The sequence below is a fragment of the Bacillus sp. 5w2 genome (genome assembly GCF_054353775.1).
Genome location: NZ_JBTIWT010000001.1, coordinates 542,021 through 599,691 on the forward strand (window position 1 = coordinate 542,021; position 57,671 = coordinate 599,691).

Here is a 57,671-nt window from a genome sequence, read left to right on the forward strand (position 1 = left end):
TTTCAATACCCGCAAAATGTCCTACAAGTAATTTTGCCGCTGCCGCATGAGAAACAATTAATATACTTTCTCCTTTATGCTTTTCTAAAAGAAGCTGTATCCCCTCAATTACCCTTTTATGAACGGCCTCAAAATTTTCTCCTGATGTTGACTGAAAAAGATGTGGCTCATACCAAAACAATTGTATTTCCTCTGGATATTGCCTTTCTATATCATCGATTGTCTGTCCTTCCCATTCACCCATGTTAATTTCATAAAAATGCTCATCCGCTATTATCGGTATATCACGATCGCCCTTTATTAACTCTGCAGTATGAAGGGTTCTTTCACTCGGACTACTATAGATCGCATGGATAGATAAATCTTTCATTCGGTCTCCTAATTGCTTTGCTTGTAACATACCATTTTCAGTTAAAGCAGAATTTTTCCGTCCTTGCATTCGTTTCGCTACATTCCATTCCGTCTCACCGTGCCTTGTTACATATACAGTTGTCTTCATTTCTCATTCCCCCCTTACCATGTTGGCCGCAATTCCCACGGTTCTACTCGTCCTACAATCCATTCATCACATTTACTCTCAATTCCTTTTATTACCCCATCCGATATTTCTTCATGGGTAAGCCATCTCCCGTATGTATCTTCTAATATAAAACCTAATATTATTCTATGGTAGCTACATCGCGTACCACCTATTTTTTGTGCGGGTATACGCGACGCTTTACTACCTAAAATATGAAAAACGTTGTATGTTTCAGACGACAAATCCAATTCTCTACAAATGAATGACAACGTATCCTTCGCACTTGCGTGTACCCATGCGACAACTAATGTTATTGGGCCATTCTGCACAATTGTGCTTTTAATAGCTAGCTTTACATCGTCATCATTATGATAATCTAACGGAAGACATGTGATACTTTCTGGCGCAGCACTCTCTCGCTTAACATTTTCTAATTTCACTTCATCTCGTCCAATAATAGAAACATGAAATCCTTGCTCACAAAGCCACATAGAAACTCTCTTTAGCATCCCTGTTCCACCAATTACTAGCGCATGCAACTTCTTCCCCCTCCTTAGTAAAATGTCATATGAGGTTTATCTTCCCTATAATAATTAAGTCGGTCTTGCAATGTCCCTGAATGAAACTCAAATTTGTGGCCGTCAGGATCAACAAAATATATGGACTTACAATCCCTTACATCGCGTTCTCTTCCTTGTAAAATATGAACATCGTTTTCTTCTAATCGTTGCAGTAGGCGTTCAAAGTCTTTCTGTTCAACTGAAAACGCAATATGCGTATAAGATTGATGAATCTCATTTCTCGGAATATGTGTTTCTTCATTAAGTGCTACCCATACCCCACATATATGAAAATACGCAAGTTTTCTCCCTTTAACTAATAATTCTCCTTCTAGTACTTTTTCGTAAAATATAATAGATTTTTCTAAATTAGACACTGAAAAACAAAGATGATTGATTCCCTTTAACAACTCTAATTCCTCCTATACAAATAAAAGATGAGCGAAAATTCACTCATCTTTTATTATACTATTTCTTTGTAATATATGCCCATTTATAACTGAAGTCCCCACCAAACGTATGATTCGCAATACCTTTTACGTATGGCTTCTCTAAGTAAGCCGTACTTTGTTGGTACGTAGGAGAAATGGCAGCATCTTGACCAATTAAGATTTTTTCAGCTTCTGCAAGGGCATTCCAGCGTGCTTTATCATCTTTTAATAGCTCTCCTTTTGATTTCGCTACTAAATCATCATACTTCGGATTAGAATAATCCATTTCATTAAATGAGCTTCCAGTAACAAACATATCAATATAAGTCATTGGATCTGGATAGTCCGGACTCCATGCAGATAATGAGAATTCATATTCAAATTTCTTTTCTAACTCTAGCTTTTGCTTATATGGTTGTTGTTTCAAATTCACTTTAATACCAGGTAAATTTTTCTCTAACTCTTCTTTAATAAAGTCACCCACTTTTTTACGGCTACCGTTATCATCATTTAGAAATTCTACTGTAATTGTATCTTGGCCAAGCTCTTTCTTCGCTTCTTCCCATAATTTTTTTGCTTTTTCAGCATTATCTTTGCTGTCACGGAAATTTTTATTTACAGTACGGAAATCTTTCCCATCTGGTCCTGTCGTAAATTTCTCAGGTACTAAGAAATATGCTGGTAATGATCCGTCATTTAAAATAACATTTGCAATTCCTTTTTTATCGTATGCCAGATCAATCGCTTCACGAACTTTTTGATTTTTAAACGTTGCATTTTTCTGGTTAAAACGTAAGAAATACATACGTGGATCTAACTTCGTTTTAAATTCATCCGGCTTATTCTTTTTATACTTATCAACAAATTCAGAACTTAAAATAACACGGTCCGCTTGATCACTATCATATAAGTTTACTCCCGTGCTCGTTTCCTTCACAATATTTACATTAATTTCTTCTAACTTCACAGTATCTTTATCCCAATAATTAGGGTTTTTCTTTAACTGATAACTTCGTTCATGTTTCCATTCACTCATCGTAAATGGTCCATTATATAATAGTTTATCTGCTTCTAATGCATATTTATCCCCTTGCTCTTTCACATATTTTTCATTTAATGGGAAAAATGTAGGGAATGACGTAAGTTCAAGAAAATAAGGTGCTGGTTGCTCTAATTCTACTACCAACGTTTTATCATCCTTCGCTTTAACACCCAATTGATCTGATGGTAATTCTCCTTTATTTACTTTCTGTGCATTTTTCACATCAAATAAAATAAATGCATATTCTGCCGCTATTGCTTTATCTAATGTACGTTGCCATGCATATACAAAATCTTGTGCTCGAACTGGATCACCATTTGACCATTTCGCATCACGTAATTCAAATGTATATGTCTTTTTATCTTCACTAATCTTCACATCTTTTGCCATGCCTGGTGTTGGTTTATTATCCTTATCTAAACGATATAACCCTTCCATTGCATTTACAAAGGCACGGAATGATACAGAGTCTGTTGATTTTGATGTATCCATTGAAGGGATTTCTGCTGTTTCTAGTAAGTTTAATACTTGCTTATCTGCTGCTCCCTTACCTGCTTCTTTCTTCGTTGTAGATGCCTTCTCCCCATTTCCGCAACCTGCAACTAATACACTAGTCGATAATGCAACTGCAGCAATCGTTGTTACCTTTCTCTTCATTCTTCCTTCCCCCAATCTATATGTATAAATGAAAGCCAGTATAATATATATTATTATACAAAAGATTCAGATTATTTCAAATACTATTTTTGTACACTAAAAAAAGAAGTGGATAGAGAGCCCTTCTATCCACTTCTTTTTCTTTTACTTGTAATCCATCCTCTATATCAAATGGGTTTTGAACTTTAAATATTTCGTCCATTATCTTCAAAAATTCTTCCTCATTTTTAGATTCTCCATTAATCATAAGTGAGTACGGCTCAATCTCACCTAATTTATAATCAACAACAAATTGGATTGTCACCTTTTTCCTTGGCATATCAGGACTATATCCTTCGAATTCTACCAATTCTAATCCTTCCGTTCCACGATAATATACCCAACCTGGATTTCTAAAGTAACTTTCAAACGATTCACCAATGGAAAAGAACGGATATTCATAAAGCGAGCTTGTACGAACTTTTTGAATAATATCTCGATCAGTCGGGAAAAAGAAATGGCTGAAAAAAATACTAGCAATCGCTAAAATCGTAACGATTGTCGCTCCTACTTTACTCGTTCCACCACTATCACGAATGAGATAGTTTTCAACCGATGCATCTTGAATTCCCCGTGCTTTTATTCGATATATACGTCTTTCTGCAAATTGATAATATAATCCATTTGCAAAAATCCCCATCCCAAACAGAATAAAAATGAGTAACAGAAACGTAAGAGGCACCATATTAATGATTGGTAATGCTACGTTGAAGCCCATATAATAAGAAAATGCATCACACGCTACTAATAACAGTAAAAATAAAGCTGCAGGTAAATAGTACTTACGATATCCAAGCCAACCCACATTGAAAATAGCAGCCCAACCATTCCAGCTCCACCTAGCAATCCGTTTATCCTCAAGCTCCCATTTCCTTTTGTAATACGGATATTGTCTCCCTACATATACTTCTAACTCTTTGTCGATTAACGAGCTTCCATCGCCTTGTTCATTATGCAAAGTCCGCTGGCAACTTTCACAATTCAACTGATTTCCATCGCAAAGTTGCCCACAATTTATACAGTTCAAAACAATCCCTCTTCCCATCCATACGTCATTTCAAAATACCTTCGTGTTTTAATAACCACTCTTTCCTCCATAAACCACCCGCATATCCAACAAGCTTCCCGCTTTTCCCTATTACACGATGACACGGAACGATAATTGAAATCGGATTACGACTATTTGCTCCTCCTATCGCACGTACAGCTTTCGTATTTCCGACCTTCTCTGCAATATCTAAATATGAAGCACTTACGCCATAAGGAATAGTATAGAGCGCATCCCATACATTCTTTTGAAATGATGTTCCCTCAGCAGACAGCGGGACCGTGAACTCTTTTCTTTTCCCCTTAAAATATTCATCTAGCTCATTTATACATTGATCTATCATTTCATTTTTATGTTCTTCTTTTCTCTCATCAACAAATATAACAGACGTAATTCCATTATCATTCGCTGTAATTTCCAGCAAGCCTAATTCACTTTCATAATAAGCCTGGTACATATGTCATCCTCCAATTCAATTCATATTAGTTATTGTAACACGAATAGACAAAATTTTTCGTATAAGCGTTTTATTAGAGAAATAAAAAAGAGAATGCTACAATGTAAGAAAATTCAATCAAGGAGGCTTTTTGATGAATTCCAAACTTTTTTCACCTTATACAATTAAGGACGTTACGCTAAAAAACCGTATCGTTATGTCACCTATGTGCATGTATTCATCAGAGAATGAGGATGGCCAAGTAACGAATTTCCATCTCATTCATTATGGAACAAGAGCTGCCGGTCAAGTTGGTTTAGTAATGATTGAAGCAACAGCCGTGTTACCTGAAGGGCGAATTTCTAATAAAGACTTAGGTATTTGGGATGACTGTCTAATTGAAGGCTTACATAAAACGACAAGTTTTATACATGATAACGGTGCAAAAGCAGCCATTCAACTCGCTCACGCCGGAAGAAAAGCTGAATTAGAAACAAGTGCTTTTGCTCCATCAGCAATTCCGTTTAATGAAACTATGAAAATACCATTAGAAATGAGTATTCAGCAAATAAAAAATACCATATTAGCTTTTCAGAAGGCTGCAATACGATCTAAACAAGCTGGATTTGATGTTATTGAAATACATGGTGCCCACGGTTATCTTATAAATGAATTTCTTTCTCCACTTTCTAATAAACGAACTGATGAATATGGGGGCTCATCTGAAAATCGCTATCGTTTCTTACGTGAAATCATTGACTCGATAAATGAAGTTTGGAACGGACCGTTATTTGTTCGAATTTCAGCAAATGATTATCATCCTAATGGGTTAACAGTTCAAGATTACGTTCAGTATACAAAATGGATGAAAGAACAAGGGGTAGATTTAATCGATTGTAGTTCTGGAGCTGTTGTACCGGCACACATCGATGTATATCCCGGGTATCAAGTACAATACGCTAAACGTATTAAAGAGCATGCTAACATTGCAACTGGTGCAGTTGGATTGATTACGACTGGGTCTCAAGCAGAACAAATTTTAAATAATAATGAAGCAGATTTAATTTTTATCGGACGTGAGTTACTTCGCAATCCATACTTTCCAAGAATAGCCGCCAATGAACTTGGCTTTGAGTTACAAGAACCGTATCAATACAAGAGAGCACCGGGGAAAATCATTACAAATAAATAAAACCGAGAAGTCATTCTTCTCGGTTTTATTTATTCTATCGTTGTAATTTCATTTGAATTATAAATATGGATACCCGATTCTTCTCGCAATGCAGTTATATACATTCCTTTCGCCACATCTTTAGCTGAAATAGGTTTATACTTTTTGAAAGCCCCTTTAAATATAAAAGGAATAATACGAGATAACTTTTCAGCCATTCGTTCACCGAAACGAAATTCTTGTCGATTCCCTACTAATAAAGATGGCCTAAAGATGTGAATACCACCAATGACTAACTTTTGTAATTCCTCTTCCATTTTCCCTTTGACTTGTGAATAAAAGAAAAACGATTTAGGATTTGCTCCCATTGAGGACACAACAAGGAAGTTTTGCACCCCTTGTTTCTCAGCTAAACAAGCAGCTCGTAACGTATATTCATAATCTACTTTTTTGAAATTCACCTTTGTTTTTGCTTTTTTGATTGTTGTTCCTAGACAACTAAATACGTCATCTACAGCAAAAAACTCTTTATATTCCTCTAGCATCGAAAAATCTATTTGCTTTTGCTGTAACTTTTCATGTTGCCATTGCATTGGTTCTCTTACAAAAATAGTAACCGAATCGTAGTAATCTGATTCAAGTAATAGACGCGTTATCTCTTGTCCAACTAAACCACTTGCACCAAGTACTAACGCTGTTCGCTTATTCATATATGCATATACCTCTTATTTTACTTTTCTCTCCTTCAGTAAAATACAACTTTTAGGAGTTTCCTTCTCTCATTTTACCACAAGTAAAGCACTATGCGTACGCATAGTGCTTTACTCACTCTTTTTTCTCATCTTTCTCACGTAATTTTGTTACTGTTGATGCGTCTCCTAAATTACTTATTAATCTTCTTAAAAAAATTAAAACAAATGATAATGGCAATACTACCGCTAATATCAAGAATATAGATTCCATTAAGTAACCCAAACACTCATCCCCCCCTACACCCTCCTTTCATATATATGAACACGGCGTTGTCACATATGCATGTATTCGCAAAAATAACACATCTATATTTGACAACTTTATTACAAAATCAAATCGGAATGATTATTATTTATTGCAACTTTATAAAAGATGTATTATACTAAGTTCGCAAACTAAAACGTAATTATTCCGTTTTGTATTAAAATGATATTTTTCTTCTATAATTGGGGAAAATATATCCGTAAAAAAAGAAAAGAGGAGAACTTCATGCCTAAAAGATTGACTATATTTTCATTCTTACTTATTTTCACTTTAATTTTTACTGGCTGCTCAAATAAAAAAGAAGGTAATGCCAAGAAAGACGGAAAGCTAACTGTTTATACAACTATTTTTCCTCTTGCAGATTTCGCAAAAAAAATTGGTGGCGACTATGTAACTGTTGAAGCGATTTACCCACCTGGTGCCGATTCTCATACATTTGAACCAAGTCAAAAACAAACAGTACAAGTTGCAAAAGCCGATTTATTCGTTTACAACGGCGCTGAATTAGAACCATTTGCTGAAAAAATGGAAAAAGCATTACAAAAAGAAAATGTTAAAATTGTAAATGCATCAAAAGGTATCGAACTGCGTACTTCTACTGAAGAAGAGCATCATGATCACGGAGACGGCCATAAAGAGGACGAACATCATCACGATAAAGACCCACACATTTGGTTAGACCCTACTCTAGCAATGAAACAGGCAGAAAAAATTAAAAATGCACTTGTAGAGTTACAACCTGACCATAAACAAGAGTTCGAAAAAAACTTCGCAGCACTTCAAACGAAATTCACTGATTTAGATGATCAATTTAAAGCAGCTGTAGCAAATGCGAAAACGAAAGAAATTTTAGTTTCTCACGCCGCTTATGGATACTGGGAACAGCGCTATGGCTTAAAACAAATCCCTATCGCTGGTATTTCAGCTTCTGATGAACCATCTCAAAAACAACTTGCTGACATTACAAAAACAGTAAAAGAACATAATCTAAAATATATTTTATTTGAAACATTCTCTACGCCAAAAGTCGCATCCGTTATTCAAAAAGAAACGGGTACAAAAGTTTTACGCTTAAATCATCTTGCTACTATTTCTGAAGATGATGCGAAGAGCAATAAAGATTACTTCACTTTAATGGAAGAAAACGTAAACACATTGAAAGAAGCTACGAACTAATCAAATTTTTAAAAGAAGCTGACCATTCAGCTTCTTTTTTGTTTGTTCTTACTTGACTTGACCGAAATAACAAGTAAAATTATCCATATTAGCTTTTAGGCTATATTAATTTAGAAGGTGAGTTGGAATTATGGCTCTTCACATTTGTGAAGTAACAGCAAAAAATTGGCGTTCAGTAGCTGCCTTAAACGTCGCGAAAGACCAGCAGCAATTTATTGAAAGCAATGCGTTTTCTTTAGCAGAATCATTATATGAAGGAAACGGAACGTCAGTAGGTTTATATGATGGAGAAACACTTGTAGGGTATGCAATGTATGGATGGTATTGGGAAAAACGTAAAAGCGTATGGTTAGATCGATTTATGATTGACCAACAATATCAAGGAAAAGGATACGCAAAACGTTTCCTTCGCATACTCATTCAATTTTTACTAGATAAATTTGAATGTAAAATAATTTATTTAAGTTTACATCCAGAAAACAAACTCGCAATGGGACTATACGAGTCATTTGGCTTCCGCTTAAATGGCGATATTGATGACGAAGGCCCAGTTGTAGGTGTTGTAATGGAGTTACTATTAGATGAACATACAAGCCTGTGAAAACAGGCTTTTTATTATTTATTTATCAATGTCACATTTTCTATATCTAATTTCTTCTCCCTATTTGCTTCGCTTTTACAATCTAGTATTACCTCTGTAAAATGCTCATTCGATTGAATTAAATGAATTACTTGATTGTTTAAATGGATTATTATTTCACCTCCCTCATTTGTAACATCTGAAAATAGACAACTAATTATTTCTCTATCTTCTTTTGTTATTTCTCCATATAGCTTTACCGCAATTATTCCTAAAATGCCCTGTTCCACACTATTGGGATACATATATTTCTCCATATATTCTCTGCTCTTTTGATCATCCATTTGTTGTAGAAAGAATTGAAACGGCATCCCCTTCATAGGCTGTATGTATGCATTTTTCCACGGCATAGTTTTCTTAAACAAATTAAAAAACCACTTATATTGTAATGGTTCTGGTTTTGTAATTTCAATTCCACCTTCTATCATTTTTTCATACACTTTATCTATATTTTCAACATCAATCGCTAGTCCGATTAACCCTCGATGGCCAGCATAATATTTCTGAACCCACTCTTGTACCCAGCCACCACCATCTTTTGTTTTTACTCTTACTAATTCTAAATATTCTTTTCCAATCCATACGTTAGATACTTTAAAGCCTTTCGTTCCCTTTCCCCATTTCGGAGCATATGGAAGTCCGATAGAATGTACGTTTTTTATCATTTCCTTATTTTCTTGTATCTCTTTATTTACATTTACAACAAGATGATCAATTTTCATATTCTTCCCACCATATTTTTATTTTTTTAATAGTTTTTCTAACTTATGAATAAATCGAAGTTGCATCTCACATTGTTCATACATATTTTCGAAAATAAGTTTCACATACTCTGGTGCATGATCTTTCAGTCTTTCTCCTTCCCTCATTTCTTCATAAGTAGCTAATATTTCTCTTTTTTGTTCATCTAAAGCTTCTAAAATCTCTTCTCTCATACCCTTTTCTTCTGAAAGAAAAGTTAATGCTGTATATAAATGTTTCGGAAACACAACTGATGACTTTTGAAACGACTCCTTTAATAGTCTTTTAAATTCTTGACTTCCCTTTTCTGTAATACAATATATCGTTTTTGAACGTCTACCAGTCATTTCAATTGCTTTTACTTGAATTAATTCCTCATTTGTCATTTTTTTTAACGCGTGATAAATAGAAGCCGGGAACACCTCTGCCCATTTACTACTTTGCACCATATGTAGAGCCTGCTGTATTTCATAACCAGATAGCGACTCCCTTTTAGTAAGCAATCCAAGAATCATTAAACGCACCTTTTATCCCCCTACCCTAATAAAATACTAAATGTTTAGTATTTTTAGAATACTTTACTACAAATTCCAATTTTAGTAAACAAATAAGCCTGCAATATACGCAGGCTTATTTCACACACTCTTCAAAATGTTCTTGGAACCATTCTTTATTAATATCTTTTCCGATAAACACAACTTCACTTACTCGTTCTTCGCCCTCTTGCCACTCTCTATCATATGATGCAGCAAACAGTGTATGTACACCTTGGAAAACGATACGTTTATCTACTCCATCAATCGATAAAATTCCTTTGTAGCGATATAAATACTCCCCTAGCTCTTGAACGACAGCTGACATCCACTCATTTAGTTTTTGTAAATCTAACGGTCGCTCTTCGCGTAGTACAAACGACTTTACGCCTTCTAGATGATTATGCTCTTTATGAGGATAAATTTGTAACGTATCTTTCGTTTTAAACGTTTGAATTTGTAGTAACGATGGAATATCTACATCACAGTTAGTCGCCTCGATTAACTTTGCAGTTGGGTTAATACCTTGCAGTTCCTGCAATAGATTTTCCTTTTCACTTTCATCCACTAAATCTAATTTATTTACTAAAACGACATCAGCAAATGCAATTTGTTCCTTTGCTTCTAGTCCTTTTTCAAAATGTTTATGTATATGGTAACTATCTACTACTGTTACAACACCGTTAATTTGGTATGCAGATTGAATCACAGGATCTAAAAAGAATGTTTGAATAATCGGACCTGGATTTGCAAGACCAGTCGTTTCAATTACTAATCCATCAAAATCCATTTCCCCTTCTGCTTTTACGTCCAATAATTGTTTTAAAGCAACAAGTAAATCTTCCCGTACAGTACAACATAAACAACCGTTCGTCATCTCCATAATCTCTTCTTCGACATTCATAATCAGTTGATTATCAATACCAATTTGCCCTATTTCATTTACAATCACTGCTAATTTCTGACCGTGATTCTCTGATAAAATACGATTTAATAATGTCGTTTTCCCTGATCCAAGAAAACCAGTTAATATTGTTACTGGAATCATTCCCTACATCTCCTTATAGCTATATGTTTCTACATTATAGCATATAGAGAAAATCGTTTTTGTAGCAAAACATATTTATTGTATGTACGACACTGAAACTATATAATAATATGTAGCAAGAAAGCCTTTTCAAAACATTACTCATTCATCAAGGGGGCACTTATAATGGAACGAGTTCAAATGGCCGAAAAGCTAGAATTTTCTCGTATTATTCAAGGTTTTTGGCGTTTAGCAGAATGGAATATGACGAAACAAGAATTACTTTCTTTTATTGAAGAATGCATGGATATGGGGATTACTACTTTCGATCACGCTGATATTTATGGCGGTTATACGTGTGAAGGACTGTTCGGAGAGGCATTACAATTAAAGCCTTCCTTACGTGAAAACATGCAAATCATCACAAAATGTGGAATCGCTCCCCCATCACCAAAATTTCCAGAGCGATATGTTGCGCACTACAATACAAGTGCTGAACATATAATAAAAAGCGCGGAAGACTCATTACAAAACTTACATACAGATTATATTGATGTATTGCTCATCCATCGCCCTGATCCATTTATGGATCCAAATGAAGTAGCAGAAGCGTTCTCACGCTTAAAGCAAGAAGGAAAAGTCCGTCACTTCGGTGTATCTAACTTTTTACCGTCACAGTTTAATATGCTAAATTCCTATTTGGATTTCCCGCTCATTACAAATCAAATTGAAGTATCTGCGATGCAGCTTGAGCATTTTGAAAAAGGGACAATTGATTTATGCCAAGAAAAACGAATCAATCCTATGATATGGTCGCCTCTTGCTGGCGGAGAAATCTTTACTGGTCAATCAGAACGTGCCGTACGTGTACGTGAAACTTTACAGAAGGTTGCTACTGAACTAGGTGTTACTAGCATCGATACAGTTATGTATGCTTGGCTGCTTGCTCATCCAGCTAACATGATGCCAATCGTTGGATCTGGTAAATTAGATCGTGTTAAAACAGCCGTTCTTGCTACAAAAGTTAATTTAGATCGTCAACAATGGTTTACAATTTTCGAAAGCTCTAATGGACATCCTGTACCATAATACACAAAAAGAAGAGCTGTTGCTTTACAGCTCTTCTTTTTCATATGTATTTCTAGTCATGGCAAATACACACATATCCCTTAATCCATTTCCATCTACCGCTACACTCGCACTTTCTAATGTACCTTCTAACTTAAAGCCTAATTTCTCAGGTATCGCTCTACTCTTCTTATTTAAAGAATCACATCGAATTTCTACGCGGTTTGCTTTCAGCTCAGAAAAAGCATAATCCGTTATACCCTTTGCAGCCTCTACCATATAGCCCTTTCCACTAAACCTTGAATCAATCCAATACCCAATTTCAAATTGAGGTATATCCCAATTAATACGATGCAATCCAGCTGATGCAATAAATCCACCGGTTTCTTTCGAAAAAACTAGTAATCTTAAATCCTCACGCTGCAAAAATTGAATATGCGATTTTCTAATGCTCACTTCTACTTCTTCCTCTGTTTGCTCTTTTTGTGCAAAAACCATCCACGGTCTTAATTCTTGCATAGAAGCTTGAATTGCATCGTATACAACTTTACCGTCACCTGGTTTCGGCATTCGAATAAATAGCCTTTCAGTATAAAACTCAGAAGGAAAATCGAATAATAACGGATTCACTCTCACCACTCCCTATATTTCTTTTATATATAATAATATCCATCTCAAGTTATACAGTAAAGAAATTTCCGAATTTTACACATTTTAACCATTTACCTCTACAGCAACACGAACTCCGGATTCAATTGCTCCCTGTATCCATCCGTGATATAACGTTGTATGATCTCCAGCAAAGTATAGTCCCACCTCTGGTTTTATAATGGCTGGTTGTAGTTCTGATTCTTGTCCTGCCTGAAATAGCGCAAACCCTCCAAGTGCATATGGATCCAATGTCCAACTTTTTGATATGCCAGACATGAACTCATCATATACTTGACCGCCTAATATTGTCGCTAAATTCTGTAGTGTGTAATAGATACGATCACCTTTTGATAATCCATCCCATAACAACGCATCGTAAGACCATGTATAGCTTCCTAGCATCATAGCCGGTCCCTTCTCTCCAATTCCATGACTTGGATAATATGCATAACGTATAGGAAGATCCGTTATAATTCTCCCACCTAATTGCCCTTGTTCTTCCCAAAATCGGCTTTTAAATTGAATTCCTATTTTCGTCGCCGGCATATAATGCAATTCACGAATTGCTTTCCATTTGTCATGAGATATCGAATCAAATGGGTCTACTTCCACAAAGCGCATTGTCGAAAATGGAATTGTAATAATAACTAATTCCCCTGTAATGCTACTATATTCAAAAGTTTCCTCGTTCCGATAGAAAGCTGTCACACCGTTATCGTGTTGATGTAGCTTCATTAATTTTTGATTATATATAATATTTTCTTCTAATTGTGGTAAAAAAGACTTTGGTAATCTATCATTCCCGCCTACTATTTCACAAAATCCACTCTCTTCTTGCATAATATATAAAAAGCGTAACGTTTCAACAAACGACCTTTCCAAAAAACCTTCTAAGTCTAAAAGAACACCGATCATCTCAATTGTTACTGGCGAGAAATAAGTATTATATTGATAAGGATGATACTTTAAAAATTGTCCTGTAGAGTACCTCCCAAAATCCTTTACTACAACATCCCAATTTTTCTCAGGGTTCTTTTTTATAAAATTTATAATGGGCTGTACCGCTAACAATAATAGCTCCTCAGACGTTTTCCCAACTTCATTCATTTCCACAGGATATTTTAAAATACTTGGATCTTTTTCATATTGTTGTAACGTCGTTTTTCGGCTATTTACATAAATAATATCCGTATCATTCCTATTAATAAATGGGCTCACCTGTAACCCAAATTTTCTTATATATGCCATCGTTAATGTGTGCGAATACGGAATTCTCATTGCCCCAACATCTAAATACAATCCGGTATCTTCCATTCTAACCGTCTCTATGCGGCCACCTACCCGGTTATTTGCTTCAAAAATTTTCACATCATGTCCTGCAGCCTTTAATAAAGATGCCGAAACTAATCCAGCCATACCAGCCCCTACTACAATAATTCGCTTCGGACGAGTCGTCTTCTTTAACCCTTTATTTATAACTTTCAACACTTCATCCATCTCAGTGTTATACATTATATCTTTCTGCACAATTCCACCCCTTACTTCATAAAATGGGCATTAGTGGTTTAGTGCATTTTATTCATAAATTCCTATAAACATAACAACATAGCAAGTGGAATATTCACTAAAAGTACATAAGAGTTAGCTTTCACACCTCATCACGCTACGTATAATATAGCAACGGTAAAGAAGGAGTGGTTGAAAATGAAACAAACTTACGACTACAACGCTACAAAGAAGTATTTAGAAGGAAAGAAACAACAACTATGCAACAAACTTAGTAGTAAACAACTATCTAAAAAAGAGCGTGAACAACTAAAACTTGAGATTGATAACTACGAATATATATTAAATTTAGTCGAAATGAATCATTATGAACGAGGCTTTCCTCGTTAAAAGTGGATAGGTGGTTTATCCACTTTTTATTTTGAGCATTTTATTACGCATTTTTCGTAAGTAAATATATAATAGGATGTACATTAAGATTGAGAGGTATATTCTATGATCAAATTAAGTGTATTAGACCAATCCCCTATTTCAGATGGTAGTACAGCAGCCCAAGCTTTTTCACATACAGTTACGCTTGCACAAGAAGTTGAAAAACTCGGATATACACGCTTTTGGGTATCAGAGCATCACAATTCTGTAAGCCTTGCTGGTTCAAGTCCAGAAATACTTATTTCTCATATTGCAGCAAAAACGGAGCGTATGAGAGTTGGTTCGGGTGGTGTTATGTTACCTCACTATAGCCCGTATAAAGTTGCTGAGAATTTCCGTGTTTTAGAAGCACTTTATCCAAATCGTATTGACCTTGGTGTCGGCAGAGCACCTGGTGGAATGCCAATAGCTACTCGAGCACTACAGGAGGGCAAAATGGTCTCCCTTGATCAATATCCAGAACAAATTGCAGATGTTGCAATGTACTTACATGATCAAATACCAGAAAATCATCATTATGCAAATTTAAAAGCTACTCCTGTAATTCCAACATCTCCCGAGATGTGGATGCTTGGTTCTAGTGGAGAGAGTGCAATGATTGCCGCAAAACAAGGTACTTCTTTTGCATTCGCACAGTTCATTAACGGATACGGCGGTACCGAAGTAATGGAAGCTTATCAAGAACAATTCCAGCCTTCCTATTTAGGAGACAAACCAAAATCAATCGTCGCTATTTTTGTTATTTGCGGAGAAACAAATGAAGAGGCGGAAAAAATTGCTTCTAGTTTAGATTTATCAATCTTATTACTAGAGCAAGGAAAGCGCACAACTGGTACTCCTTCTATCGAAACTGCACAAAATTATTCATACAGCGCTTATGATTTATTCCGTATAAAAGAAAATCGTCAACGTATGATCGTCGGTGATCCATCTTCTGTGAAAGAAAAAATCGTAAACTTAAGCAAAGCGTACAATACTGATGAATTTATGATTGTCACAATTACTCATCGATTTGAAGATAAATTAAATTCTTATCGCTTACTAGCAAATGCTTTTCATTTATAATGATAAAAGGGAGATCCATCAATTATGATGGATCTCCCTTTCTTACTACTTATTACTTTTGCCGTCTATATATTTAATAGCTTCTTCTAATAATACTTCAAAATTCTCAGGATAATCGTGATTTAATTTCGGCACAACTTTATACTCATGTTCTATATTTTTATCTCTTAATAATTGTACAAATTGCTGCGTACTTTCGAAACAATCTTCATCTTGATCCCCGCACACTATATATCCCTTTATTTTTTTATCTTGTAGCACTTCCAACAATTCACTCCATTCTTCAATCCCTGGAAGCCACGGCGCCATAAAAATAAAACCATCTACATCTAAATCTTTTTGTAAAATTGTATACAAAGCTACTCTGGCACCAGCAGAAAAACCACCAATTATTACCCTTTCTACTGTATGATTTTCTATAAACGTAACGTAATGCTCTTTTAATTCTTCTTTCCCTCTATGTATATCATCCCAAACAAACCCATCTGAAAACTGAATTTGCGAAGACTGTGGTAAAGCTAACGTATAATCTTGATCCAAAACAGATTTCCAATATGGTTCTACTATTGCTATATTTTCTTGATCTCCGTGCATTGCAATAAATAGTTTTTCTTTTTTCTTACCATCTATAAATTTCACGTCTGCTCGTTCTGTTTTCTTTGCTAATTCTTCTCTTTCTTTACATAATTGAACCATTTTATGAAACTCTTCAAATTTATGTAGTGGTGTTAAATCATCGTCCGAAATTAAATACTCATTTCCGTACCAAAATCCATTGTCTATAATAGCTTCCTTCATTAACTGTAACGCTTCTTCTTCAAGCCCCGCTGCACTCGCTAGCGCATATTTAAAATTATATATTTGTGCTTTATTCCCCACTACACCATTAGCATGCTCCATTATATAAGTGAACGCTTCCAAACTTCCTTTATTTGCATAACAATGTAACGTTTCATTTAATAATTGAATGTAAGTCATACTATTTTTCATACACCCATTCCCCCATAACCTTGTATAATATTTATTTCTCAAACCTTTATACCATACTGTAATCACTGTATACATCTCACGCTAACAATACTTTATTCTTAAAACGATACTTAACCATTACTTCTCTTTGTCCAATGAGCTTAGTATACAGTTGAATAGACTGAAAAATCAATATTTTAATAAACAAAAAAAGACAACAATATATTTATTGTTGTTTTCAATACATCTACCCACTCTTTTGTTTTTTTCTGTCTGGTTTACTTGAAACTAAATAATGTTTTTCTGAAATATATAAGTCTCTTTTTAATATACGATTTAAATACGGTCCTAATTTCATCCCGCATATAAGACGCTCTTCACTACCTTCAACAATTGGAAACATTTCTTTTTCTGTTACGTATTGATCTACTGCTTTTTGTACGATATCAATTTCTTTAACTAGGTTTAGATTTTCTTCTGTATGTTCAAATACCTCAAGCGTTTCCTTCGTAATAAGAAAACTATTTGTTGGAAATGCAGGTAAATACGGCTTTAACAAATCATAATTTACTGTATAATCATCATTTACTAATACCGTATAAACGATATTAGCATTCGTTTCTAGAAACTTAGCCATCGATTGTTCTAATTCATCTTTCGTAATTTCACGCTCTTCTTTTCCAGTTCTGAAAAAGCGAAACATCGCATCGCCTCCTTTTTACTATATTATAGCATAAAAGAAAACTGAAAAATTACAAAAAAAGTCATTGAAAGAATTTTTCAATGACTTTATTCTTTATAAACTAATATTTATTTTAAGAACGCACTTAACATCCATACGTGTTGTTCTAATGTTGTATGAATTGCTAACAACATGTCCGCTGATGTTTCATCGCCAGCTTCACCCGCAACTTCCATACCTTCTTTTAATTCTTGAATAAGTGCAGAATAATCATTTACTAATGTTTGCACCATTTCTTCTGCAGATTCCTTGCTTGTCCCTTCACTAACACTAGAAGTAGCAAGATATTCTTTCATTGTCGCTAGTGGCTTACCTTCCAATGCTAAAATACGTTCGGCTAATTCATCAATATTTGTTCCAGCTTCATTATAAAACTCTTCAAATTTCTCATGTAATGTAAAGAAGTGTGGTCCTGTCACATACCAGTGATAATTATGTAGTTTCACATATAACACATTCCAGTTTGCTACCTGCTTGTTTAATACTTCAACAACATTTGTTTTCGTACTCATACAATCCACTCCTCTTATCATTTTGTAATGATTATCTTTTAATAATCTAATTACATTTTACCATACATTCCCTATCCTTTCGAACGATCGGCTCATATGTAGCAAAGTTTTAACACCTTTAATACTTCCCTAATATCTTTTAATTCATGTATATTTTCAAACACTTCATACGTCTAATTGTCCAAGCTCATACATATGCATAATAGTAAATCAAGCTCATCGTAGTAGAAAGAGGGATAACATGGACAATCAACAGTGGCAAGTAGCAAAGAAAGTCGCTGCTACTTATATTGGAACAGTCGTTGGAGCTGGATTTGCTACTGGACGAGAAATTGTTGAATTTTTTACAGTGAACGGATTATATGGAACAATCGGCATATGTGTAAGTGGATTTTTTTTTATTTGGCTTGGCACAAAGATGATGTTACTTTCATCACAAATCGGTGCATTTTCAGCGCAAGAATTTAACAAATATTTATTTGGAGATGTATTTGGAAATGTTGTAAATACACTATTATTACTTGTATTATTTGGTGTAACGAGCGTTATGTTATCAGGAGCTGGGGCGGTATTTGAAGAGCAGCTTCGTTTACCAAGACAACTTGGTATTTTCATTACAGTAATCGCCTGTCTCATTATAGGTAGCCGCGGATTACAAGGGGTTTTTGAAGTTAATACACTTGTCGTACCTATTATGATGATTTTTATTATCGGACTTGCTATTACAACTTTTTTTCACAGCACAACTCCTATTAGTAACACTATTCCTGCAGAAAGCTGGAGTATGAAGTGGATTACTAGTCCTATTACATATGTCGCCTTAAATCTTTCTCTCGCCCAAAGCGTTCTCGTCCCGTTAGCCAGTGAAGTAAAAGATCGAAAGGCCATTTTATGGGGTGGTATTTTAGGTGGTGCAGGACTTTCTTTAATTTTATTATGCAGTCATTTAGCTATCTTATCAGTAGATCAATTTTATCAATATAATATCCCAATGGCTGAAGTGATAAGAAAATTCAATGCAACTTTTCACTTTTTCTTTGTCCTTATCATTTTCGGTGAAGTGTTCACAACTTTAGTTGGCAATGTGTTCGGAATGACAAAACAAATGCAATCAATTACTGGATGGAAAAATAACAATATTATTTTCTTCATTTTACTAATTAGTTATTGCTTTAGTTACGTTGGTTATAGTGAACTCCTCCACATTTTATATCCTATAATCGGATGGGTCAGCATCATTTTACTTCCGATTATTGCTTTTAAACAACTTCAAAAAACATAAAAGAAGCATCCATATTATTGGATGCTTCTTTTATATTCATTCACAATCATCACAAACTTCCCAGTACGGCCCCATTTCCAATGCCAAATATGGCTTTAATTGCAACCGAATCATCCGACTAGGCATGCGTTCTAAAACGAATTGAATCCCTTCTTCATCTTCGTCTAATTCAACTTTTGAAATCGCAATTCTTTGCACAGTAGAAATAGGCATTCCATCTTTATATAAAGTGATTTTCACCTCATCATATTCATTAAAATACAATTCAACATTCATTTGATTTTTCAACATTTCATCAACAATTTCATATTTATCATTTTGTTCCTGGATTATATATTTCCAGCCGCCTCTACTTTCTTCTTTCGGAGCTGCTTGAAATAATGTCATCAAATCCTCGTATAGCATAAGATAACCCCTCTCTTACTAAAAACGATGAGTATTTTATATACCCTTTATCTCTATCACTATCCATATGTATTGTACCATATATCACCGTTCTTACCGTATTCATTTGCTTCTTAGATGCATATAAAATAACTGATTCTCTTCATTACTGTGTGAATTATCTCCTATTTCATTTCTTAATACTCTTCTATAGCTTTCAAGTAATATCACACTTAAGTAAATGCATTTTTTATCCATCCTCCACTTATTATTTGCTTGCAAAAACAAAAAAAAGAAGAGTGACTTATATCACTCTTCTTAAAAGAATTTCCCAGTAGCTGCTAACGCTAATACTAGTATTAAAATTGTAAATAATAATGAGACAATGAAACTAAAAATAGGCAATGCTTTCTTTTCATTCTTCTTAAAGAGTAACTTTAAACTAAGTAAGATGTTTACTGGTACAAATATAAAATAAAAATATTTAACAATTTGCACCGAATTATTCGAAAGTGTTTTTAAAATAAACACTTCAATTAGAAAAACAATAAAAAATGAAATACTTAGCCAAAATGAGACATAGCTAAGCCAAGAATGTCTTTTTGTCCCCCAATACACTCCCATACTAATCTCCTTTATTTGTATTCTATATGATTATAATTATACACAAAGTTAACAAATACCTCTATTTTTCGACAAATATTATACAAAATATACCTTTACATATCATAAAGATACTCTCCATCCCCATTTAATTTTACATAATAAAAACAGACTACTCCAATAGCATACTGCTATTTTGAAGATAGCCTGTCCTCTGTTAAACTTTAAATCTTTCAATTAACCCTTGTAACTCTTCAGCCATTTGAGATAATGTACCAGCCGCAGAACTAATCTCCTCAATGGACGCTAGTTGTTCTTCTGCTGATGCTGCAACGTTTTGAGTACTCGTCGCATTATTCTGCGCTGTCATTGCAATTTGACCTACCGAAATAGACACTTCATTGGCACCTTTTGACATCCCGTTAGCCGTTTCAACCATCGTTTTAATTTGATTCGCAATTTCATTTGTAGATTGTAAAATCTCAGTAAAGTTTTGCTTCGTTTCATTCGCAATAACAAGTCCAGATTGAACTTCTTCATTTACATGCCCCATAGATTTTACTGTCTTACTCATGTCATCTTGTATTTCACATATTAATTTACTAATTTCACTAGAAGAAACGCTAGACTTCTCCGCCAATTTACGTACTTCATCTGCAACAATTGCAAATCCTCTTCCATGCTCTCCTGCTCTTGCAGCTTCAATTGCTGCATTCAAAGCTAGAAGATTTGTTTGATCTGCAATATTTTGAATTACTTCTAGTATGTCACCAATTTGTTTTGATTTATTATTTAGTAACTGTATAACTTCATCTGATTGTGAAACAGATTCTGCAATAGATTGCATTTGATTTACTGTTTTTCCGACGAGTTTTCCACCATCTTCTGCTTTTTCACGAGTATGAGCAGAAGCCTTATTAATCGATGATGAACTATTTGCTACATGCTGAATTCCTTCTGTTACGTCAAATAGTAACATTGCACCATTTTCTACACTTGTTGTTTGCGTTGTTGCCCCACTCGATATTTCATCCATTGCCATCGTAATTTGCTCAGTCGCTTCACTGGCCTGTCTTACACTTGCTGTTAGCTCTTCTGATGCTGCTGCAACATGTCCAGCCGAAGTATTAATTCTTCCAATTAACGTTCGCAATGCATCTGTCATCTCATTAAATCCTTTTGCAAGTTGGCCAATTTCATCATTAGAATGAATATCGATTGTTTGCGTTAAATCTCCCTCACTTATTTCTTTAGAAGTCGCAACTAATCTTTTTAATGGCTTCGTTATAGAAAGTGTCACAAAATAAATAAGTGCCCCGCCTATAACTAATGCAATGAACATAACAATTAACATATTATAAAATACAGGCTGTGCAGCTTCAATTACTTCATTTGAGTACATCGTCCCGCCGATTTTCCAACCTGTTTTTACATTTGTAGCAAATACCATTTGTTTTTCGCTACCGTCATACGTATATGAAAAAGCGCCATGATTATCTTCATAAATTTTCTTCGCCCAAGAATCAGCTGCTTTTTCTCCTGATTTTTCTTGAGGATGTGCAATTATTTTTTGTTTCCCATCTAAAATGAAAGCATATCCTTTTTTACCAATATTGATTAACTTTGTTGTTTTTAATAAATTATCTAAACTTAAATCTATCGCTACAACACCGTTTTTATCTTCTGTTTGTTTTGCAATCGTTACGACAATATGTCCATTTCCTTGCGCCTTATACGGCTCAGTAATTACAATACCACCTTGTTTGGCCACTGCATCTTTATACCAAGAACGTTCTGTTGGATCATAGTCTGCTGCCATTTGTATATTTGGTTCCTGCACAAATTTCTTATCATTCCCAGCAGCGTATACTTGTTCAACATCTTTATTCAAATTGATATATTGAGATAACATTTTTCTTAATTCATCTTGATTATCCCCTTGATACATATTACCTTGAATCACCCGTGCAAAATTATTCACATCATTAAATTTCGCCTCAATCATTTGATTGATTAAATTATCTAATATTTTTATATTGTCGTGAGCACTGCTCGTAATTTGTGATTCAAAATTCTTTTTAGCCGTTTGATAAGACATGCCTCCGATAATAGAGACAGCCGCAATTAAAATGACAAAAAATGAAATTAGTAGTTTTTTTGCTACTTTCATATTACGAAACCAATTTAATAGTCTACCCATTACAAACCTCCTGCTTTTCAATTTCAAAAGTTAAATCTAGTAAATTATAAATATTTCCCATTCCCTAATTATTATTTCCATAACCTATTATGATGAATACTTTGTAAAGTTTAAACAATTAAGTTCCCTTTGTCTATATATATGAATAATATTATTATAAAATTTACAATTACAAAAAGCCAAAGGGAACCACCCTTTGGCTTTTTACATTTTTTTATGCTGTTTAGAAATCTTTTTCCACTTATCACGCTCTGCTCTTGCAAGAATAGCATCTTGTTTTCTCATAAAATACGCCAGTTCTCTTTGTAATTTTTTATAGCTTTGCAAACGATGTATCGTAATAATTCCGTTATCAATTGCATTATGCACTGCACACCCTGGCTCATTTTCATGCTTACAGTCCCTAAAACGGCACGTTTTTGCTAGTTCTTCAATATCAGAAAATGTTGTTTGAATTGCATCGCTTCCTTCCCAAAGCTGCAGCTCCCTCATACCCGGAGTATCAATAACTAAACTACCACTCGGTAATCGGAACAATTCACGATGAGTTGTCGTATGCCTTCCTTTACTATCTTCCTCACGAATATCTCCTGTTTTTGCTACTTCAATTCCTATAAGTGCATTTAACAAAGTGGATTTCCCAACCCCCGATGACCCGACTAAAGCAATTGTTTTTCCTGAAGAAACAAATTGCTGCAACGATTCAATACCAGCATGCTCCAAACTATCAACGACAAAGATCGGAACACCAATTGCCACCGCTTCCGTTTCAACAATTTTCTGTTCCACGTCTTCACATAAGCTACTCTTTGTTAAGACAATAATAGGCATTGCACCGCTTTCATACGCTAATAGTAAATAACGTTCTATTCTTCTTACGTTAAAATCATGGTTAAGTGCATTCACTAAAAATAGATAATCTACATTTGCAGCTATTACTTGTTCTTCCGTTCGATTACCAGCCTCTTGTCTAGAAAAAGAACTTCTTCGCTGAAAAATGCGATGAATAATTGCTTTCTTTTCATTCTCTATTTTCTTTATATACACCCAATCACCAACCGCTGGATAATCTCCCTTCGTTACTGCTTCATGTCGAAATTTTCCAGACAGTTCTGCCATATATTCACCATCATTACAAATAATTCGATATAGATGCTTATGCTCAAGTAAAATACGTCCTACTTCAAAGTTCTCTACAGCTTGTTCCTCAAAAAAGGAATCCCAGCCGAACGATTCTAAAATATTTTGATTCAAATTGATATCCTCCCTAGTTTAAGCTAAGTGGAAGGATCGTGCGCTCACTTATATAGTCTCGCCCTTTCCATCCACCTTTGTATTTGGTTTATTATTTATATAAGTTATTTTCGCCATAATACATCACCCCGTTCTCATTTTAATTACTCTCATTATATGGAATATTTATTTAAAAAGCTACTTTATTTAACATAATTTTCAAATAATTTATTTTTCATCATTCTAATTTGTCCACGGTGACTAATCTCATCTTCTAGCACATGAAACCAAAGGTAGTGCTGATTATGCGCTACACCGTTAGGCCACTTTCTTTCTGACATAAGCCATTCATCATCTTGTTCACTCAAATACTTCAGAGATTCTTTTCGAACACTTTGTAGAAGTTGTACATAATACTGTATGTTATGTCCACGAATCGTTCTCCCCGATTCCCCTAAATACAGTGCGTCTTCCCATATTTCTAATTCTTCTTTTGTAAAGTCACGCTCTTGAAATGAAATCAGCTGATGTGCTTTTTCAATAGCTGCAATATGCTTTAATAAAGCTCCGATGGAATTCCCTCCACTTGGCATAATTGAATCTAATTGCTCAACTGATAGATCGTTTATTTCCTGTAATGTTACAGCCCTCGTATGCTCCAGCATGCTTACTAATTCCCCTATATTTTTTGTATAACCATCTACACTTCTTATTCGATAATCTATATTCATATCACGCACCCCTTTCTGTATTCACATTAATGGATATACGCTTCAAATAATAGACTGAAATATATCAGATTTTTCTGTTATAATTAAATTGAATAGGTGATACACCCAAACAAACTTTCTCAATGTGCTTATATGAAATATTAAAAGGAATCAATATAAAATGATCGAATCTTATTCACTAAAAGGAGTGGATTCGATGGAAATGTATCAATGGCTAACTGCTGTACTCGTTGGTGGCATTACTGGTTTCGTTTCCCATCTAATCAATAACCAAGGTAAGTTATTGCTTCCACGCCGTTTGAAAACTTTTTTTCACTTTGGGTTTTTGACTGATATTTTCACTGGCAGCCTAGCTGCACTTCTTGGACTCGTTTTATTCGATGTCACCTTAATAAAAGAAATTATTAAAGTATCCATTGTGACTGCTATTTCTGGTCAGACTTTCTTACTCCACCAAGCGCTTGGTGGTGAGCAGGCTAAAAACACGCAAATCGGGAAAGCTGATGAAAAGATTCAAGAAATTGACAAATTATTACGACGTTAATCTATACTTTCTTTAAAAATTATTGTTATAATGAAAAATAAATATTTTCTATTGCGTCGTTTGTCAGAAGAAAGGGTGTTTCGTATGACAAAAAAGAAAGTAGAAGATTTCTTAACAAACACTGAAAAAGAGGAACTGCTAGAAAACTATAAATGTTTACGAGAAGCCCGCACAAAAAGCGAAGCTAACTATTTTGGTGAAGCAGTAAACCATCTATTAAATAAAGCAAAACAACGAATTATTAAAGATGCAGGCATACATGATGAAAATGCAGCAACTGTTCAATCAAAAAGAAAAGCACTGTTTTAGCTACATTAGCTAAAACAGTGCTTTTCTTTTTGAAATTTTTTCTTACCATAATACTTTCACTCTGCTTTTATTCTTCCCATTTTTACTGCTCCAAAAGTCATATTGGCTTAGATCAACCTAATCATATAACCTCATGTAAACCATTTTAAGAATAGATAAATTAAGCAAAATTTGTTGAACTAGTAATGCTATAAACGAAATAAGTTTATTAAATCGCTTCTTTTAACTTTGTATGCGGATTTGGTCCGTATTGATTGTCATTTTCTTCACTTTCAATGATAAAAAATACAAGTAAAACAACGCTACCAAATGGTACAAAATTTAATAATTGCCACCATCCTGTTTTCCCAATATCATGTAACCGACGTGCGCCAATCGAAAAACTTGGTATAATCATTACTAACATAAATAGCAGCGCAATAATAGCAACTAACACCTCTGAAAATGATGATAAAAACAACAGTAGCCAAAAAATTACGATATTGGATAAACTAAAAATCCAGTACTCTTTTCGTGTAGCTCTACCACTAAAATTCCCATAATTCTTTAGAGCTTTCAAATACCATTGCATGTAAATCTCTCCCCTTTTATCCCCAATAAAATAAAACTATGTAATTTTTAACAGATAAGTAGAAATATAACATGATTTTTTTGTAAAATCCATACTCTTATCTACATTATCCTCTATTTAAATAGTGTTTTTCTTCCAGCATTTTTCACATTACTTTCACATCTACTTCACAAATATAAGTAGTCCTATATGTTATACTAAGTATATCCTTTTCCAAGGAACTATATGCCGATATATAAATCCCTATCTCTGTAGGGATTTTTATTTTTGGATTCTCCATAACTTTGTTACAATGCCTATACACTATTTCTCTACTTTCTGTAGCTTCTGCACTTAAAAACTACTTCGTGTATTATTACTCTTCTAATATTGATTTAATATATTTCATATTTGGTTTTCAACTGACATTTTCATTGCTACACTAACTGCACTTCTTGTACTCGTTTTATTTGATGTCACCTCAACCGAAGAAATACAGCTATTTTTTATTTGAACAGGCTTTATGACGCAATTCCTGTTTCATGATTTTCAGTAAGTTTTTCACTTTTTCTAAACAATAATAAAGCGACTACATATAGGAAAGCAGTAAAACTACCTACAAATATAAAATTGTGAGATGCAGCAAATAGCAGTCCTGCTATTGCCGCTCCTATCATTTGACCAATATACATCGAAGCATTAGCAAGAGCTGCTCCTGTTCCTCTTGCTACACTGGACATGTTTTGTAAGTGCCTCATCATCAATACAAACAAAATTCCTGTCACAAAAAATAAAACAAAGAATAATAACTCCACAAATATAATGTTCTTTACATGAGGAAGTAATACATATAGCACTGCTGTAAATAGAATGCCGCCATAGAAAGAAAGGTTATAACCAATTTTATTTACGATTCTAGGACCAAAAATATTCCCAGTTAAATTCCCTAATCCTAATATGAGCATAGCTGTTCCTATTTCATGAATTTGTAAGCCAAATTGAATGGAAAGCCATACGCCAAAGAATGAAAATGCAGCAAAATTACCAGTTTGAAAAACAAAATATGCAAAATAAGAAAGTGAAACCTTTGAATCTGTAAGTAATTGTTTATAGCGTTTTAAGATATTTGTTTTATTTCCACCTATATGAACCGGTTGTATTTCTGGTAATACTACATAAATAAGAATGACAAGTAGTGCTGATAATATACCAATGACGAAGAATGGTGTAGTATAGTGTATCATTGCTAAATACGACCCTACTGGTAGACCTAAAATTTGAGAGATTGATAACCCTGCTGTTGCAATCCCAATCGCCTTTACAATTTGCTCCTTCTCTATAAGGAGCGGAATAGATGCCCACACTTGTGGAGATACAAAGGCTGCACTTACACCTGCTAAAAATCTAAATGCTAGCATCCATAGAAAACCCGGTGCCATTCCACATAAAAACGTACTTAACGCAAAAAAACTCATTCCTATTACCATCACTTTTTTTCTGTTTAAGCCATCTGATATAGGACCAGCAATAAGTGCAAATCCAGCGTATCCTAAAGCATATGAACTTACCATCCACCCTGACAACTCAGTTGAAACATGATATACCTGTTGTAATGTCGGTAAAAGTGGTGAAATTAAGAAAGTATCTGTACCAATCATAAACATTATCGTAAAGAATACAGCTAGTACTCTTTTCATTTAAATCTTCTCCTTTTATATAAAAAGAGGGAACTCCCCCTCTTTTCAACTAAGCTTCTAAAATAGATTCAATCTCTTTCATAACCTTTTCATTCAATGAAACTTCCACCGCTCTTACACTTTCTCTTATTTGCTCCGCTCGTTTCCCACCAGGAATAACAGTATCAATTCCTTTTTTGTTTAGAAGCCACGCTAAAGCTAAATGCGATACTTCAAGATTCATTTCTTTAGCTAAGCCTTTTAACATTTCTACTTTCTTAAAGTTACTTTTGTATGTATTTTCTTCGAAGAGATTTACACTTTGACGCCAATCCCCTTCGTTCAATTTGAAATCTTCTGTATATTTTCCACCTAGTATCCCAAAGGCAAGAGGCCCATACGGAATAAATGAAATACTTGGTTCTATACAATACGGCAAAAGTTCTTCCCCAGCATTACGATCTAACATATTATATGGTGATTGTACAACATCTATATGTCCGTGCTGATTCGCTTCTTTTAATTGCTCTACATTAACGTTAGATATTCCAATTGAACGAATTTTCCCTTCTTCTTTTAGGCGATTAAGCTCTCCAATTGAATCTATGTAACTTGTTTCAGGATTTGTAAAAATGTAAGTAATATAAATCAATATAATCAGTCTGTAATCTTCTTAAGCTATTTTCCACAGCATTTCTTAAATAGCTTGGTTCATTATTAATATAAACTTCTCCATTTAATAACGGCTGTATTCCACCTTTTGTAGCAAGTACAACTTCGTGGCGTTTTCCTTTCAATACTTCCCCTACCAATTCCTCTGATCTACCGAATCCGTATGAATCTGCTGTATCAAAAAATGTAATCCCTTGCTGAATAGCTTCTTCAATTAATTGTTTTCCTTCTCCCTCATTCACATCAGCATATAAATTATGTCCCCCTACAGCGTTTGTTCCTAGCCCCAACTTTGAAATATTAGGTCCTGCCTTTTGCAATTTTGTATAATTCATTTTTTCTCCCCCTATATTTCTATTGTTCGAATATATTCGAACAATAGAAATATACCACTTTGTATGTTATAGTGCAAATATATGAACTTATACAAGCAGGTGAAAAAATGCGTACTCTCTATCATCCAAATCGAGAAGAAATTCAATTCTCTTCTGTCTTATACGCACTTAGCGATCAAATTCGTTTACAAATTGTAACTATGCTACTAGAGAAAAATGAACAATCTTGTGGTGCGTTAAACATTCCAATTGCGAAATCAACTTTATCTCACCATTTCAAGGTTTTACGTGAATCCGGTGTTATGTATACACGCCTTGAAGGCACACAACGTTTCATTTCAATTCGTGAAGATGACTTAAATGCTAGATTCCCCGGTTTATTAGATGTCGTAATACATGCGACAGAACCATACTAAAAAAACATCCCACATGAATATGGGATGTTTTTTTAGTTTTTTCTATTCTTTTCATACAGTAAAACTTTAATCAATGAGGACTTTGTTCATCACACACTAGGAATACATGCGTTTAATTCTTTTTTACTTTAATAATTTGATTACATTTTATACAAACCATTAATATAGGGCCACCTACCTGTTTCAATTCCTGTAGTTGCTTATGCTCACACTCCTCCATATTATTACCTCCCTTATCATATAATTAGGTCATTTTGTAATCACTATAACTACTAAGTCCATTCCTAATTTAAGGTCTGAATAAAACGTTTAAACGCCGATATCCCTTCGTCGTCTCGTTTAAAAACACCAGCATCTTCAAGCGCCTGTATAAATTTACGTCCTAATTCTTCTCTTACTATCCCCTGTACATTTTGTTCATGTATTCGATTGTCATATTTTATTTTTAATTGTTCTGCCCATCGTATATGAGGCGTTGGAATATCGCTTGGAATGTTAAGTAAAAATTTTTCCACTTCCTGAAGTTCTGTTTTTAAACGCGCAGGAAGTACAGCTAATCCCATTACTTCAATCAGACCGATATTTTCCTTTTTAATATGCTGTATTTCCGCATGAGGGTGAAAAATACCTAGTGGATGTTCGTCACTTGTACGATTGTTCCGCAAAACAAGATCCAATTCGTACATACTATTCCGGTAACGAGCAATCGGCGTAATCGTATTATGTGGAACATCATTCGTAAATGCAAATGTATTTACAGATGGATCACTATACCCCTTCCACCTCTCTAATATGTACTCCCCTGCATTTACTATTTGTTCTATGTCGTTACTTCTTAAGCGAATAACTGACATAGGCCATTTAATAACAGAACATTGCATTTCTGGAAAGTTGGTGAGTTCAAAAATTAGGTCGTTTGATGCATTTGCCATAGCAAATTCATAGTTTCCACCTTGATAGTGGTCATGTGTTAGAATAGACCCTCCTACAATTGGCAAATCTGCATTGGAACCAAGGAAATAATGTGGGAATTTTTCTACGAATTTTAACAAACGTAAAAATGTTTGACGGTCAATTTTCATATCCCGGTGTTCTGAGGACAATACAATACAGTGTTCATTAAAGTATATATACGGAGAATACTGTAGAAACCAGCTTTCATCTGTAAGGTTCATACGAATCATACGATGATTCGATCGTGCAGGGTGTCCAATTCTGCCCCTATATCCTTCATTCTCTATACAGAGTAAACATTTTGGATAATTTGTACTTTCCAACACTCTTTCTCTAGCAATTTGTTTCGGGTCTTTTTCCGGTTTTGATAAGTTAATCGTTATATCAATGGCACCATATTCCGTATTTACTTTATAATTTATATTTTTGGCAATTTGCTTCATTTGGATATAGTCGCTGTTTTTACTTAATTCATAGAAATAATCTGTCGCAGCCTTCGGACTTTGTTCGTATTTTTCAGAAAATAATATATTGATAACTGACGGTTTGGACATAAAAACATCCATAATTGCACTTGCTAAAATCTCCTTCTCGTCCAGTACTCCCTCAATGACTTTATGCATGCAAGCATATTCAATTAACTCTTCCAATAACTCCGAAATTGCTTTCTTTGCGGGCGCTGACGCTTCCACTACAAAATCATCTAAACGAAGTAAGGAAAGGATTTTATTCCTTGCATATATTGCATCTTCTTGTTCAATCAATTGAATTTCAATTGCACGATCAATTAACTGCTGAATAGCTTGATATATCATCAGTGTATACCTCCTCTAGCCTTATAGCGGTTTATGTTGTTGCGATGCCAGTTCCATGCACCTTTTATAATTTTATGGACAGACGTACGGGATAACCACCAGCCTAATATACATTTCGTAAAAAAAAATTAAATACTAGATTCCCCAGTACATGCAACAAAACCATACTAAAAAAACATCTCCTATGAATAGGAGATGTTTTTTTAGTATTTGCTATTCTTTTAATAAATCTATTAATCCATTACCTTCAGATGTACGTTCATACCCTAAAGGTACAGTTCTTTTAATAAGTTGTGCATATATTTCTGGCTCTGATAACTTTCTACCATATTCTCTCTCACACTGCTTAATGAGTAAGGCCAGCGCTCCAGCAACATGCGGTGTCGCCATAGAAGTACCACTTAATACAGCATATTTCCCTTCAGGATACGTAGATAATATTCCATCGCCTGGCGCCACTAAATCGATTTCTTGATTTGAATTACTAAAACATGCGATTTTCCGTTCTAAATTAACAGCACCAACTTCAATTACCTCAGAATAAGCACCTGGGAAGTCTAGCTCCTCCGTGTTATCATCGCAATCTCCATTATTTCCAGCAGCACATACAACGAGAACATCATGTCTTACCGCATTTTGAATTGCTTCATGTAATTCCGGAACGTCTTGCGGGCCACCAAGTGACATGGAAATGACTCTAACTCTTTCTTTATTAGGCCCTCTCCAATTTACAGCATAATGAATTGCCTCAATAATTTGCTCATAACTCCCAGAACCATCTCCCGCTAAAACCTTTAACACTAACATTTTAGCAAGTGGTGCCACTCCTAAAACACCGACACCATTTTCAGTCGCTGCAATTGTCCCCGCTACATGAGTACCATGTCCGTTGTTATCAAGATAAACATTTGGATCCCCTTCGTAATCTTTCGTGAAATTTCTTCCGCCGATAATGCGATCCTTTAAATCTATATGATTCATATCACACCCTGTATCTAATACGGCAACGACAATATCTTTTCCTTTCGCACTCTTCTCCCATACTTGTGGAGCATGGATGAGTTGTACACCTGGTGGAATTTCATTTACTTGTTCAATCACCTTGTCTACTGTAAAAGGAATCAATTGTATACCTTTTTGTTTATTCGCTGTACTACTGTTCCTCATCGTAATCCCTCCTGAAAATATATTATTTTCATTTCAGACCACTTTTGAAAACGTTTAAATGTAACATTCGTTTTATTTGTTTCTTTTTCCTTCCTTAAAAATATTTCTCAATATAGCTTACTAATTTTATACTACTCTTTGATTTATCTCGTAATTTTTAAGCACCAAAAATCCGATTGGTACAACTAATAACCAAAATAAAAGGACCAATTTAATGGTCCTTTTATAGTTTTTAAAGAATGATATGAAATTTAAAAAATAATATAAATTAAGACTAAACCTCACTCTTGTTTAAAAACTTCTCTATTTCTTTTATTAAATGTTTCGCTCCATCTATACTAACAGTAATGTTTCCATTTGCTAATGATATGTTTTGATCTGAAACATCACCTGTTATTTGACAAGCATTGTAAGGTTGATATTTTTGTAAAATGACTTTATCTGCTTCTACGAAAATTTCAAGTGGTGATTTGATTTGGATCCCTAATACTTCTCGTAACTCTTTAGGAATAACAATTCGTCCTAATTCGTCTACTTTTCGAATAATTCCTGTTGCTTTCATATTACTCCCCCCCTTACTTTCTATTATTTTTTCCACCTCGCTCTTTCCATTTTATCACTTTTTGGTAATACCTGCCTCTTTTTAGAAATTTTTGTACTCAAGTTAAAAAAACACATTTAACGAATACGTAATCTCTCTTTCAATTGTTTTAAATAACGAGATTGTATCAGTAAGAAATATACAACTTGAATTCCTACGAAAATACTTAATACAATCATATTTTCTTTAAATAATGAGTACTCAAACATCTGTCCCAGTGCAGTTAACGCTACTGCCCCATGTAATGTTGCAACACCTATTGGAACGAAGAATAAAAGTGCCAATCGAATTGTAACCACTTTCGATAATTCCCCACTCGTTAATCCTACTTTTCGAATCATTTCAAACAAACGAGTATCATCCTCCAAGTCAGAAAACAAACGGAAGTAAAGGAAGCTTCCTGCGCATACGAAAAATACAATACCAATAAAGAAACCTACAAATAAAATTGGTCCTGCGATTTGTAAACTTTGGTTTTGTTCGTACTCTTCTGCACTAAACGTTGCATGTTCTTCATAAGGCTTCATCTGATGAGTAAGTTCTTTACCAACCTCAATTTCATCTTTCGTTCCTTCTGTTTTGTACACATAATCTTTTTCCTCTTTAAATCCATCTTGTAATGCATCATATTGATTTTTAGAGATTACATAAACGTTACCTCTTAGTATTTTACTTAATGAAGAAGTATTAACTTTTTTCACTTTTAAAGGATCGTTCAAATGTGGTAAAGTAATTTCTTTTCTTTCTTTCATTGGTGGTCCTGGTATATCGACAAACAAAAATAAAGCTTCTTTATTTGCTACAGTTTGAAATGGTTCTCCTGTTAATTTCGCATATTCCTCATAATCTGATTCTTTTATGAAAATGGCGCTTCTTAACGGCTGCTCCTCCGCCTTTTTCGTTGAAATAGTAGTTTTAGAAGCTGCTATACTATGTTTCTTTAATCCTTCATCAATCATCTTCAAATGCTGTAATTCATTACTATTTCCTTGCTTAGAGTGATATTGAAACGCAATTGGTCTCTCCATAATTCCTTTCATCATTGATGCGAAACCAACTAATGTACCTATTGCTGAAAACGCTACAGTTGAAATAATGGTTACAATAAAGAACATTCTTGCGTTATCTCTCATACGGTAAGCTAAATCTGACAAAGTAATAATATTTGTCTGTGTCCAATAGAAACGTTTACTTTTTTTACATAGTCTAATAATAAAGACACTCAACTGCTTGTACAGCAAGTACGTACCAATAATGACTACCGTTGTAACTGGAATCATCATGATAAATACCATTGCGCCGTGTGACATAAGCGCTCCTGCATATCCGGCACTAAGCAATATGACCGCTAATATGGAAGAAATAATAGATGCTTTCGGTTCCGGCTTCGCTTCTGCTGACCCTCTAAACAATTTCATAATTTTATTTTTTTGAATCATTCCTGCACTAAACAATGAAATAATTATAAATAATATGAAAAACATAATACTCGTTACAATAATTGCTTTCATTGGTATGTAATAGGCTAAGGAAATATCTAATTTTAATATCATCGGAGCTACAAATATTAACATTCCAGAAAATAACATTCCTGCAAGAATTCCAAAAACAATTGCCCCTATCCCAATCATAATATTTTCAAAGAAGATAAGACGCTTTAATTGATATTTCGTCATACCTAACATCATTAAAATTCCTAATTCACGCTTTCTCGTTTTTAAAAACATTCCCATCGAATATAAAATAAAGAAAAATGTAAATAAGTAAATAATGGACTGTGCAAAAGACATACTTACGAACACGTACTGGCCCAATTCTCCAGCACTTAATGCCGGATGAAACGCAAAAAATGAATACACAAAAAAGGCCATAATAGCAAATGCACTACTTAAAAAATACGCTGAATATGTTCGTCTATTTCGCGTCACATTCCGATATGCGAGTTCTCTAATATTCATATTACTTCTCCGCCCTTCTACTAACTATGTTCTTATATTAGTAAAGTACGGAAATACCTTCCATCGATTCAAATGACAAAAACCTTACATTATTGAAAGGTTTCAAAAAAATTGCTTAAACGAAGCAGTTTCATTATAATGACTACATTCATATTCATACACGCATCCTATTGTATATTCGTTAGTTTTGCGAAATAATAAAGGATAGAAGTATGTACCAATATACATATAAACTTATTTACCGCTTTAATACGAATAGGAGGAAACATAATGACATTACAAGAACAGATTATGGCAGCATTACATGTTCAGCCTGTAATTGATCCGAAAGCAGAAATCCGTAAACGTGTTGATTTCTTAAAAGATTATGTAAAAAAAACGGGTGCGAAAGGATTTGTACTTGGAATTAGTGGCGGACAAGACTCTACATTAGCTGGACGTTTAGCTCAGCTTGCAGTGGAGGAAATTCGTAATGAAGGTGGTAACGCAACGTTTATCGCTGTGCGCCTACCTTATAAAGTGCAAAAAGATGAAGATGATGCGCAATTAGCATTACAATTTATTCAAGCGGATCAATCTGTTGCATTTGATATCGCTTCAACAGTTGATGCTTTCTCAAATCAATACGAAAACTTATTGGGTGAATCATTAACTGATTTCAATAAAGGTAACGTGAAAGCACGTATTCGTATGGTTACGCAGTACGCAATCGGCGGTCAACAAGGATTACTTGTGATTGGAACAGATCACGCTGCAGAGGCTGTAACGGGCTTCTTCACAAAATTCGGAGATGGTGGTGCAGACCTATTACCATTAACTGGATTAACAAAACGTCAAGGACGCGCTCTATTACAAGAATTAGGTGCGGACGAGCGACTTTACTTAAAAATGCCAACAGCTGATTTATTAGATGAAAAACCAGGTCAAGCTGATGAAACAGAGTTAGGTATTACGTATGATCAATTAGATGACTATTTAGAAGGTAAAGCAGTTCCAGCTGATGTTGCTGAGAAGATTGAGAAGCGTTACAAAGTAAGTGAACATAAGAGACAAGTTCCAGCATCAATGTTTGATGATTGGTGGAAATAAATACAATATAAAAAAAGAAGCTAATCCCAATAGCTTCTTTTTTTATATTAACGATACATCCCTACTCTTTTCTCTAGTAAGTCCTGCAAACAATCCTCATGTTGTTGATTAAACAATGGTGGCATTTTGTTTAGCGGGAAAAACTTCAAATCCAAGGTTTCATCACCGTCTACTTTTTTCTCTCCTCCGATAATTGAGAATGAAAAGAATATTAAAATGGACTGAGCTCTGTCTCCATTTGGATATGTTTGAAAATATTTTGTATACACTCCGATAAGCTCATTTATTTCTACATCATAACCTGTTTCTTCCTTTATTTCTCGAATCGCAGTTTCTGCGGCAGATTCCCCGATTTCCATTGCACCGCCAGGAAATCCCCAAGCGTTAAAATCACCTCTTTTTTGCAGTAATACTTCTCCATGTTCATTCAACACACAACCACCCGCAAAGTTTATGAGAACACAGTCGTGCCCTACTTTTTCACGTAATTCTTTTATATAATTAGCCATCCGCTTCTCCTTTTCATACATCTTCTATCGCTATTTCTTATCTTTTTCAAGCAATTCAATAATTCGATCTAGCTTCTGATTCATATGCATCACTTGTTGTTTTTTTGCAGCGCTCTTTTGCAATAATCTTCTAATAAACAAAGTAAATGATAGGAAAAACAAAACGATAAGTCCGATTACTAAACAAACATATATCAATGTAAACATATTACTTTCGAACAAGTTCATTTAGTTTCCACATCCTTCCTTTATAATTTTATCACACAATTCTGTTTTTTGAAGTGATACATAATAAAAAGAGCACCTTTTACAAGATGCTCTCCTTTATTACTTAATACGTAAATGTAATTGTCGCTAATGAATAATCTGCCATTGCACTATATGGTGCTACTTGATAAGATACACGCTTGGCACCTTTTGGCCAATTTATTTCATTTAACACTTTTTTTATATCTTGCATTGTTCCATCCATAGACTGCTTATATCGTACTTCTACTTTTTCTGGCTTAGAAGCGAATTGTTGCTGCAACTTTTGCTTAAATTCATTATAATTTTCAGCCCCATATTGTGCTGATAAATATTTTAAATTCGTATCTTTTAACATTTGCTCGTATACGGGAGTTTTCGAACTACCAGCTTTTATTTTGTTTGTTAATTCACCAAAATAACTTGTAGTTGCTGCTGGATATTTACTACGATCCCATTCATGATCTTTACTTAATTGCTCATCAGACATATTAAAATATGAATATGTTACGCGCCCAGCTTTATCTGGCACTGGATCGTCAAATGTCGTATCAAGATGATACCACTTGTTTTCAATGTTTACTAAATTCCATGCGTGAGCTTGTCCATTTCCTGTACCTGTTACAATATGATTTTGGATACCCGCTTCTTTTAGCAATTCATACGTTAATAACGTATATCCTTGGCAAACGGCAGAACGGTTCGCTAACGCTTCATATGCTGTGTACGCTTGATAAGACGTATCATAAGATACGTGTTTTACAACGTAATCATGAATAGCTTTTACTTTCTCATTCTCATCCATCCCTGGTTTTACAATTGAACCGATAATTGCTTTTGCCTGAGATTTTACATATTGTGTTTGCTCTTTTGATTCACGGTATTTCACTTGCAGTGTAAACGTATAGTTTCCTGGTAACCCTTTAATAGAATATCTAGTAGACGCTACATTATATTTTACATACTCATCTGCATCTACAATTTTATTAAATTCACCATACAATTGGTCCATAATATTTCTAGCATTTCTATCTTTTGTTTTATATGTGATTGTAATATTTTCTTCTCGATTATCAATCTGTTTTTTTAATTCTTTTCTGAAATCATTTAACAACTTTACATCTGATTGTGATGTCGCTACAGTTGGATTCGTAGCTGCATAAGATACAGATGACGCGTGTAAGCCCCCCATTACTATAGTTGAACAAAGTGCGGCAGCTGTCACATACTTACTTGTCTTTCCCATCTCGTCACTCCTTACATTCTATAACTATACGAAAAAGTATCGTATAGTTTCAGAGTATACAATACTTTTTCGTATAGGTCATATGAGATTATGCATATTTAACATTGTAAAAAGGTTGTTCTTTTTACAAGAACAACCTTTTTCATTAACAAGTTTGTAATACACAGCATGTATTTTCAAAACGTCGATTTTTCAAGTCTTCATTTCCAATACAGAAATAAAGCATCCCTAAATCTCCCCACATCATATTACAATTTTTAGTATCTGAATCAATTTGGAATAAAAGCGTCATTTGCTGCGGGTCTATGTCCATATATTGTCCAGTCTCGTACAATACCTCATCTTGTACAGAGAATGGCTCGCCAAACATTTGATGGTTATCGTAGTTGTCTGGGATTAGCTCTTCAAGTAATTGCAAGAAACGATCTGAATCAGCCTCATCTTCAATAAAAAGCTCTGGCAATTTATACGTTAGTTCAAAAGTAGTTGCACACTGGTTATAATTCGTTTGCAATTCATCTGCTCTTCGTAATTGCTCTACAGGAACATCATAATAAAGCACACGCCCCGCTTCAGTTGGATTCACATCTTCTTCAAAGTAATTTTCAATGCTAAAGAAATATAACATCCCTGTCTTAGGAAGATTGTGATCTATACCAACATTTTGTAAATCATTTAAATTAAATTGAGCGATAAATTGTAACGGATTTCCTTTATACATTGGATATTCAAATGAAGCTGGTAAATCAGGAACTCCTCCCATTTTCGAACTACCTTTCGCAACTGTTTTCTCCTGCTTTGGCACAACTTTTACACAAGGAAATACAGTATGAATAAGTTCCTCTTTTAAATGTGTCAGCCCATATTTATCAATTAATACTTCAATTTTATTATTCATAAATTCTCCTTATATTTACATACTTATTTGTATCATCGCACAAAGATTATACTCCATTCTTTGTAAAAACAACAAGCCTCCCAAAAAACGGGCTCTTCCTCCATACGCGAACAAGTATAAAAAAGCATAGTATACATTGTTCCTACAAACACGATAGTTCATTATTTCTTCCAGTACATTTTCCCCTCGTTCATTTTTATTTTTAATTTAAGGAGGAATTCCACATGGGTTACGGATATAGTTGCGGCGGTTACGGTTACGGCGGTAGTTGTGGTGGATGTGGTTATGGAGGTTTCGCTTTATTAATCGTTTTATTTATCCTTCTAATCATCATCGGAGCTAGCTGTTGGGGTGGCTTTGTAGGCTGCTAGTAAATTTAAAAACTATTGTAAAAAAGCACGTACAATACGTGCTTTTTTGCCATTTTCAAATCTTTTATTCGAAAGGAAGTATGATTAATGAAAATTGATGGTGTTTTTGAAGGAGGCGGTGTACGCGGAATTGCGCATGTCGGGGCAATTTGCGCGTTAGCTGAAAAAGGCTATGAATGGGAACGTGTAGCTGGCACATCAGCTGGTTCGATTATCGCTGCGCTCCTAGCAGCAGGATACTCTTGCTCAGAACTAAAAACGATTATAACTGACATTGATTATAATAAATTTACGAAGAGAACCTTTGTTGACAGAATCCCGTTTATTGGAAAAGGATTAAGCGCATGGACTACTCTTGGTATTTACTCTAATATTTTTATAGAAGAATGGATTGAAGAATTACTTCGAAAAAAAGGAGTTCACTTATTTACAGATTTACCTGATTTAAATAAGCTTAAAATCATCGCTTCTGATATAAGTAATGGTAAAATGGTTATCTTTCCTGATGACTTACCAAACTACGGATTTTTAAATTATCGCTTCTCTATTGCTAAAGCTGTAAGAATGAGTAGTACAATCCCCTTCTTCTTTGAACCAGTAAAATGGAGAACTCCAAAATGGAAGCAACCTTGTTATATGATTGATGGAGGGATTTTAAGCAATTACCCAATTTGGATTTTCGACTCACCTAACTCTCCTCGCTGGCCGACTTTTGGATTTCACTTTGTAAAAGATGAGATTCAAGCTGATCCTGCCCACTATAACGAGCCTATCTCTATGTTCAAAGGACTATTTAAAACAATGATGCAAGCCCACGATTTACGTCATTTAGATAAGGAATCAAAAGCAAGAACAATTACAATTCCAACGGGATCCATTACAAGTACAAACTTTGAGTTAACAAAGGAAGAAAAAGAGTGGCTTTACAATTCTGGCTATAACGCCGCAAATAAGTTTTTACAATCTTGGAACTTCAGACAATATATTGATGAATATAGAAATGGAAATCAAGACCGAAAAACAAATCGGTATTTCCGTCAACTTGACTCATAATACTATTATTTTTCATACGAGAACACATAACGCTTTCAAAAAAAATAAGCCTAGTAATATCATATATTACTAGGCTTATTTACTTCCTGCATAAATTATTATACATTGCTTATGGATACGTTAACCCTTCCGCTTCCTCCGCAGTAATAACTGTGTATCGATTTCCCGTTCGTAATCCTAACAATTCTGCTTTTTCAATTGCATCCTGCTTTGTCTCCGCATATGCAGCTAAATATTTTTCTCCATTGATAATTTGGCAAATTACATATTGTTTCATTACTTTCTCCTCTTACTTTTTCATTAGTTGTGCAAGTTTTTTTATACCTATTTCCATTTCTTCTAACGTTGCGTATGAATATGATAGGCGCAAAAATTGGTTTGCACTTCTATCATACAAAGTACCTGGGTTTAATAAAATCTTTTCTTTCAAAGCTTTGTCAAATAAGCTACGGTTTGAAACGGGTACATTCATATGTAACCAAACATAAAAACCACCTGTCGGTTCATACCATGTTGCTATATCATGACAATATTTCTCTAACATTTGTAGCATAAAATCTCTGCGTTTTTTCAATTTAATTCTTACAAACTGTAAATGTTCATCATACAATCCATTTGTAAACCATTCCGCTGCAATTTGCTGAGAAATAGAACTTGAACCATAATCTGTTTGCATTTTTATGTCTGCCAATCTTTGAATAACAGGCTCAGATCCAACAATCCATCCAATTCTTAATCCTGGGCTAATAACTTTAGACATACTCCCGATATGTAGTACAATTCCGTTTTTATCATATGCTTTTAAAGGCTTTGAAACAGGCTCATCAAACCATAAGTCTTGATATACCGCGTCCTCTATAATAGGCAATCCAATTTCGTTACATATTTCCAGCACTTCTATTCGTTTCTTCGCATTCATACTAAAGTTCGTCGGATTATGAAAAGACGGGATTGTATATAAAATAGATGCATTAAATTGCTTCTTATATTTTGTAATATATGATGCATGTAAACCGTTCTCATCCATTGGTATTCCAATGAAACGCATTCCTGCTGATTGAAAAACATTAAGCGAATATAAATAGGATGGTTTTTCTAATAAAATGGATGCCCCTTTTGGAAGAAGCCCCATAGAAATAAGTTGCAATGCTTGAATTGCTCCTGAAACAATTAATATAGAATCAGGAGTTACATAAATACCATGTCCTTTTAAATAGTCCGCAATCTTCTCCCTTAAAGAGAGATTTCCTTTCGGCTCTTCATAACCAAGCGTCACCTTTGATGCTAAAAGCTTATTCATAATATCTTTCATCTTTTTTTCAGGCAAAAGACTTGGCGCGAGCTCACCTGTTCCTAAACGAATTACATGCGGATAAAATTCAGCTTGGTTAATCTCTTGAATAGCAGGCAGATTCGGATAATGAAGTCCTGTTTCTACATAAGACTGCCAATTAGGCGGGGGTGCGTACGTTGAGGTATTCTCATTATTATTTACAACAATTGTTCCTTTCCTGCCATTCCCTTCAATGTACCCCTTTGCCACTAGTTCATCGAAAGCCATTACAATTGTACTCCGGTTCACACCAAATGTATGCGCCAAATCTCTTTGTGAAGGTAATTTCGTCCCAACAGTCCATTCACCATTAACGATTCTTTCTTTTATATACGTTTCTATTTGTTTATACAAAGGAGTCTCTAGAGACATATTAGGTTTCCAAACGAATCTTTCCATCATATCACCTTATATTCTTTTTGGTTGGTAACCTCCCCAACCATATGGATGGATACAAATTTTCATTTCTTCTATACAATATACACTATCATAATGAATTAAAATAGGAGGTAATATGATGAGTGAAGCAATTATTCATGGTATCATTCTTGCATTTGGCCTAATCATTCCATTAGGTGTCCAAAATGTTTTCGTCTTTAACCAAGGTGCGAGCCAACCAAACATTTGGAGGGCAGCCCCTGTAGTATTAACTGCCTCTATATGTGATACGTTACTCATATTAATTGCGGTGCAGGGTGTCTCCCTTGTACTCCTTACTTTTTCTTGGCTAACTAACACGTTATATATAATTGGATTTTTCTTCCTCCTATATATGGGCTTTGTTATTTGGAGAAGTAACCCTTCCAACGATATAAAACAAGAAAACCGCATGCCATTAAAAAAGCAAATCCTTTTCGCTGCATCGGTTTCACTATTAAATCCACATGCAATTTTAGATACAATCGGTGTAATTGGAACAAATTCTATTCAATACATAGGAAGTGAAAAATGGGCTTTCACACTTACAACTATTATCGTTTCTTGGATTTGGTTTATAAGCTTAGCTTTAGCGGGGAAATTTCTAAAAAGAATAGACTCAACTGGAAAGACAATCGTATTATTAAATAAATTTTCTGGTCTCATCATATGGGGTGTCGCGCTTTATATGTTAAAACAAGTCATTTATTCTTAATGCACGAAAGAGAATTGCATGTTACTTAATACATCATGCAATTCTCTTACAAATTATGAAGTAGGTTCCGATCTCTGTTTTACCGTCTTTGCATCTTTTGCTGGTTTAATCCAAATGATTGCTATAACAGCACCAATACCAGCGAATATACTTGTTAAATAAAACACTTCATGGTCAGCGCCTTTCATGAAATAAGAATATAGAGGTGGTCCAGCTGCTACACCGATAAATCGCATGGAACTATAAAATGACGTAACCGTCCCCCTTTGCTCCTTTTCAATTCCTTGTGTAATTAGGGCGTCTAAACATGGGAGTGCCATACCAATTCCTAACCCCATAATAACGAGACAAAGAAGTAGTAAATAGATCCCTTTTATAAATAAAGGAATGATGACTGCTGCAGCTGCCAATAAAAAGCCAATATAAATACACTTCTTCATAACAGTTTGATTATCTCCAATTTTTTTACCAGCCATATATGAACTAAGTGACAGTACAAGTAACGGAATAGCAAGCACACAACCTTTCCATATACCATGAATGTCATACTTTGATTCCAGTATAGTCGACAAATAAAAGAGAATTCCGAATAAAATAAGCATAATAATTGCACCCAATACAAAAATGGCAATTAACCATCTTCCCTTTTCTCGAAACGTAGAGATAATTGATTGAATAAACTCTTTAAGTGGTGGTACTTCGTCTTCTTGTTTCTTTGCCTTTACAAGAACAAGCAATAAAACGATTGATACTACGCATAAAACTGGAATCGCCCAAAATGGTAAGAACCATACAATGGCAGCAAGAGCAGATCCTAAAATAGGGCTCAGTACTTTTCCAAATGTATTCGATGTTTCAATGATTCCTAAACCTGTACTAACTTGTTTTTCATCCTTGTATAAATCACCAACACACGGTATAACAACTGGCATTGCACCAGCAGCACCAATACCTTGAATCGCTCTACCTATCAATATCCAAGTGTAGGGATTATCAACTTTCCAAGATACCCAACCAGTTATCGCTCCTCCTATAGCCGCAATCAGCAAACTCGGAACCATTACCATCTTTCGGCCCCATCTATCTGATAAATAACCAGCAATCGGTATAAGTAAAATAGCTACGATAGAGTAAATTGTAATAATCATGGATACTTGAAACGATGAAATATGTAATTTCTTTTCGATAGTCGGTAGGATTGGAATGAGCATTGAATTCCCTAATGTCATAACAAGTGGAACTGATGCAAGCGCAATTAAACAACAGTTTTCTTTTTTTAACATGTTGACTTCGGAACCTTTCATCATATATTTCTTACCATATAATAGCCCTGCTGGAACGTAATTTTTCATTCCACCAGGGCTATTACATCTTTACTATTTCCCATTCACAACAAAAGAAATTGGGGAAAATATAGTATTATTTCTATTCTTTGAATCCAGTTCGGAATATATCCATACCAATTAATTGAAAAAAAAAGAAAGGAAGAATCCTTCCTTTCTCCTATAACCTTCTACAATTAGCGAGTATATCCGCCACCAAGTTGTTGTTCTGCCATCGCTACTAGGCGTTTTGTAATTTCACCGCCTACAGAACCGTTTGCACGTGAAGAAGTATCAGCGCCAAGTTGTACACCAAACTCTTGTGCGATTTCATATTTCATTTGATCTAAAGCCGCTTGTGCTCCATGTGATGCTAATTGATTAGAATTACGATTTCTAGCCATTACCAATCACCTCCTTATTTATATATAAATTGTGTTAAATTTTAATTTAAATACATGGTAATTTTTGGTTATTAATATTTTTAAAAAAGAGTCTCTACAATGAGAGACTCTTACATCATTTCATATTAAGAAGTTACTACTTCTAAATTTCTATTCCTTAATACTTTCATTTCTTCTTTTAATATATCTTTTGCATTATGTCCAAACCATTCGAGTGAAGCAAAATGGTCAGTATCTCTCACTACCTGAATAATCTCATCATAATTTACGATACCTTCAAATAACGGAACCATACCAATTCGGCTTCCCGCTGCCGCATATACATTATTGGGCTCAAATACATGCAAATAATCTGCTGACGATATATTCTTAAAATGATAATGTTGTATCCACGGCCTTAGTCGATGGAAACTGTCTATTGGATTTGCACCAGACTCCCATATATGAAGAAAATCAAGGTTTATTTTCAAATTCGGATGATTTACTTCCTCCAATAGTTCCAAAGTAGAAGGCAACGTATCCGTTAATGTATTTGGATGTGTTTCTAAAAGTACATACATATTATGCTTAGCAAACAAATCACAAATGTTGCGAATTCGCTTTACGTACTCTTTCCTTTCCTGTTCCGAGAAATCTTCGCTTCCTTTTTGTCCAGCAAACGTACGAATTTTGTTCGTTTTAAACCAGTTAGCTAGTATTGCAAGTTGTTCACATTTCTCTATCGTTTTTTCAAAATCTGCCGATAATGATATGTCTAAATAATCACTGATCATCGTAATTTCCAAGTTTTTATCCTTTAAGCAATTCAATTCTCGTTCTGTCGTTTCATACTCTTGCATATACAAATTTTGTGCATGAGTCCCCCACAATTCAATTCCTTCAAAACCGTTTTCATATGCAAATTGAACAATATCAGTAAATGAAATTAATTGATGACGAAAGGAAATAGTACATAACGAATATCTCATAGGTTTGAACTCCCTTATTTTAAATTCAGCTAGCTTTTTAATACACTAAGACAGACTGGTTTGTTTTCATTTCTTTCCATAACAAAAACTGTCTCTCTAATTCAGCCTTAATTTGCAGTTCAATTGCATTCATTTCATCCAGTTTTTCAACAATTGATACTAACATACCTTTATTATTCGTCATTGCCATTTTGATTGCACGATACTGTACATTTGTAAATCCTTGTACAATATCTTCTACCCGATCACACCAATAATCAAATTCTTGCTCCGAATATTGCAACGTTTCACGGAAGTATGCAAAGGCATGTTCATAACTATATTTACGAATTGCAAGTACTGGTATTTGCTTCACTGCCGCTACAAGACCCGGAAGCGAATAACCTTCTTCTTCATTTGCCATTTTTACAATTATATTTTTCAATTCCATTGTCAGTTCATTGTCGTTTCTTTTGAAAGTTTCCAGGAAATAACTTGCTACCATTTCTAGCGTTGGCTCCTGAATTCCTTCTACATCAATGAAATAACCTCCACCAAATGGGTTATCTTGAACAGAGTGAAGCACTTTTTCTCTTTCCATATTCCCTTCCCAGCGAAAATCAGGATCTAGCATGAACCACTCTTCTTCTTTCTCTGTCTCTGATATCATTAAATAATGTGGAAACGGTTTTTGATGAAATTTATTTTCCCTCTCTGGTAGTAGAGACATATCAACCATTACAATGACATAACGATTTTCCGGCTTATTTTCTACTAATTCTAAAAATATTTCTACATTGCTATTTTTATCTTTTGCATGATCGTACCATTCGTTCACTTTCATACCATACAATTTTTCATACCATAGTAAGTAATTATCATGGTTAATGTTTTCAGAGTGATATGAAATAATTCCGCCTTCTGTAATATCAAAATCTCCATCCCATAGTCCAAAATAAAATGGACGAAAATCAATATCGCTACGCCTTTTTATAATTTCACAAAAACAACTCACTAAACAGTGCACTTTAATTGAAGTCATACTCTCATCCACTTTCCTAAAGGTTAGTTATTCACATTTACTTCCTGTAGCGGCTGTAACTCCTCCATAAAATCAAGCAAAGATCCTACAGTAAGAAATGCCTTTGGATCTACCTCATCCTCTGGAACGCATAGTTTTAAATCTATTTCTATGTAAACTATGAGTTGTAACATCATTACCGAATCTATATATAAATCTTGGTTTAAACGCATCGTTTCTTCTAAATGCGTTACATTTTTTAGTTCCATTTTTTCTGTCATAATTTTCAACACTTCATTTTTTAATGTTTCACGTCTCATGCTGTAACCTCTCCCATCTCTAGTAACTTTCTACTTACTTTTCCAGTTTTATTTTTCGGAATTTCAGTTACACTTTCAATTTCATGTGGAACTTTATAAGAAGGTAAGTGCTGCATACACCATTCTCTTATTTGCACGGGATCAATATGTGAGATCACTTTCGCTTTAACAATTTCGCCCATGACAGGATGTTTCCCTCGATATACAATTGCCTCTTGAACACCTTCCAGTCGAAGCATCGTTTCTTCTACTTCTATAGGAAAAACTTTTAATCCTGAAACGTTAATTACATCATCCATACGCCCCATAAAATGAAGACCACGCTCAGTTTTATACCCTAAATCTTTCGTGAAAATTTCCTTATCGTTCATTTTCACTACGATTTCTTCGGGTATATTTTCATCTGAACCTATGCTTATACTCGTATGAGGTAGTGGATTTCCTAAATCTAAATGGCTTTTCATATCATGACATATACTAATACAACCTGCTTCAGAACAACCGTATTGTTGCATCATATATGTTGTCGTTTCTTTTAGTTTATAAAACAATGCTTCTGGCAAAGGCGCTCCAGACGTCATAATTTTATGGAATTGAAACGTTCCTACAGGAAAACTCCCCATAATATGGAGCATAAGTGGTACTGCATATATGATATGTTTTTCTGTATTGCGAACTACATTCAATGCGAATTTAGGATTTTTATTCGTAATGATGATAGGTTTGCTTCCCCTTGCAATTGCAGATAACGTACCACATATTAGTCCGTATGAATGTGAAACAGGAGCCATAACGATCGGCTCTTCATCTACTTCACAGTTTAAAGCTTCATTATAAGCAGTAATTTCTGTATCAACCTCCGTCCATGCTCTACGAATCAGTTTCGGTTCTCCCGTAGTTCCAGAACTATATTGCAATAAAGAAGGCTCTTCTAGTAAAGCGTTCACTACATCTAATTTCGTAAAATCGCCATATTCTCCATATAAAATTCCTATACAATTTGCACGCTTTGCCATTTCAATGGCCGTTTCTTTTGGCGTATCTTCATGTATAAGTAATACTGATGATTTCTTTTCTTTTAAGAAAAACACAAGCGTAATAATATCGAATGGATCTTTCAGACAAAGAGCAAATCTATTTCCCTTTGCTTCTTGAAATTGTTCCATTTCCTCATAAACTTGTAATCTCAAATCAAAATCACTTTTGCTATACTCTTGTTTATTAACGATTAGCATAATTTCCCCCTGTAGCAACTGATTTTTGTTTGTTAAGTTGTCTTGCTCTATACAATGGATTTGGAACTTCATGAACAAGCGATTCCACATCCATATATAATCGACGCTTCGTTAATTGCTCAGCATAGAATGTAGGAGTGTATAGTTGAATACTTTCAAATCTATCTTTCAAGTGTGGATATTTTCTAAAATGATTTTCGATTTCTTCGACTACCATCATCCAAAAACGTTCTTCTTTCCATTCATATTCATCCGCAAGTACGAAAGCTAATTCTCCTACATTAAATAAGAACAGTGCATCTAGTACCATCTCTTGCAAACATTCGATGCAATCCATTTCAAAGAAATCATTCATTTTTCCATTCGCATATGTTTTATGCATTTTAGTAAAGTCCGGACATTTATTCATTTCTTTTAAGAATGGACGATAAAACTCAAGTCCTTCATGGAAATCTTTTAATGCAATACGGACAGGTAGCCCTTCTTTATGAACTAAAATCATATTTTGTCCGTGTGATTCTAACGCGATCCCATGCTCTACAACAAGATGTATAACTGGAATAATGGCTTTTTGAATAAGTAATTGTAGCCAATTTTCTATCCCATATTTGTTTAGCCATGCATCAATAACTGGTATCCCATCTTTCTCTTTTGCATATAAACCGTTAAAGGGAACAGCATCCTCTTGCTTATCAAAATATTTATGAACGCTTTCACGCCAAATGCATCCTAATGAACCATATGCAGCTTTCTTATTCGTATCATACGTTACACTCGAAAATTCCTTTAACAAAATTACACGTGATCCATCCCTTAAATAAGAATCTTGACTTACGACATCACTTAACCAATTCGATATAGCTGGTGCACTCGCAACTGAATATGGTTTCAGCGTACGGAGTGTTGAAGTGTTAAGTATGTTCAGCGATAACTTTACATACGGTCTCTTTGGATTCGTAACATTTCTTAACGTTCTCATTGACTGTTGCGCGCAATAATCGTCCTCTGATTTTCCTAAATAAATAATATATTTATCCTGTATATGATCAGCGTAATTTGGAATGATGAAATTCTCCCACTGCCAAGGATGAACCGGTATAAACACGTACTGTTTTGGATCACATCCCGCGCTGTGAATTCGTTCCATATACGCTTCTAATTTATGCTCGCCTATCTCACCTTTTAAAATATTGTCATAAATCACTTCATTTTCATAACCTACAGTCGCATACTTCTTATGTGCTGCAATCCATATGAGTTTTATCGGCCTCATAAATTCATATCCATATTGAAAATTGTCACGATATTGAAATCCAATGCGTGCTTTATAGCTAGGGTGATATGGATGACCGTCTATTAAAAGGCTTTCAAAGTCATCGTACGACTTTTGAGTATATTTCACCTTATTATGTCTTTCATATTGTGCAATTGTGTCTTTAAATATCGTTTGTTCTAATTCATGAATAAACGAATCTAATTTCGTTCGTTCTACGTTAACAACCCGAAAAATTTCTTCCAAAAATTGCGAGACTGATTTTATTTCTTGTTGTTCCTCTTGAACTCTTATTACTAATGAATCTATAGCGATACGTCCAAATGTCATTCGTTCTCTTCCATAGCATTCGTACGTGACACTTTTGTTGTCTTCATCAAGTCCTTGTATAAGAAAAAGAATTTGTTCTTCGTTTTCTATACGAACTGGCCTAACGATCCCCTCATAAATTAACGACTCTACTACTTGTCGTAACACTCTTCTTCGCACTGAAATGTAATCTTCTGATTCAAGCGCTTTCAATATTTTCGTATGATACATGTCCACTCTCATAACCCCCTCCACCTTATGAAAAATACCATTATTTGTATTACGTGAAATTTTAACGCTACTTATGAACGAACAGCCACTTCTCTAACGAGTGGATTCTGTACCTGTACGTAAATTGCTTGTTCTAAAGGGTTACTTAACTCGTCGACATCGAAAAATCTCGTTAATAAATTTGCTTTACATGCCAACTTATCCTCTTCTAACAATTCTCTTAAAAAGGTAGAAGGTTCACGATTATAAGGAAGGAATGATTCAAGTACAGATCGTAATTCCGAGAGAAGAATTTCCTCTTTAATTAATCCAACTGTACCAAATCCGTTAATGAGTCCAAACATATGGTTGAAAATTAAGTAGTAACGCAATCTTTCATCTACAATATAGTCGTCATATAAATTCCCAGTACGTTCTCCAATACCAGCTAACTCATTATTAAGCATCTCTTTCATTGAATTACAGAAATAAAACCCTTGATTATCACGGAAATAATATTTTACTGGGTAACCATCCTTTAGCTGAACAACGCTATTTTGCTGATGCGCTTCTAATGCAACACCATAACGTAAGTACATCCATACCATTGGCTTTAAAGAAATATTCATATATCGTCTAAACCAATCTAAACTTACTTCTTCACAGCTTCTACCTTCTAAATCTGCTAGTCGATGAATAATATTCGATAAACGAGTACGTTCCCCAGGTATAGTATCTTGAACTAATCCAGCAATTAAAGTAGCGTCATTTGCATGCTCACCATAAAAAGGGTTCTCTCGTATAATTACTTCAAATCCAGATTCTTTTGCCCCGTAATTTAATGTAATAAATGCTGGATCACAAATAAAATCAAAACCTGGAAACTTATCTAACACTTCACCAATTGCTGTATTTAGCATTTCCTTTCCTTCAAGACCACTCTCTAGTTCCTTCAATTTATTAATACGCATTGAATTTGTTACTTTTACTGGAAATGAAAACTTAAGCATATATTTTGATTGGGGATGATATAACGTCCTAAGTGATGATGTTGCCATATAATACTTACCGACAGGACCGATATATTCAAGTACTCCTTGCTCTATCCAATCCTGTACGTATGATTGGTGTAATAGCCATTCTGCCTGAAGCGGATGAATTGGAAGTAATGAATATTCATCTTCATTACAATACTTCGATATAAATTCTTTACAAACCATCTCATCATTACATAGCTCTTCTTTTAGAATTACTGTTGTAGAATCTAATAATAATGATTTTTCCTTTACTATACTTTTATGTGCCCTAAAATAATGAAGCTGACATTCTCCTTTTAATTCTGGAGAATACATTGCACTTTTCCATTCCAAAATACCTTGTCTACTCTTTGGGGTTGGATGCGTTAAATGTCCAAATAATAAAGATTGCTCTGCCTCTATAAAAGTTGTATGGAAACCGTATAATGCAGATGTATCTTCTATTCTCTCCTTTGTAAATTCTTCAATATTTTGACAACTACAAATAACTCGAAGCATAAGTTCAGCAGGGTTTGTACCATCTCCATAGTTCATAGACATTTCTTTTATTAAAAACGTAATAACAGTAACGTAATCTGCTTTTATAACATTCTTATTTTCTCCCATTTGATAGTAAAATTGTTCTCCAAACAAATGACGATCTGTCGGTGATTTATATATAACCTCTCCGTACAAAGTAATGTTTTGTGCCAATAGCCGACAACATAAATATGTGGGGACTGTATCTCTATTCAACGTATTACTGAAGATACTTTCCATTCTTTCATCCTCTGTAATCCATTCTCCACTCCCTGTTTCTCTTAAATAACAGTTTAAAAAGCTTTGTAATGTTGCATGTTCTGCGATTTGTTTCGCATGCTGCATGTTGGTCCTCCTCTTTATATTAAAGCTATCGAAATTTTATATAATAACCGATAATTGAATGTCGTTATCAATTATGATTCTAATTGATAATGATATTCAATTCAATAGTATATTTCAGAATTTTTTTATCTGATTTAATTTTTCTTTTTTTCTCTCTTTTCTTTAATCTAGTTAAAAATACACTAAAAAAATTCTTGCTTTCAAACTAATTACCTACTATTTTTATAAATCCATCAAAAAATGGAGAAAGGTATACCTTATTTGGTATACCTTTCTCCACTTTTTATTTACATAATATTATTATTTATACTAAGCTATATAACTGTCTGTATAACAAATTCAACTCTCTCCAGCAATAAGCTGTCTCTTCTACCTGTACTCTCTCTAAAAATTTTGTATCAATTTTTTCAGGATTAAATTTTTCATAAAACTTTTTAGAAGGATTATTCGTAACAACCCAAACTAAAAGTGATTGCATATCATTGTTTATACATTCCGATAATAAAGCTTGAAATAACTGTTGTCCTATTTTCATTCCTTGATACGACTGTAAAAGGTAGATCGCATATAATTCCCCATCACAATTATATGCACCGCTTCTTTCAACTCCCCCGTCAATGAATCCGATTATTATACCATCTAACGTCTCTGCTACAAATCTATATTGGGATTTATCTTCTTGTTGAAAAATGTTTTCCCATTGTTTTTCTCGTTGCTCATATGTTATATTTTCTAAAAATTCGTCAGCAAATATCCCTTTATACGTTGTTTTCCAGCTATCAACATGTACCTTTGCTATACCTGGTATATCATCTTTTATCGCCCTTCTAATATGGATTCCCATCATTTCTCCCCCTCGTTACTCATCATTATATCAATTCATTCCCTTAAAAATCCAAATAAAAAAAGAGTGCATTCACCTCACTCTTTTTTTCACAATTATCTACTTTCCACTTCAACTGAAACAACACGATCAATCTCTTTTAGTGAACTATATAACTCCGTCGTATACAAATTTTCCGGAGCTAAAATAACCATCTCCAGTTGCTGAAATGCTCCATTATCAATATCTTTAATTTTTACGCGTTTCACATGCATACCTAAATTTTTAATTTGCTTAAATATACCATCTAACTCATGATGCTCTTTTACTGTAATTTTTATAGATAAATCCTTTTGTCTTAATGAATACGGACCTGCAATTTTCACAAGTTGCGGAAGTACGTTAATCGCTAAAATAATTAAAATCATAGCAACCGTCGCTTGTAAATAAAAGCCCGCCCCAATTGCTATACCTAAAGCTGAAGCTGCCCACACCATAGAAGCTGTCGTTAATCCAGAAATAACGTCATTACTTCTTCGTAAAATAACACCTGCCCCAAGAAAACCAATCCCGCTCACAATTTGAGCAGCTAGACGCATTGGATCCATATTTGTATGCCCTGGAACAGAATATACATGTACTGATTCAATTGAAACCATCGTAATTAAACAACTTGCTACAGAAATAACCATACTTGTTTTCACACCAAGTGGTTTATTCTTTAGCTGCCTATCTATCCCGATGAATAATCCTAAAAAGAGTGCTAAACCTAATTTGAGTAAAAATTCATATGACATATTTCCATTCTCCTTACTTTACAATGTTTCCCTTAGAATAATTCACTATAACTCTTTTATGATATCAATTCCAGTCTTTTCTATTCATTTAACGTAAAAAACCGAAAAAACATTTATGACGATGTTTCTCCGGCTTTTTATTACGGTTAAGATTCTTCTTTATTTCTGACCTTTAATCTTAATCTCTGCATCTTTGTAGAATGCTAATTTACTGTCATTATACTCTTTTGTAAAATTGTTAAATTGCTCTTTTGATTTTTGTGTTTCCACAGTTAATTCATTAACAGCTTTAACTTTTTCACCAATCTCTTTTAATTTCGTTTCTTTTACTTTTAATTTTTCATACAGTTCTTTTTCAGTCGCTAACGCCTTCGTATAATTTTCATTCATCTTTTGGAATGCATCATAACGGTTTTTATACGACTCTTCTACTGCTTTCGCTTGTTTTTGTAACTTCTTATCTTCAAGTTTCTCTATATTTCCCTGAACAGATTTCGTTTCTTTATGAGCTTTTTCTAGCATTTCTTTCTCATTTTTCAATACTTTTTCACGGTCATCTACATTTGCAGTAGCTTGTTCTATTTTCTTCATAACAGCGTCATTATGATCTTTACCTTCTTGTAAAATTTGAGAATATAGTTCTTGACCTTCCTTCTCTAACTTCTCTAACTTCTTCGCTTCATCAACTAATGATTTTTCTTGTGTCGCCGCTGTTTCAAAAGCTGTATATAGACTTTCTTCTGGTTTTTCACCGAAACAACCTGTTAATAGTCCTACTGATAGTGCTCCGACTACTGCTACTTTTCCATACTTCAACGTTCATTCCTCCATTACATACGGTTATCATGCCAGAAATTCACTGGGAAGTGACTCTCTTCATGATAAGCTTCAAACTCATAACCCTTTTCTTTTAACCCTTTTAAAATTGCTGGCACAGCAGCAACTGATTGTGGGTGAATGTCGTGCATTAAAATGACTTCTTGTGGTTTTGTTGCATTTGTTAATACATTTTGAGCAATTTGTGCTGCAGCTGCATCAACTTGCATTTTGTTATATTTCCAATCTAAGGAATCAATTGTCCAATCCCATACTTTAAAACCGCCCTCTACCACTTTATTTCGAAGTCCTTCATTTAATCCAGGCATCGAACCGTATGGTGGACGTGTTAATTTAGGTGATTTTCCAATAATATTTGCGATTAAGCTTTGATCTTCTTTCATCTCATTTACATACTCACCATTTTTATATAGCTTTGCAAAATTATGTGTCATACTATGCATACCTACATAATGACCCTCTGCATTTTCACGTTTCACTAAATCCGGAAATTCTTTTACATTCGCTCCAATTAAAAAGAACGTCGCCTTCGCATCATGCTGTTTTAACATATTTAACAATTCAGCCGTATATTTCCCTGGGCCATCATCAAATGTAAGATAAGCAACTTTTCTTTCTTTTCCATTAAAACGACTTGGTGCCGTTTTATTCATTTCTACTTTCGGTTGTTCACTTGCAAGCTGTACTACGTTTTCTTGCTTTGCAACAGCCTTTGCTGGTGAAGTAATGGATTGAAACATGAAATACCCAATAGCTACTGCTGCAATCGCTATTAAAACGACTACTACTCGTTTAATTTTAAAAGCTTTTTCCATTCTATCGAATTCCTCTCCCTATTAATCTTATATATAAATCACCCAATATAATTATACATCTATTTATTTTATTACACTATATAAACAGACTTTATATGTATTATAATGGGAGTTTTATCAAAATGGTTGTACCTATTCCTTCTTTACTTATAATACCAAGTGTACCTCCATGAAGCTCTACCATTTTTTTAACGATAGCTAAACCAAGACCCGCACCTGTAATGTGGTTATTAATCTGGTAAAATGACTGTTCTATATATGGTAAATGCTCTTTAGCAATTCCAATCCCTTCGTCTTTCACCTTTATCACTGCTTGTCCTTCATTTTTGGTCGCTTCAATATATACTGTACCATTTTTATGTGAATATTTAATTGCATTTTGAACAATATTCAAGAAAATTTGCTTTAGCCTATTTCGATCTCCTATCAATTCAATTCGTTCTATAGTTTTAATAAATTGCATTTGCTTCTCTTCAGCGTTAGGAGTTAATTGCCAAATCGTCTCCTCTAGTATATCGTATAATTGCACCTTTTGTTTATATAAATTAAAATGATTTGATTGTAATCTTGAAAAATCTAGCAATTCTTCTACTAAGTGAATCAATCGGTCTGTCTCACCTGAAATAATTCCCATGCCTTGCTTTATCTCTTCTTCCGTTAAATGATCTACCGTTTTTAACGTCTCACTCCAACCTTTAATGCCTGTTAAAGGCGTTCGTATTTCATGAGAAATAGAAGCAATAAATTCATTTTTCATCTGTTCCGCTTTTTCTATTTTATCAGACATATGATTTAAACTGTGTGCTAACTCCCCTAATTCACCAGGATAATCCTCTTTAATTTTCTCCTTTAATATGCCTTCTGCAATTTGTGAAGAAGCATGAATAATAGATTCGATAGGTTTCACAAACGAATTTGCTAATCGTCTACTGATTAAGAATACAATTCCTGAAATAACAATACCTACAGAAATAGTAAACATAATAATTTCAATAATCTTAGCATTTACATGCGTTAATACAGTCGTATATTTTAAAACACCTATAGTTTGCCCTTGATGGATAAGTGGACTAATCACTTCCAATTGTTTCACATTGTCTTTCGTAGTAGTGACTTGATGATACATTTCTCCTTCTAGTAACGAATACGGAATAACTACTTTATCTTCTATCTTTTGTCCACTTGAAGATTGTATAACCGAACCATGCCGATCAATTAATTGCAATTCCGTTCCTTCTAATTCAAAACTACTAATGATGTCACCACTATATTCTTGCAAACGAATAAAGTATAACGAATTGTATTCAGAGAAAAATCGTGTACTCGTCTTCGCATGAGATTCTATATATTGTACAATGCCATTGTAATAATATCGATAAATAGAAACTGAAAATACTACTTCAAATAATACAAGCATAAGTATAATGACCGTCATAAAATATAAAGTCACTTTTCTTTTCATCTTATACTTTCCTTCCACACATATCCTTTTCCCCACACAGTAAGAATAAATTCAGGTTCTGATGGATTACATTCTATCTTTTGACGTAACCGCCTCATATTTACATCTACTACTTTTGTCTCACCTACATAATTCGTTCCCCAAATCATATTTAAAATCTCATCACGTGAAACCGGCTTTGAAGCCTGATTCATTAAATACTGTAATATCATATACTCTGTAGGGGTTAAATCAACTAATTTTCCACTTTTATATAATCTTTCTTCTATTATATTTAACGAAAACGGGCCAGATGTGATAGTATGTGCTTTTTCATCATGTACTTCTATTCTTCTTAATAACGATTGTATACGTGCAGTTAATTCCACTGGACTAAACGGCTTTGCTATATAATCATCTGCACCAATTCCTAGTCCTTGCACCTTATCTTCATTTTGTACGCGTGCGGTTAACATAATAATACCTATTTTTTTATTTTCTTCCCGAATTGCTTTACAAACTTGAAAACCATCAATGCCCGGTAACATTACGTCAAGCAGTGCTACATCTACAGAATGTTCACGTAAAATCTGTAACGCCTCTTCTCCAGTACTAGCTTCTAACACATAAAATCCAGCACGTTTCAAATTTAAGACGATAAAACTACGAATAGGCATTTCATCTTCTAAAACTAAAATTGTTGGCATCATTTCCACCTCCCTACTCTTGTTGATAATCCGCTAGCGGCTTTACATATTTTTTCACTTTTTCAAATTGCGGTTGTTTCGGTACAGCGTATACGTGAGAAGCTGTTTTAACTGCTGCATCGTATCCTTTTATTTTGAACCATTCTTTTCGCTTAAATATATGAACTTCAAGCCATAGTTCATTTGTACTTGTCTCCAAAAACTTTTGAGAATTTAATTCCTTTTGCTCATCTGGTATCGTAATTTTTCCTATTAACTCTTTAGGAATTTTCACATAATACCCTTTTTCTATATCGATATATCTTTCTTCAATTGGTTTAATTCCAGATTCACTCCACTGTATGTAACGTTCAAAAAGCAAACTATCACCATGTGGTTTATCCTCCCAACCTTTTGGACGTACAGTACGAACAAATTCAATAATGCCGTCTTCATTAACATCTTTACTTTCTACAACATATTCATTGAACAAATCTTCTTTCCCATCTATAGGTAATACCTCATAATGATCCTCATCAAATTTTGCTACATACGTTATACCTGAATGAGCCCCAGTTCCCGCATCAATTACAATCGCCTTTAATGACTTAGAAATACGTCCCATTTGTATTCTTTGAATGCTATTTATAAATGGATCGAATGACACTTCAGATAAAGTCTTAAATTGTTCAATGAACTCAACTGTCAACTTCTCATCTTTTTCGTACGTAACAAGACTTAAATCTTTCAATCCATTTTTATTTAGATCCTCTATGAATAACTTCGTATAATTTCGATTATATATTTCCTTCATATCGTCATTTTCTTCTGAAAAAACATACATAACATGTTCTAACGATTCACGATCTAGAGAGATTCCTATTAACAACTCTCGCTTCCCGTTCCCTGTAAAATCACCGACTTCAACGATATCTACATCTCCACCATCAAATCTATGTGTGGACTTTTCTTTCCAACTATTCAAGTTTTTTTCGTATACAGCTAAATATACGCTGTGATCTTCATTCGGCAATTTATAA

Annotated in this window: 62 protein-coding genes and 1 pseudogene (2 of these 63 running past the window's edge); 14 read left to right on the top strand and 49 right to left on the bottom strand. The window is 34.3% G+C overall.

All coding sequences use genetic code 11. The features are described from left to right. From ACXY7N_RS02815 to ACXY7N_RS02840, 6 genes are all read right to left on the bottom strand, one after another. A protein-coding gene (locus ACXY7N_RS02815) for a phosphoserine phosphatase 1 (protein ID WP_016088232.1) crosses the window boundary here: on the bottom strand, positions 1–499 show its 5' portion. It extends 113 nt beyond the left edge of the window; 499 of the gene's 612 nt are visible here — the first part of the coding sequence; the start codon lies at positions 497–499; the stop codon falls past the left edge of the window. Between the two features lie 14 nt (positions 500–513). Beyond that, positions 514–1,059, bottom strand: a complete 546-nt coding sequence (locus tag ACXY7N_RS02820; RefSeq protein ID WP_016088233.1) for a short-chain dehydrogenase — start codon at positions 1,057–1,059, stop codon at positions 514–516. 14 nt (positions 1,060–1,073) lie between these two features. After that, on the bottom strand, positions 1,074–1,490 hold the full coding sequence (fosB, locus tag ACXY7N_RS02825; RefSeq protein WP_016088234.1) for a FosBx1 family fosfomycin resistance bacillithiol transferase: 417 nt from the start codon (positions 1,488–1,490) through the stop codon (positions 1,074–1,076). Between the two features lie 58 nt (positions 1,491–1,548). Beyond that, positions 1,549–3,210, bottom strand: coding sequence for a peptide ABC transporter substrate-binding protein (locus ACXY7N_RS02830; RefSeq protein ID WP_016088235.1), 1,662 nt, complete (start codon positions 3,208–3,210; stop codon positions 1,549–1,551). Between the two features lie 76 nt (positions 3,211–3,286). Further along, positions 3,287–4,294 (bottom strand): DUF2628 domain-containing protein, encoded by a 1,008-nt coding sequence (locus ACXY7N_RS02835; RefSeq protein WP_080118010.1) that lies wholly within the window; start codon positions 4,292–4,294, stop codon positions 3,287–3,289. Between the two features lie 7 nt (positions 4,295–4,301). Next, on the bottom strand, positions 4,302–4,754 hold the full coding sequence (locus tag ACXY7N_RS02840) for a methylated-DNA--[protein]-cysteine S-methyltransferase (RefSeq protein ID WP_016088237.1): 453 nt from the start codon (positions 4,752–4,754) through the stop codon (positions 4,302–4,304). Positions 4,755–4,887: 133 nt separating this feature from the next. On the opposite strand from ACXY7N_RS02840, the gene namA reads away from it, so the two are divergent. After that, on the top strand, positions 4,888–5,925 hold the full coding sequence (gene namA / locus ACXY7N_RS02845; RefSeq protein WP_016088238.1) for an NADPH dehydrogenase NamA: 1,038 nt from the start codon (positions 4,888–4,890) through the stop codon (positions 5,923–5,925). A gap of 29 nt (positions 5,926–5,954) precedes the next feature. Here namA and ACXY7N_RS02850 read toward each other — a convergent pair whose 3' ends face one another. Both ACXY7N_RS02850 and ACXY7N_RS02855 read right to left on the bottom strand, forming a co-directional pair. Beyond that, positions 5,955–6,614 carry an oxidoreductase gene (locus ACXY7N_RS02850; protein ID WP_016088239.1) on the bottom strand — a complete coding sequence of 220 codons (660 nt, stop codon included), beginning with the start codon at positions 6,612–6,614 and terminating at the stop codon, positions 5,955–5,957. A 115-nt stretch (positions 6,615–6,729) separates the two neighbouring features. Then, positions 6,730–6,879, bottom strand: coding sequence for a hypothetical protein (locus ACXY7N_RS02855; RefSeq protein ID WP_016088240.1), 150 nt, complete (start codon positions 6,877–6,879; stop codon positions 6,730–6,732). Positions 6,880–7,146: 267 nt separating this feature from the next. Here ACXY7N_RS02855 and ACXY7N_RS02860 point away from each other — a divergent pair, with 267 nt between their 5' ends. Beyond that, on the top strand, positions 7,147–8,097 hold the full coding sequence (locus ACXY7N_RS02860; RefSeq protein WP_016088241.1) for a metal ABC transporter substrate-binding protein: 951 nt from the start codon (positions 7,147–7,149) through the stop codon (positions 8,095–8,097). A 130-nt stretch (positions 8,098–8,227) separates the two neighbouring features. Further along, positions 8,228–8,698, top strand: coding sequence for a GNAT family N-acetyltransferase (locus ACXY7N_RS02865; RefSeq protein ID WP_488592265.1), 471 nt, complete (start codon positions 8,228–8,230; stop codon positions 8,696–8,698). A gap of 14 nt (positions 8,699–8,712) precedes the next feature. On the opposite strand, the gene ACXY7N_RS02870 is transcribed toward ACXY7N_RS02865, so the two are convergent. The 3 genes from ACXY7N_RS02870 to ACXY7N_RS02880 form a co-directional block, all read right to left on the bottom strand. Further along, on the bottom strand, positions 8,713–9,459 hold the full coding sequence (locus ACXY7N_RS02870; protein ID WP_016088243.1) for a VOC family protein: 747 nt from the start codon (positions 9,457–9,459) through the stop codon (positions 8,713–8,715). Positions 9,460–9,477: 18 nt separating this feature from the next. Continuing rightward, on the bottom strand, positions 9,478–10,002 hold the full coding sequence (locus tag ACXY7N_RS02875) for a PadR family transcriptional regulator (protein WP_016088244.1): 525 nt from the start codon (positions 10,000–10,002) through the stop codon (positions 9,478–9,480). Between the two features lie 106 nt (positions 10,003–10,108). Further along, positions 10,109–11,059 carry a CobW family GTP-binding protein gene (locus tag ACXY7N_RS02880; protein ID WP_488592266.1) on the bottom strand — a complete coding sequence of 317 codons (951 nt, stop codon included), beginning with the start codon at positions 11,057–11,059 and terminating at the stop codon, positions 10,109–10,111. A gap of 165 nt (positions 11,060–11,224) precedes the next feature. Between ACXY7N_RS02880 and ACXY7N_RS02885 the strand changes: the two genes are divergently transcribed. Next, entirely contained in the window at positions 11,225–12,127 is a 903-nt protein-coding gene (locus ACXY7N_RS02885; protein WP_488592267.1) for an aldo/keto reductase, read from the top strand. Positions 12,128–12,151: 24 nt separating this feature from the next. Here the strand turns inward: ACXY7N_RS02885 and ACXY7N_RS02890 are convergent, their stop codons facing one another. Next, positions 12,152–12,736, bottom strand: a complete 585-nt coding sequence (locus ACXY7N_RS02890; RefSeq protein ID WP_088083622.1) for a GNAT family N-acetyltransferase — start codon at positions 12,734–12,736, stop codon at positions 12,152–12,154. A gap of 84 nt (positions 12,737–12,820) precedes the next feature. Next, positions 12,821–14,284 (bottom strand): flavin monoamine oxidase family protein, encoded by a 1,464-nt coding sequence (locus ACXY7N_RS02895; protein WP_098986769.1) that lies wholly within the window; start codon positions 14,282–14,284, stop codon positions 12,821–12,823. A 177-nt stretch (positions 14,285–14,461) separates the two neighbouring features. Between ACXY7N_RS02895 and ACXY7N_RS02900 the strand changes: the two genes are divergently transcribed. Together ACXY7N_RS02900 and ACXY7N_RS02905 are read left to right on the top strand one after the other, a co-directional pair. Then, complete coding sequence (locus ACXY7N_RS02900) at positions 14,462–14,653, top strand: DUF3896 family protein (protein ID WP_000815502.1); 192 nt, start codon at positions 14,462–14,464, stop codon at positions 14,651–14,653. Positions 14,654–14,758: 105 nt separating this feature from the next. Then, complete coding sequence (locus ACXY7N_RS02905; protein WP_016088249.1) at positions 14,759–15,760, top strand: LLM class flavin-dependent oxidoreductase; 1,002 nt, start codon at positions 14,759–14,761, stop codon at positions 15,758–15,760. Positions 15,761–15,805: 45 nt separating this feature from the next. On the opposite strand, the gene ACXY7N_RS02910 is transcribed toward ACXY7N_RS02905, so the two are convergent. From ACXY7N_RS02910 to ACXY7N_RS02920, 3 genes are all read right to left on the bottom strand, one after another. After that, on the bottom strand, positions 15,806–16,750 hold the full coding sequence (locus ACXY7N_RS02910) for an alpha/beta hydrolase (protein WP_088083621.1): 945 nt from the start codon (positions 16,748–16,750) through the stop codon (positions 15,806–15,808). A 226-nt stretch (positions 16,751–16,976) separates the two neighbouring features. Further along, entirely contained in the window at positions 16,977–17,432 is a 456-nt protein-coding gene (locus ACXY7N_RS02915) for a DUF3939 domain-containing protein (RefSeq protein WP_016088251.1), read from the bottom strand. A 107-nt stretch (positions 17,433–17,539) separates the two neighbouring features. After that, complete coding sequence (locus ACXY7N_RS02920; protein ID WP_000105195.1) at positions 17,540–17,983, bottom strand: Dps family protein; 444 nt, start codon at positions 17,981–17,983, stop codon at positions 17,540–17,542. Between the two features lie 241 nt (positions 17,984–18,224). On the opposite strand from ACXY7N_RS02920, the gene ACXY7N_RS02925 reads away from it, so the two are divergent. After that, a complete protein-coding gene (locus ACXY7N_RS02925) occupies positions 18,225–19,265 on the top strand; it encodes a YkvI family membrane protein (protein WP_016088252.1) in 1,041 nt (346 codons plus the stop codon). 36 nt (positions 19,266–19,301) lie between these two features. On the opposite strand, the gene ACXY7N_RS02930 is transcribed toward ACXY7N_RS02925, so the two are convergent. The 5 genes from ACXY7N_RS02930 to ACXY7N_RS02950 form a co-directional block, all read right to left on the bottom strand. Next, positions 19,302–19,670: a DUF3979 family protein gene (locus ACXY7N_RS02930; RefSeq protein ID WP_016088253.1), complete on the bottom strand. Its 369-nt coding sequence runs from the start codon at positions 19,668–19,670 to the stop codon at positions 19,302–19,304. A 297-nt stretch (positions 19,671–19,967) separates the two neighbouring features. Beyond that, a complete protein-coding gene (locus ACXY7N_RS02935) occupies positions 19,968–20,273 on the bottom strand; it encodes a hypothetical protein (RefSeq protein WP_016088254.1) in 306 nt (101 codons plus the stop codon). A 196-nt stretch (positions 20,274–20,469) separates the two neighbouring features. Beyond that, positions 20,470–22,452 (bottom strand): HAMP domain-containing methyl-accepting chemotaxis protein, encoded by a 1,983-nt coding sequence (locus ACXY7N_RS02940; protein WP_016134217.1) that lies wholly within the window; start codon positions 22,450–22,452, stop codon positions 20,470–20,472. A gap of 204 nt (positions 22,453–22,656) precedes the next feature. Next, positions 22,657–23,706, bottom strand: a complete 1,050-nt coding sequence (gene rsgA / locus ACXY7N_RS02945) for a ribosome small subunit-dependent GTPase A (protein WP_016088256.1) — start codon at positions 23,704–23,706, stop codon at positions 22,657–22,659. Between the two features lie 182 nt (positions 23,707–23,888). Continuing rightward, positions 23,889–24,416: a DinB family protein gene (locus ACXY7N_RS02950; RefSeq protein WP_016088257.1), complete on the bottom strand. Its 528-nt coding sequence runs from the start codon at positions 24,414–24,416 to the stop codon at positions 23,889–23,891. A gap of 196 nt (positions 24,417–24,612) precedes the next feature. Between ACXY7N_RS02950 and ACXY7N_RS02955 the strand changes: the two genes are divergently transcribed. Then, on the top strand, positions 24,613–24,960 hold the full coding sequence (locus tag ACXY7N_RS02955; RefSeq protein ID WP_000426320.1) for a DUF4257 domain-containing protein: 348 nt from the start codon (positions 24,613–24,615) through the stop codon (positions 24,958–24,960). 84 nt (positions 24,961–25,044) lie between these two features. After that, the gene (locus tag ACXY7N_RS02960) at positions 25,045–25,269 is read left to right on the top strand and encodes a hypothetical protein (protein WP_000162691.1); all 225 of its coding nucleotides are present in this window, start codon (positions 25,045–25,047) and stop codon (positions 25,267–25,269) included. 208 nt (positions 25,270–25,477) lie between these two features. Here the strand turns inward: ACXY7N_RS02960 and ACXY7N_RS02965 are convergent, their stop codons facing one another. The 3 genes and pseudogenes from ACXY7N_RS02965 to ACXY7N_RS02975 all read right to left on the bottom strand — a co-directional run bounded on the left by ACXY7N_RS02965 (position 25,478) and on the right by ACXY7N_RS02975 (position 28,502). Beyond that, positions 25,478–25,840, bottom strand: a complete 363-nt coding sequence (locus ACXY7N_RS02965) for a DUF805 domain-containing protein (protein WP_016088259.1) — start codon at positions 25,838–25,840, stop codon at positions 25,478–25,480. Positions 25,841–26,340: 500 nt separating this feature from the next. Then, positions 26,341–27,516, bottom strand: a complete 1,176-nt coding sequence (locus ACXY7N_RS02970) for an MFS transporter (RefSeq protein ID WP_016134213.1) — start codon at positions 27,514–27,516, stop codon at positions 26,341–26,343. A 49-nt stretch (positions 27,517–27,565) separates the two neighbouring features. Further along, a pseudogene (locus ACXY7N_RS02975) lies at positions 27,566–28,502 on the bottom strand (aldo/keto reductase). Positions 28,503–28,609: 107 nt separating this feature from the next. Here ACXY7N_RS02975 and ACXY7N_RS02980 point away from each other — a divergent pair. Beyond that, positions 28,610–28,918 (top strand): ArsR/SmtB family transcription factor, encoded by a 309-nt coding sequence (locus tag ACXY7N_RS02980; protein ID WP_001259916.1) that lies wholly within the window; start codon positions 28,610–28,612, stop codon positions 28,916–28,918. 284 nt (positions 28,919–29,202) lie between these two features. Here ACXY7N_RS02980 and galT read toward each other — a convergent pair whose 3' ends face one another. The 4 genes from galT to ACXY7N_RS03000 all read right to left on the bottom strand — a co-directional run bounded on the left by galT (position 29,203) and on the right by ACXY7N_RS03000 (position 34,413). Beyond that, positions 29,203–30,687 carry a UDP-glucose--hexose-1-phosphate uridylyltransferase gene (galT, locus tag ACXY7N_RS02985; protein WP_016088262.1) on the bottom strand — a complete coding sequence of 495 codons (1,485 nt, stop codon included), beginning with the start codon at positions 30,685–30,687 and terminating at the stop codon, positions 29,203–29,205. Between the two features lie 213 nt (positions 30,688–30,900). Beyond that, the gene (locus tag ACXY7N_RS02990) at positions 30,901–31,854 is read right to left on the bottom strand and encodes a serine protease (protein WP_001246218.1); all 954 of its coding nucleotides are present in this window, start codon (positions 31,852–31,854) and stop codon (positions 30,901–30,903) included. A gap of 274 nt (positions 31,855–32,128) precedes the next feature. Beyond that, positions 32,129–32,416: an AbrB/MazE/SpoVT family DNA-binding domain-containing protein gene (locus ACXY7N_RS02995; protein ID WP_000648283.1), complete on the bottom strand. Its 288-nt coding sequence runs from the start codon at positions 32,414–32,416 to the stop codon at positions 32,129–32,131. 116 nt (positions 32,417–32,532) lie between these two features. Next, on the bottom strand, positions 32,533–34,413 hold the full coding sequence (locus ACXY7N_RS03000; protein WP_016088263.1) for an ABC transporter permease: 1,881 nt from the start codon (positions 34,411–34,413) through the stop codon (positions 32,533–32,535). Positions 34,414–34,683: 270 nt separating this feature from the next. Here ACXY7N_RS03000 and nadE point away from each other — a divergent pair, with 270 nt between their 5' ends. Continuing rightward, positions 34,684–35,502 carry an NAD(+) synthase gene (nadE, locus tag ACXY7N_RS03005; protein ID WP_016088264.1) on the top strand — a complete coding sequence of 273 codons (819 nt, stop codon included), beginning with the start codon at positions 34,684–34,686 and terminating at the stop codon, positions 35,500–35,502. A gap of 47 nt (positions 35,503–35,549) precedes the next feature. Here nadE and ACXY7N_RS03010 read toward each other — a convergent pair whose 3' ends face one another. The 4 genes from ACXY7N_RS03010 to ACXY7N_RS03025 form a co-directional block, all read right to left on the bottom strand. Next, complete coding sequence (locus ACXY7N_RS03010; RefSeq protein ID WP_016088265.1) at positions 35,550–36,011, bottom strand: NUDIX hydrolase; 462 nt, start codon at positions 36,009–36,011, stop codon at positions 35,550–35,552. A gap of 30 nt (positions 36,012–36,041) precedes the next feature. Further along, the gene (locus ACXY7N_RS03015; protein WP_088083619.1) at positions 36,042–36,239 is read right to left on the bottom strand and encodes a DUF4083 domain-containing protein; all 198 of its coding nucleotides are present in this window, start codon (positions 36,237–36,239) and stop codon (positions 36,042–36,044) included. Between the two features lie 103 nt (positions 36,240–36,342). Further along, positions 36,343–37,503 carry a transglutaminase domain-containing protein gene (locus ACXY7N_RS03020; RefSeq protein WP_016088267.1) on the bottom strand — a complete coding sequence of 387 codons (1,161 nt, stop codon included), beginning with the start codon at positions 37,501–37,503 and terminating at the stop codon, positions 36,343–36,345. A gap of 145 nt (positions 37,504–37,648) precedes the next feature. Continuing rightward, a complete protein-coding gene (locus ACXY7N_RS03025; RefSeq protein WP_016088268.1) occupies positions 37,649–38,401 on the bottom strand; it encodes a YwqG family protein in 753 nt (250 codons plus the stop codon). 224 nt (positions 38,402–38,625) lie between these two features. Between ACXY7N_RS03025 and ACXY7N_RS03030 the strand changes: the two genes are divergently transcribed. Beyond that, the gene (locus tag ACXY7N_RS03030; protein WP_000540425.1) at positions 38,626–38,772 is read left to right on the top strand and encodes a YjcZ family sporulation protein; all 147 of its coding nucleotides are present in this window, start codon (positions 38,626–38,628) and stop codon (positions 38,770–38,772) included. Between the two features lie 87 nt (positions 38,773–38,859). Beyond that, a complete protein-coding gene (locus ACXY7N_RS03035) occupies positions 38,860–39,825 on the top strand; it encodes a patatin-like phospholipase family protein (RefSeq protein WP_016088269.1) in 966 nt (321 codons plus the stop codon). A 109-nt stretch (positions 39,826–39,934) separates the two neighbouring features. Here ACXY7N_RS03035 and ACXY7N_RS03040 read toward each other — a convergent pair whose 3' ends face one another. Together ACXY7N_RS03040 and ACXY7N_RS03045 are read right to left on the bottom strand one after the other, a co-directional pair. Continuing rightward, a complete protein-coding gene (locus ACXY7N_RS03040) occupies positions 39,935–40,102 on the bottom strand; it encodes a DUF3933 family protein (RefSeq protein ID WP_016088270.1) in 168 nt (55 codons plus the stop codon). 12 nt (positions 40,103–40,114) lie between these two features. Beyond that, a complete protein-coding gene (locus tag ACXY7N_RS03045) occupies positions 40,115–41,557 on the bottom strand; it encodes an aminotransferase-like domain-containing protein (protein WP_016088271.1) in 1,443 nt (480 codons plus the stop codon). A 118-nt stretch (positions 41,558–41,675) separates the two neighbouring features. Here ACXY7N_RS03045 and ACXY7N_RS03050 point away from each other — a divergent pair, with 118 nt between their 5' ends. Next, a complete protein-coding gene (locus tag ACXY7N_RS03050) occupies positions 41,676–42,290 on the top strand; it encodes a LysE/ArgO family amino acid transporter (RefSeq protein WP_016136642.1) in 615 nt (204 codons plus the stop codon). A 53-nt stretch (positions 42,291–42,343) separates the two neighbouring features. Here the strand turns inward: ACXY7N_RS03050 and bcbE are convergent, their stop codons facing one another. The 15 genes from bcbE to ACXY7N_RS03125 form a co-directional block, all read right to left on the bottom strand. After that, on the bottom strand, positions 42,344–43,573 hold the full coding sequence (gene bcbE / locus ACXY7N_RS03055) for a bacillibactin exporter BcbE (protein WP_033660140.1): 1,230 nt from the start codon (positions 43,571–43,573) through the stop codon (positions 42,344–42,346). A 236-nt stretch (positions 43,574–43,809) separates the two neighbouring features. Further along, positions 43,810–44,016: an alpha/beta-type small acid-soluble spore protein gene (locus ACXY7N_RS03060; RefSeq protein WP_000113545.1), complete on the bottom strand. Its 207-nt coding sequence runs from the start codon at positions 44,014–44,016 to the stop codon at positions 43,810–43,812. A 125-nt stretch (positions 44,017–44,141) separates the two neighbouring features. Next, positions 44,142–44,984, bottom strand: coding sequence for a sugar phosphate isomerase/epimerase family protein (locus ACXY7N_RS03065; protein WP_016088274.1), 843 nt, complete (start codon positions 44,982–44,984; stop codon positions 44,142–44,144). A 37-nt stretch (positions 44,985–45,021) separates the two neighbouring features. Next, positions 45,022–46,005: a petrobactin biosynthesis protein AsbE gene (gene asbE / locus ACXY7N_RS03070; RefSeq protein WP_116349067.1), complete on the bottom strand. Its 984-nt coding sequence runs from the start codon at positions 46,003–46,005 to the stop codon at positions 45,022–45,024. Positions 46,006–46,028: 23 nt separating this feature from the next. After that, positions 46,029–46,304 carry a petrobactin biosynthesis protein AsbD gene (asbD, locus tag ACXY7N_RS03075; RefSeq protein WP_016088276.1) on the bottom strand — a complete coding sequence of 92 codons (276 nt, stop codon included), beginning with the start codon at positions 46,302–46,304 and terminating at the stop codon, positions 46,029–46,031. Continuing rightward, entirely contained in the window at positions 46,301–47,539 is a 1,239-nt protein-coding gene (gene asbC, locus ACXY7N_RS03080; protein WP_088083616.1) for a 3,4-dihydroxybenzoic acid-AMP ligase AsbC, read from the bottom strand. Before asbC ends, asbD begins: the two co-directional genes overlap by 4 nt. After that, positions 47,526–49,364, bottom strand: coding sequence for an IucA/IucC family protein (locus tag ACXY7N_RS03085; RefSeq protein WP_116349066.1), 1,839 nt, complete (start codon positions 49,362–49,364; stop codon positions 47,526–47,528). The genes asbC and ACXY7N_RS03085 overlap by 14 nt, the downstream gene beginning before the upstream one ends. A gap of 59 nt (positions 49,365–49,423) precedes the next feature. Further along, entirely contained in the window at positions 49,424–51,232 is a 1,809-nt protein-coding gene (locus ACXY7N_RS03090; RefSeq protein ID WP_016088279.1) for an IucA/IucC family protein, read from the bottom strand. A 304-nt stretch (positions 51,233–51,536) separates the two neighbouring features. Beyond that, positions 51,537–52,076 carry a GNAT family N-acetyltransferase gene (locus tag ACXY7N_RS03095; RefSeq protein WP_016088280.1) on the bottom strand — a complete coding sequence of 180 codons (540 nt, stop codon included), beginning with the start codon at positions 52,074–52,076 and terminating at the stop codon, positions 51,537–51,539. 95 nt (positions 52,077–52,171) lie between these two features. Further along, positions 52,172–52,852: an MgtC/SapB family protein gene (locus ACXY7N_RS03100; protein ID WP_016088281.1), complete on the bottom strand. Its 681-nt coding sequence runs from the start codon at positions 52,850–52,852 to the stop codon at positions 52,172–52,174. Between the two features lie 159 nt (positions 52,853–53,011). Then, positions 53,012–53,668 (bottom strand): YkyA family protein, encoded by a 657-nt coding sequence (locus tag ACXY7N_RS03105; protein ID WP_016088282.1) that lies wholly within the window; start codon positions 53,666–53,668, stop codon positions 53,012–53,014. Between the two features lie 14 nt (positions 53,669–53,682). Beyond that, positions 53,683–54,504: a peptidoglycan-N-acetylglucosamine deacetylase gene (locus tag ACXY7N_RS03110; protein WP_016088283.1), complete on the bottom strand. Its 822-nt coding sequence runs from the start codon at positions 54,502–54,504 to the stop codon at positions 53,683–53,685. A gap of 100 nt (positions 54,505–54,604) precedes the next feature. Continuing rightward, complete coding sequence (locus ACXY7N_RS03115) at positions 54,605–55,966, bottom strand: sensor histidine kinase (RefSeq protein ID WP_016088284.1); 1,362 nt, start codon at positions 55,964–55,966, stop codon at positions 54,605–54,607. Then, entirely contained in the window at positions 55,963–56,652 is a 690-nt protein-coding gene (locus ACXY7N_RS03120; protein WP_033659669.1) for a response regulator transcription factor, read from the bottom strand. The genes ACXY7N_RS03115 and ACXY7N_RS03120 overlap by 4 nt, the downstream gene beginning before the upstream one ends. A 13-nt stretch (positions 56,653–56,665) precedes the next feature. Continuing rightward, positions 56,666–57,671 carry the 3' portion of a hypothetical protein gene (locus ACXY7N_RS03125; RefSeq protein WP_016088286.1) on the bottom strand. 242 nt of this gene lie beyond the right edge of the window, so the window shows 1,006 of its 1,248 coding nt (coding positions 243–1,248); the start codon falls outside the window, past its right edge; the stop codon is at positions 56,666–56,668.

Coding starts and splice junctions, on each gene's coding strand:
- ACXY7N_RS03040 (WP_016088270.1), bottom strand. CDS start 40,102: ATGAAACAATATGTAATTTGCCAAATTATCAATGGAGAAAAATATTTA.
- ACXY7N_RS03090 (WP_016088279.1), bottom strand. CDS start 51,232: ATGCAGCATGCGAAACAAATCGCAGAACATGCAACATTACAAAGCTTT.
- ACXY7N_RS02910 (WP_088083621.1), bottom strand. CDS start 16,750: ATGAAAAATAGTATGACTTACATTCAATTATTAAATGAAACGTTACAT.
- ACXY7N_RS02980 (WP_001259916.1), top strand. CDS start 28,610: ATGCGTACTCTCTATCATCCAAATCGAGAAGAAATTCAATTCTCTTCT.
- namA (WP_016088238.1), top strand. CDS start 4,888: ATGAATTCCAAACTTTTTTCACCTTATACAATTAAGGACGTTACGCTA.
- ACXY7N_RS03115 (WP_016088284.1), bottom strand. CDS start 55,966: ATGAAAAGAAAAGTGACTTTATATTTTATGACGGTCATTATACTTATG.
- ACXY7N_RS02955 (WP_000426320.1), top strand. CDS start 24,613: ATGGAAATGTATCAATGGCTAACTGCTGTACTCGTTGGTGGCATTACT.
- ACXY7N_RS02950 (WP_016088257.1), bottom strand. CDS start 24,416: ATGAATATAGATTATCGAATAAGAAGTGTAGATGGTTATACAAAAAAT.
- ACXY7N_RS02880 (WP_488592266.1), bottom strand. CDS start 11,059: ATGATTCCAGTAACAATATTAACTGGTTTTCTTGGATCAGGGAAAACG.
- ACXY7N_RS03110 (WP_016088283.1), bottom strand. CDS start 54,504: ATGGAAAAAGCTTTTAAAATTAAACGAGTAGTAGTCGTTTTAATAGCG.
- ACXY7N_RS02840 (WP_016088237.1), bottom strand. CDS start 4,754: ATGTACCAGGCTTATTATGAAAGTGAATTAGGCTTGCTGGAAATTACA.
- ACXY7N_RS02965 (WP_016088259.1), bottom strand. CDS start 25,840: ATGCAATGGTATTTGAAAGCTCTAAAGAATTATGGGAATTTTAGTGGT.
- ACXY7N_RS02930 (WP_016088253.1), bottom strand. CDS start 19,670: ATGCTATACGAGGATTTGATGACATTATTTCAAGCAGCTCCGAAAGAA.
- ACXY7N_RS03100 (WP_016088281.1), bottom strand. CDS start 52,852: ATGTCATATGAATTTTTACTCAAATTAGGTTTAGCACTCTTTTTAGGA.
- asbE (WP_116349067.1), bottom strand. CDS start 46,005: ATGACTTCAATTAAAGTGCACTGTTTAGTGAGTTGTTTTTGTGAAATT.
- ACXY7N_RS03095 (WP_016088280.1), bottom strand. CDS start 52,076: ATGGGAATCCATATTAGAAGGGCGATAAAAGATGATATACCAGGTATA.
- ACXY7N_RS02885 (WP_488592267.1), top strand. CDS start 11,225: ATGGAACGAGTTCAAATGGCCGAAAAGCTAGAATTTTCTCGTATTATT.
- ACXY7N_RS02920 (WP_000105195.1), bottom strand. CDS start 17,983: ATGAGTACGAAAACAAATGTTGTTGAAGTATTAAACAAGCAGGTAGCA.
- ACXY7N_RS03010 (WP_016088265.1), bottom strand. CDS start 36,011: ATGGCTAATTATATAAAAGAATTACGTGAAAAAGTAGGGCACGACTGT.
- ACXY7N_RS02995 (WP_000648283.1), bottom strand. CDS start 32,416: ATGAAAGCAACAGGAATTATTCGAAAAGTAGACGAATTAGGACGAATT.
- ACXY7N_RS03035 (WP_016088269.1), top strand. CDS start 38,860: ATGAAAATTGATGGTGTTTTTGAAGGAGGCGGTGTACGCGGAATTGCG.
- ACXY7N_RS03030 (WP_000540425.1), top strand. CDS start 38,626: ATGGGTTACGGATATAGTTGCGGCGGTTACGGTTACGGCGGTAGTTGT.
- ACXY7N_RS03060 (WP_000113545.1), bottom strand. CDS start 44,016: ATGGCTAGAAATCGTAATTCTAATCAATTAGCATCACATGGAGCACAA.
- ACXY7N_RS03065 (WP_016088274.1), bottom strand. CDS start 44,984: ATGAGATATTCGTTATGTACTATTTCCTTTCGTCATCAATTAATTTCA.
- asbC (WP_088083616.1), bottom strand. CDS start 47,539: ATGCTAATCGTTAATAAACAAGAGTATAGCAAAAGTGATTTTGATTTG.
- ACXY7N_RS03045 (WP_016088271.1), bottom strand. CDS start 41,557: ATGGAAAGATTCGTTTGGAAACCTAATATGTCTCTAGAGACTCCTTTG.
- ACXY7N_RS02865 (WP_488592265.1), top strand. CDS start 8,228: ATGGCTCTTCACATTTGTGAAGTAACAGCAAAAAATTGGCGTTCAGTA.
- nadE (WP_016088264.1), top strand. CDS start 34,684: ATGACATTACAAGAACAGATTATGGCAGCATTACATGTTCAGCCTGTA.
- ACXY7N_RS03050 (WP_016136642.1), top strand. CDS start 41,676: ATGAGTGAAGCAATTATTCATGGTATCATTCTTGCATTTGGCCTAATC.
- ACXY7N_RS03025 (WP_016088268.1), bottom strand. CDS start 38,401: ATGAATAATAAAATTGAAGTATTAATTGATAAATATGGGCTGACACAT.
- ACXY7N_RS02935 (WP_016088254.1), bottom strand. CDS start 20,273: ATGGGAGTGTATTGGGGGACAAAAAGACATTCTTGGCTTAGCTATGTC.
- ACXY7N_RS02925 (WP_016088252.1), top strand. CDS start 18,225: ATGGACAATCAACAGTGGCAAGTAGCAAAGAAAGTCGCTGCTACTTAT.
- bcbE (WP_033660140.1), bottom strand. CDS start 43,573: ATGTTAAAAAAAGAAAACTGTTGTTTAATTGCGCTTGCATCAGTTCCA.
- ACXY7N_RS02860 (WP_016088241.1), top strand. CDS start 7,147: ATGCCTAAAAGATTGACTATATTTTCATTCTTACTTATTTTCACTTTA.
- ACXY7N_RS02850 (WP_016088239.1), bottom strand. CDS start 6,614: ATGAATAAGCGAACAGCGTTAGTACTTGGTGCAAGTGGTTTAGTTGGA.
- ACXY7N_RS03020 (WP_016088267.1), bottom strand. CDS start 37,503: ATGGGAAAGACAAGTAAGTATGTGACAGCTGCCGCACTTTGTTCAACT.
- ACXY7N_RS03000 (WP_016088263.1), bottom strand. CDS start 34,413: ATGAATATTAGAGAACTCGCATATCGGAATGTGACGCGAAATAGACGA.
- ACXY7N_RS02970 (WP_016134213.1), bottom strand. CDS start 27,516: ATGAAAAGAGTACTAGCTGTATTCTTTACGATAATGTTTATGATTGGT.
- asbD (WP_016088276.1), bottom strand. CDS start 46,304: ATGAGACGTGAAACATTAAAAAATGAAGTGTTGAAAATTATGACAGAA.
- ACXY7N_RS03085 (WP_116349066.1), bottom strand. CDS start 49,364: ATGAGAGTGGACATGTATCATACGAAAATATTGAAAGCGCTTGAATCA.
- ACXY7N_RS02900 (WP_000815502.1), top strand. CDS start 14,462: ATGAAACAAACTTACGACTACAACGCTACAAAGAAGTATTTAGAAGGA.
- ACXY7N_RS02940 (WP_016134217.1), bottom strand. CDS start 22,452: ATGGGTAGACTATTAAATTGGTTTCGTAATATGAAAGTAGCAAAAAAA.
- ACXY7N_RS02915 (WP_016088251.1), bottom strand. CDS start 17,432: ATGTTTCGCTTTTTCAGAACTGGAAAAGAAGAGCGTGAAATTACGAAA.
- ACXY7N_RS02870 (WP_016088243.1), bottom strand. CDS start 9,459: ATGAAAATTGATCATCTTGTTGTAAATGTAAATAAAGAGATACAAGAA.
- galT (WP_016088262.1), bottom strand. CDS start 30,687: ATGATATATCAAGCTATTCAGCAGTTAATTGATCGTGCAATTGAAATT.
- ACXY7N_RS02835 (WP_080118010.1), bottom strand. CDS start 4,294: ATGGGAAGAGGGATTGTTTTGAACTGTATAAATTGTGGGCAACTTTGC.
- ACXY7N_RS02960 (WP_000162691.1), top strand. CDS start 25,045: ATGACAAAAAAGAAAGTAGAAGATTTCTTAACAAACACTGAAAAAGAG.
- ACXY7N_RS03015 (WP_088083619.1), bottom strand. CDS start 36,239: ATGAACTTGTTCGAAAGTAATATGTTTACATTGATATATGTTTGTTTA.
- ACXY7N_RS02905 (WP_016088249.1), top strand. CDS start 14,759: ATGATCAAATTAAGTGTATTAGACCAATCCCCTATTTCAGATGGTAGT.
- ACXY7N_RS03120 (WP_033659669.1), bottom strand. CDS start 56,652: ATGCCAACAATTTTAGTTTTAGAAGATGAAATGCCTATTCGTAGTTTT.
- ACXY7N_RS02830 (WP_016088235.1), bottom strand. CDS start 3,210: ATGAAGAGAAAGGTAACAACGATTGCTGCAGTTGCATTATCGACTAGT.
- ACXY7N_RS02990 (WP_001246218.1), bottom strand. CDS start 31,854: ATGAGGAACAGTAGTACAGCGAATAAACAAAAAGGTATACAATTGATT.